This is a genomic window from Sporichthyaceae bacterium, assembly GCA_036493475.1.
GTDB lineage: Bacteria > Actinomycetota > Actinomycetes > Sporichthyales > Sporichthyaceae > DASQPJ01.
Map to the genome: position 1 here is coordinate 1 of DASXPS010000110.1, position 53,258 is coordinate 53,258.

Annotated in this window: 50 protein-coding genes; 20 read left to right on the plus strand and 30 right to left on the minus strand. The window is 69.6% G+C overall.

From position 1 onward, the window contains the following. A partial coding sequence (locus VGJ14_11490; protein ID HEY2833038.1) for a GNAT family N-acetyltransferase occupies positions 1-428 on the minus strand: 428 nt, incomplete at its 3' end. A 3-nt stretch (positions 429-431) separates the two neighbouring features. After that, positions 432-1,274, minus strand: coding sequence for a methyltransferase domain-containing protein (locus VGJ14_11495; protein ID HEY2833039.1), 843 nt, complete (start codon positions 1,272-1,274; stop codon positions 432-434). Positions 1,275-1,406: 132 nt separating this feature from the next. Between VGJ14_11495 and VGJ14_11500 the strand changes: the two genes are divergently transcribed. From VGJ14_11500 to VGJ14_11510, 3 genes are all read left to right on the plus strand, one after another. Next, the gene (locus tag VGJ14_11500) at positions 1,407-2,180 is read left to right on the plus strand and encodes an SDR family NAD(P)-dependent oxidoreductase (protein HEY2833040.1); all 774 of its coding nucleotides are present in this window, start codon (positions 1,407-1,409) and stop codon (positions 2,178-2,180) included. A 114-nt stretch (positions 2,181-2,294) separates the two neighbouring features. Then, on the plus strand, positions 2,295-3,167 hold the full coding sequence (locus VGJ14_11505) for an SGNH/GDSL hydrolase family protein (GenBank protein HEY2833041.1): 873 nt from the start codon (positions 2,295-2,297) through the stop codon (positions 3,165-3,167). An 11-nt stretch (positions 3,168-3,178) separates the two neighbouring features. After that, positions 3,179-4,114, plus strand: coding sequence for an LLM class F420-dependent oxidoreductase (locus VGJ14_11510; protein ID HEY2833042.1), 936 nt, complete (start codon positions 3,179-3,181; stop codon positions 4,112-4,114). Position 4,115: 1 nt separating this feature from the next. Here the strand turns inward: VGJ14_11510 and VGJ14_11515 are convergent, their stop codons facing one another. Next, positions 4,116-4,838 (minus strand): response regulator transcription factor, encoded by a 723-nt coding sequence (locus tag VGJ14_11515; GenBank protein HEY2833043.1) that lies wholly within the window; start codon positions 4,836-4,838, stop codon positions 4,116-4,118. Between the two features lie 394 nt (positions 4,839-5,232). Between VGJ14_11515 and VGJ14_11520 the strand changes: the two genes are divergently transcribed. Continuing rightward, on the plus strand, positions 5,233-6,450 hold the full coding sequence (locus VGJ14_11520) for an AI-2E family transporter (protein HEY2833044.1): 1,218 nt from the start codon (positions 5,233-5,235) through the stop codon (positions 6,448-6,450). Here VGJ14_11520 and VGJ14_11525 read toward each other — a convergent pair. Further along, a complete protein-coding gene (locus tag VGJ14_11525; protein ID HEY2833045.1) occupies positions 6,418-7,980 on the minus strand; it encodes a HAMP domain-containing sensor histidine kinase in 1,563 nt (520 codons plus the stop codon). The genes VGJ14_11520 and VGJ14_11525 overlap by 33 nt on opposite strands. Continuing rightward, positions 7,977-8,738, minus strand: coding sequence for a response regulator transcription factor (locus VGJ14_11530; GenBank protein HEY2833046.1), 762 nt, complete (start codon positions 8,736-8,738; stop codon positions 7,977-7,979). Before VGJ14_11530 ends, VGJ14_11525 begins: the two co-directional genes overlap by 4 nt. 197 nt (positions 8,739-8,935) lie before the next feature. On the opposite strand from VGJ14_11530, the gene VGJ14_11535 reads away from it, so the two are divergent. Beyond that, the gene (locus VGJ14_11535) at positions 8,936-9,784 is read left to right on the plus strand and encodes a hypothetical protein (protein HEY2833047.1); all 849 of its coding nucleotides are present in this window, start codon (positions 8,936-8,938) and stop codon (positions 9,782-9,784) included. 27 nt (positions 9,785-9,811) lie between these two features. Here the strand turns inward: VGJ14_11535 and VGJ14_11540 are convergent, their stop codons facing one another. Together VGJ14_11540 and VGJ14_11545 are read right to left on the minus strand one after the other, a co-directional pair. Further along, positions 9,812-10,300: a hypothetical protein gene (locus tag VGJ14_11540; protein ID HEY2833048.1), complete on the minus strand. Its 489-nt coding sequence runs from the start codon at positions 10,298-10,300 to the stop codon at positions 9,812-9,814. A gap of 10 nt (positions 10,301-10,310) precedes the next feature. Continuing rightward, a complete protein-coding gene (locus VGJ14_11545; protein ID HEY2833049.1) occupies positions 10,311-11,528 on the minus strand; it encodes a branched-chain amino acid ABC transporter permease in 1,218 nt (405 codons plus the stop codon). A 114-nt stretch (positions 11,529-11,642) separates the two neighbouring features. On the opposite strand from VGJ14_11545, the gene VGJ14_11550 reads away from it, so the two are divergent. Beyond that, positions 11,643-12,248, plus strand: a complete 606-nt coding sequence (locus VGJ14_11550; GenBank protein HEY2833050.1) for a TetR/AcrR family transcriptional regulator — start codon at positions 11,643-11,645, stop codon at positions 12,246-12,248. On the opposite strand, the gene VGJ14_11555 is transcribed toward VGJ14_11550, so the two are convergent. Together VGJ14_11555 and def are read right to left on the minus strand one after the other, a co-directional pair. After that, entirely contained in the window at positions 12,245-14,212 is a 1,968-nt protein-coding gene (locus VGJ14_11555; protein HEY2833051.1) for a hypothetical protein, read from the minus strand. The genes VGJ14_11550 and VGJ14_11555 overlap by 4 nt on opposite strands. 223 nt (positions 14,213-14,435) lie before the next feature. Beyond that, positions 14,436-14,975 carry a peptide deformylase gene (gene def, locus VGJ14_11560; protein HEY2833052.1) on the minus strand — a complete coding sequence of 180 codons (540 nt, stop codon included), beginning with the start codon at positions 14,973-14,975 and terminating at the stop codon, positions 14,436-14,438. 104 nt (positions 14,976-15,079) lie between these two features. Here def and VGJ14_11565 point away from each other — a divergent pair, with 104 nt between their 5' ends. Next, a complete protein-coding gene (locus tag VGJ14_11565) occupies positions 15,080-16,264 on the plus strand; it encodes a cysteine--tRNA ligase (protein ID HEY2833053.1) in 1,185 nt (394 codons plus the stop codon). Here the strand turns inward: VGJ14_11565 and VGJ14_11570 are convergent. Beyond that, complete coding sequence (locus VGJ14_11570) at positions 16,257-17,012, minus strand: helix-turn-helix domain-containing protein (protein ID HEY2833054.1); 756 nt, start codon at positions 17,010-17,012, stop codon at positions 16,257-16,259. The two genes, VGJ14_11565 and VGJ14_11570, sit on opposite strands and share 8 nt — an antisense overlap. A 114-nt stretch (positions 17,013-17,126) precedes the next feature. On the opposite strand from VGJ14_11570, the gene VGJ14_11575 reads away from it, so the two are divergent. Genes VGJ14_11575 through VGJ14_11585 form a run of 3 tightly spaced genes read left to right on the plus strand, consistent with a single transcriptional unit; the run spans position 17,127 to position 20,874 of the window. Continuing rightward, positions 17,127-18,149 (plus strand): branched-chain amino acid ABC transporter permease, encoded by a 1,023-nt coding sequence (locus tag VGJ14_11575; protein HEY2833055.1) that lies wholly within the window; start codon positions 17,127-17,129, stop codon positions 18,147-18,149. Then, positions 18,146-18,838, plus strand: coding sequence for an ABC transporter ATP-binding protein (locus VGJ14_11580; protein ID HEY2833056.1), 693 nt, complete (start codon positions 18,146-18,148; stop codon positions 18,836-18,838). The genes VGJ14_11575 and VGJ14_11580 overlap by 4 nt, the downstream gene beginning before the upstream one ends. After that, on the plus strand, positions 18,835-20,874 hold the full coding sequence (locus tag VGJ14_11585; protein HEY2833057.1) for an ATP-binding cassette domain-containing protein: 2,040 nt from the start codon (positions 18,835-18,837) through the stop codon (positions 20,872-20,874). Before VGJ14_11580 ends, VGJ14_11585 begins: the two co-directional genes overlap by 4 nt. Positions 20,875-20,878: 4 nt before the next feature. On the opposite strand, the gene VGJ14_11590 is transcribed toward VGJ14_11585, so the two are convergent. Continuing rightward, positions 20,879-21,718 (minus strand): serine protease, encoded by an 840-nt coding sequence (locus VGJ14_11590; GenBank protein HEY2833058.1) that lies wholly within the window; start codon positions 21,716-21,718, stop codon positions 20,879-20,881. A 588-nt stretch (positions 21,719-22,306) separates the two neighbouring features. Between VGJ14_11590 and VGJ14_11595 the strand changes: the two genes are divergently transcribed. Further along, positions 22,307-23,335, plus strand: coding sequence for a polysaccharide deacetylase family protein (locus VGJ14_11595; protein HEY2833059.1), 1,029 nt, complete (start codon positions 22,307-22,309; stop codon positions 23,333-23,335). On the opposite strand, the gene VGJ14_11600 is transcribed toward VGJ14_11595, so the two are convergent. Next, positions 23,245-24,549, minus strand: a complete 1,305-nt coding sequence (locus tag VGJ14_11600) for a SpoIID/LytB domain-containing protein (protein ID HEY2833060.1) — start codon at positions 24,547-24,549, stop codon at positions 23,245-23,247. The genes VGJ14_11595 and VGJ14_11600 overlap by 91 nt on opposite strands. A 387-nt stretch (positions 24,550-24,936) precedes the next feature. Here VGJ14_11600 and VGJ14_11605 point away from each other — a divergent pair, with 387 nt between their 5' ends. Then, complete coding sequence (locus VGJ14_11605) at positions 24,937-25,710, plus strand: hypothetical protein (protein ID HEY2833061.1); 774 nt, start codon at positions 24,937-24,939, stop codon at positions 25,708-25,710. A gap of 15 nt (positions 25,711-25,725) precedes the next feature. Here the strand turns inward: VGJ14_11605 and VGJ14_11610 are convergent, their stop codons facing one another. Next, positions 25,726-26,745: an NAD(P)H-dependent glycerol-3-phosphate dehydrogenase gene (locus tag VGJ14_11610; protein HEY2833062.1), complete on the minus strand. Its 1,020-nt coding sequence runs from the start codon at positions 26,743-26,745 to the stop codon at positions 25,726-25,728. A 59-nt stretch (positions 26,746-26,804) separates the two neighbouring features. Here VGJ14_11610 and VGJ14_11615 point away from each other — a divergent pair, with 59 nt between their 5' ends. Beyond that, on the plus strand, positions 26,805-28,130 hold the full coding sequence (locus VGJ14_11615; GenBank protein ID HEY2833063.1) for an MFS transporter: 1,326 nt from the start codon (positions 26,805-26,807) through the stop codon (positions 28,128-28,130). Here VGJ14_11615 and VGJ14_11620 read toward each other — a convergent pair. Continuing rightward, positions 28,104-29,318: a DUF445 domain-containing protein gene (locus tag VGJ14_11620; GenBank protein HEY2833064.1), complete on the minus strand. Its 1,215-nt coding sequence runs from the start codon at positions 29,316-29,318 to the stop codon at positions 28,104-28,106. The genes VGJ14_11615 and VGJ14_11620 overlap by 27 nt on opposite strands. Positions 29,319-29,533: 215 nt before the next feature. Beyond that, on the minus strand, positions 29,534-31,480 hold the full coding sequence (locus VGJ14_11625) for an MFS transporter (GenBank protein HEY2833065.1): 1,947 nt from the start codon (positions 31,478-31,480) through the stop codon (positions 29,534-29,536). Between the two features lie 109 nt (positions 31,481-31,589). On the opposite strand from VGJ14_11625, the gene VGJ14_11630 reads away from it, so the two are divergent. Next, entirely contained in the window at positions 31,590-32,156 is a 567-nt protein-coding gene (locus VGJ14_11630; GenBank protein HEY2833066.1) for a helix-turn-helix domain-containing protein, read from the plus strand. Here the strand turns inward: VGJ14_11630 and VGJ14_11635 are convergent. After that, the gene (locus VGJ14_11635) at positions 32,153-32,899 is read right to left on the minus strand and encodes a response regulator transcription factor (GenBank protein ID HEY2833067.1); all 747 of its coding nucleotides are present in this window, start codon (positions 32,897-32,899) and stop codon (positions 32,153-32,155) included. The genes VGJ14_11630 and VGJ14_11635 overlap by 4 nt on opposite strands. A 164-nt stretch (positions 32,900-33,063) precedes the next feature. On the opposite strand from VGJ14_11635, the gene VGJ14_11640 reads away from it, so the two are divergent. Both VGJ14_11640 and VGJ14_11645 read left to right on the plus strand, forming a co-directional pair. Continuing rightward, a complete protein-coding gene (locus VGJ14_11640) occupies positions 33,064-35,403 on the plus strand; it encodes an MFS transporter (protein HEY2833068.1) in 2,340 nt (779 codons plus the stop codon). 30 nt (positions 35,404-35,433) lie between these two features. After that, positions 35,434-36,450 carry a polyprenyl synthetase family protein gene (locus VGJ14_11645; GenBank protein ID HEY2833069.1) on the plus strand — a complete coding sequence of 339 codons (1,017 nt, stop codon included), beginning with the start codon at positions 35,434-35,436 and terminating at the stop codon, positions 36,448-36,450. Here the strand turns inward: VGJ14_11645 and VGJ14_11650 are convergent. Together VGJ14_11650 and VGJ14_11655 are read right to left on the minus strand one after the other, a co-directional pair. Then, positions 36,418-37,641 carry an FAD-dependent monooxygenase gene (locus VGJ14_11650; protein ID HEY2833070.1) on the minus strand — a complete coding sequence of 408 codons (1,224 nt, stop codon included), beginning with the start codon at positions 37,639-37,641 and terminating at the stop codon, positions 36,418-36,420. The two genes, VGJ14_11645 and VGJ14_11650, sit on opposite strands and share 33 nt — an antisense overlap. A gap of 21 nt (positions 37,642-37,662) precedes the next feature. Further along, positions 37,663-38,448 (minus strand): VOC family protein, encoded by a 786-nt coding sequence (locus tag VGJ14_11655; protein HEY2833071.1) that lies wholly within the window; start codon positions 38,446-38,448, stop codon positions 37,663-37,665. A gap of 110 nt (positions 38,449-38,558) precedes the next feature. Here VGJ14_11655 and ilvD point away from each other — a divergent pair, with 110 nt between their 5' ends. Continuing rightward, positions 38,559-40,397 (plus strand): dihydroxy-acid dehydratase, encoded by a 1,839-nt coding sequence (gene ilvD, locus VGJ14_11660; GenBank protein ID HEY2833072.1) that lies wholly within the window; start codon positions 38,559-38,561, stop codon positions 40,395-40,397. A 10-nt stretch (positions 40,398-40,407) separates the two neighbouring features. Here ilvD and VGJ14_11665 read toward each other — a convergent pair whose 3' ends face one another. The 3 genes from VGJ14_11665 to VGJ14_11675 all read right to left on the minus strand — a co-directional run bounded on the left by VGJ14_11665 (position 40,408) and on the right by VGJ14_11675 (position 43,774). Next, the gene (locus tag VGJ14_11665) at positions 40,408-41,235 is read right to left on the minus strand and encodes an SGNH/GDSL hydrolase family protein (protein ID HEY2833073.1); all 828 of its coding nucleotides are present in this window, start codon (positions 41,233-41,235) and stop codon (positions 40,408-40,410) included. Between the two features lie 142 nt (positions 41,236-41,377). Beyond that, the gene (locus VGJ14_11670; protein ID HEY2833074.1) at positions 41,378-42,892 is read right to left on the minus strand and encodes a CYTH and CHAD domain-containing protein; all 1,515 of its coding nucleotides are present in this window, start codon (positions 42,890-42,892) and stop codon (positions 41,378-41,380) included. A gap of 132 nt (positions 42,893-43,024) precedes the next feature. Continuing rightward, complete coding sequence (locus VGJ14_11675; protein ID HEY2833075.1) at positions 43,025-43,774, minus strand: SDR family oxidoreductase; 750 nt, start codon at positions 43,772-43,774, stop codon at positions 43,025-43,027. A gap of 102 nt (positions 43,775-43,876) precedes the next feature. On the opposite strand from VGJ14_11675, the gene VGJ14_11680 reads away from it, so the two are divergent. Both VGJ14_11680 and cynS read left to right on the plus strand, forming a co-directional pair. Beyond that, the gene (locus VGJ14_11680) at positions 43,877-44,494 is read left to right on the plus strand and encodes a TetR/AcrR family transcriptional regulator (protein HEY2833076.1); all 618 of its coding nucleotides are present in this window, start codon (positions 43,877-43,879) and stop codon (positions 44,492-44,494) included. Between the two features lie 117 nt (positions 44,495-44,611). Continuing rightward, the gene (cynS, locus tag VGJ14_11685; GenBank protein ID HEY2833077.1) at positions 44,612-45,061 is read left to right on the plus strand and encodes a cyanase; all 450 of its coding nucleotides are present in this window, start codon (positions 44,612-44,614) and stop codon (positions 45,059-45,061) included. Between the two features lie 29 nt (positions 45,062-45,090). Here cynS and VGJ14_11690 read toward each other — a convergent pair whose 3' ends face one another. The 9 genes from VGJ14_11690 to VGJ14_11730 form a co-directional block, all read right to left on the minus strand. After that, the gene (locus tag VGJ14_11690) at positions 45,091-46,023 is read right to left on the minus strand and encodes an MBL fold metallo-hydrolase (GenBank protein HEY2833078.1); all 933 of its coding nucleotides are present in this window, start codon (positions 46,021-46,023) and stop codon (positions 45,091-45,093) included. After that, a complete protein-coding gene (locus VGJ14_11695; GenBank protein ID HEY2833079.1) occupies positions 46,020-46,454 on the minus strand; it encodes a nuclear transport factor 2 family protein in 435 nt (144 codons plus the stop codon). The genes VGJ14_11690 and VGJ14_11695 overlap by 4 nt, the downstream gene beginning before the upstream one ends. A gap of 104 nt (positions 46,455-46,558) precedes the next feature. Further along, positions 46,559-47,806, minus strand: coding sequence for a DUF1501 domain-containing protein (locus VGJ14_11700; GenBank protein ID HEY2833080.1), 1,248 nt, complete (start codon positions 47,804-47,806; stop codon positions 46,559-46,561). Next, positions 47,793-49,268: a DUF1800 domain-containing protein gene (locus VGJ14_11705; GenBank protein HEY2833081.1), complete on the minus strand. Its 1,476-nt coding sequence runs from the start codon at positions 49,266-49,268 to the stop codon at positions 47,793-47,795. Before VGJ14_11705 ends, VGJ14_11700 begins: the two co-directional genes overlap by 14 nt. Positions 49,269-49,292: 24 nt before the next feature. Next, positions 49,293-50,156 carry a formyltetrahydrofolate deformylase gene (purU, locus tag VGJ14_11710; protein ID HEY2833082.1) on the minus strand — a complete coding sequence of 288 codons (864 nt, stop codon included), beginning with the start codon at positions 50,154-50,156 and terminating at the stop codon, positions 49,293-49,295. Between the two features lie 5 nt (positions 50,157-50,161). After that, positions 50,162-50,623 carry a MaoC/PaaZ C-terminal domain-containing protein gene (locus VGJ14_11715; GenBank protein HEY2833083.1) on the minus strand — a complete coding sequence of 154 codons (462 nt, stop codon included), beginning with the start codon at positions 50,621-50,623 and terminating at the stop codon, positions 50,162-50,164. Between the two features lie 99 nt (positions 50,624-50,722). Beyond that, positions 50,723-51,301 (minus strand): hypothetical protein, encoded by a 579-nt coding sequence (locus VGJ14_11720; protein HEY2833084.1) that lies wholly within the window; start codon positions 51,299-51,301, stop codon positions 50,723-50,725. Between the two features lie 27 nt (positions 51,302-51,328). Then, positions 51,329-52,117, minus strand: coding sequence for an alpha/beta hydrolase (locus VGJ14_11725; GenBank protein ID HEY2833085.1), 789 nt, complete (start codon positions 52,115-52,117; stop codon positions 51,329-51,331). Between the two features lies 1 nt (position 52,118). Continuing rightward, positions 52,119-52,892, minus strand: a complete 774-nt coding sequence (locus tag VGJ14_11730; protein HEY2833086.1) for an enoyl-CoA hydratase-related protein — start codon at positions 52,890-52,892, stop codon at positions 52,119-52,121. 106 nt (positions 52,893-52,998) lie between these two features. On the opposite strand from VGJ14_11730, the gene VGJ14_11735 reads away from it, so the two are divergent. Continuing rightward, on the plus strand, positions 52,999-53,258 hold a 260-nt coding region (locus VGJ14_11735), incomplete at its 3' end, for a hypothetical protein (GenBank protein HEY2833087.1).

The window sequence follows — 53,258 nt, forward strand, 5'->3', positions numbered from 1 at the left end:
GCCTCCGGCACCGTGGTCAGCACGCTGAACCCCAACGACCGCCACAGCCCCACCGCCGCGGTATTGCTCTCCACCACCGCGTTGAACTGCATCGCCCGATAGCCATCCTCAACGGCCGCTGCCAGCACGAACTCCCCCAACGCCCGCCCCACGCCACGCCCCGCGGCCGCCGGATCCACGATGAAGCTCGCATTGGCCACGTGCGCCCCGCCCCCGTCCAGATTCGGCACCAACTTCGCCGACCCCAGCACCCGATCGCCATCCACGGCCACGAACGTCCGCCCCGGCGGTCGCCGCAGCCACCAACCCCGCGCCTGCTCCTCGGGCAGGTCGCGGTCAACCGTGTACGTCTCCCCCGCCGCCAGGATCCCGCGCAAAAACGCCCAAACACCCGGCCAGTCCGCCCCCGTCGCTTCCCGGATCTGCACGCCTCAGCCCGGCACCCGAGCCAACGCGAACCGCGCCGTGGCCCGATGCACCAAGCCACCCTCATCGGCCTGACGCTGCGTCAGCATCGCGAAGACCTCCTCCTTCGCCGCCGGCAACCGATCCGGACCCACCGCGTCGATCAGAATCCGACCGCCGTGCGAACCCACCCAGGCCCAGTACTGGTCGACGCCGGAGAACCGGATCTCCTGCGCCGTTTCGGCCACCTCCACCTCTATGAACCCGGCCTCGGTGAGCATTGCCGCAATGGTCTCCGGGTGGTCGAACGGTTTGTCCGTGGCCTCCTCCCACGGCGGACCCTCGCGGTGTCGGTAGAGGATGCCCATCGCCTCGGCGAATTTCGGGTCCGAGGGCCCGAAGGAGCTCATCGCGAACCGGCCGCCCGGCCGCAACACCCGGGCCACCGCCCGCATCGCGTCCCGCGGAGCCGGCACAAAAAACATCACCATCCCCGCCATCACCACGTCAAAGCTGCCCGCCGGGAAGTCCGGCGCCGCCGCATCGCCCACCATCACGCTCACCTGGCTCAGGCCGGCCGCCGCGGCCTGCGCGGCGCACGCCTGGACCATGCGCGGTGACAGGTCGGTGCCCACCACCCGCCCGCCCGGCCCGACCGCTGCGGCGACCGGGAACAGCACGTGCCCCCGGCCACAACCCAGGTCCAGTACGGCCGCCCCCGGCTGCAGCGCCGCCCGCCGCGCGAGTTCGGCACCCAGCGGGGCGAAATAGTCCACCCCGACCTGCTCATAGGTGGCCGCGGAGTTGTCGAAGGCGGCCGCGATCGCGGCCTTCTGCGCCGCCGCCTGCTCGGCCTCCGCCTGCGTCACTGCCGCCTCCCCCACCGAGGTGTCCTCGCGACCATAACTCTGCGGCGATGTCAACGCTGACGAAGGGACAAACCCGACGTATCGTCATGTACAAGGACATTCCCCCGACGACGTCGCCACGGAGGTGCGCGAGTGCCGGATCGCGCCACCGCGACGCTCGGCGAGTTCGCCGACCGCACCGCTTTCGTCACCGGCGCCGCCTCCGGCATCGGTGCCGCGCTTGCCGTTGCGCTGGGCGAGGCGGGGGCCGCGGTGGCCCTGGCCGACCTCGACCCCGGCGGCCTGGACGCCACCGCCGGCCGCATCCGCGCCGCCGGTGGCCGCGCGCTGCCGTTGATCCTGGACGTCACCGAACCCAGCCGGGTCGACGACGCGATGGACGCCACGCTGGCCGAGTTCGGTGCGCTGCACCTGGCCGTGAACAGCGCCGGAATCGGCGGTCCGCCGGTGCTGATCGGCGACTACGAGATCAAGGACTGGCAGCGCATCCTGGACGTCAACCTGACCGGGGTTTTCCACTGCCTGCGGCGGGAGATCCCGGCGATGGTCGCGGCCGGCGGTGGGTCGATCGTCAACATCTCCTCCCTGGCGGGCACCCGCGGCTGCCCGATGATGAGCGCCTACGTGGCGGCCAAACACGGCGTCGCGGGGCTGACCAAGACCGCGGCGCTGGAGTACGCGGCCGCGGGCATACGGGTCAATGCGGTGGCCCCCGGCCCGGTGGACACCCCGCTGCTGGCCGACATGGACCCGTCCACCCGGCTGGCGTGGGAGAGCGGACACCCGTTGGGGCGGATGGCGACCACGGCGGACGTCACCGCGGCCTGCCTGTTCCTGCTCTCCGACCGGGCCTCGATGATCAGCGGCGTGCATCACGCCGTGGACGGCGGCCTGGGCATCGCCTGACCTCCCGCCGTTCAACACATTCCGTAATGTCTTGGTTACTCCACCCACACAGGGGTCGTCCTGTCATAACCCCATGCATAAGGTGAAATCCCTCGCCGCCTCAAGGGGTTTCGGATGGGTTTGTTGGGCCGTCGTGTCGCCACCGGCCTGACCGCGCTCGCGGTCACCTGGGCGAGCGCCGGTGCTGCGCACGCGGCGGCGCCTGCGTTGCAGCAGAAATATGTCGCGCTCGGCGACTCGTTCACGTCCTCGCCGATGACCGGCATGCCGGTCGGCGAGCCGGTGGGCTGCTCGCGTACCCAGAACAACTACCCGCGGCAGGTCGCCGCGGCGCTGCGGGTGAGCGACTTCGTCGATGTCAGCTGCGGCTCGGCCACCACCCGCGACCTGTTCGCGGCACAGAATGTGCTCGGCGGCAGCAACGCACCGCAGCTGGACGCGGTGGATGCGACCACCACGCTGGTGACGCTGGGCATCGGGGGCAACGACCTGGGCCTGATGGGTTGGTTGCAGCGCTGCGCCGACCTGGCCAGCCCCAACTGCATGGACCAGTGGGCACCCGGCGGGCCGGACGTGCTCGTGCAGCGCATCGCGAAGATCGCGGTGAACGTGGACCGGGCGCTGCAGGTCATCCACCACCGCGCCCCGCAGGCGCGGGTGCTGCTGGTCGGCTACCCGGTGGTGGCCCCGGTGGCGGGCGTCGGCTGTCTGCCGCAGCTGCCCATCGACGAATCCGACCTGGCCTACCTGCGCGACCTGCAGCAGCGGTTGAACGCGATGCTGGCCCGGGTCGCGTACTTCGGTGGGGCGACCTACGTGGACACCTACACCCCCTCCATCGGCCACGACCCGTGTCAGCTGGACGACGCGAAGTGGATCGAGGGCATGATCCCGGACCAGCCCGCCGCCGCCCTGCACCCGAACCTGTCGGGCCAGAACTCCTTTGCCCACGAGGTGCTCGCGCAGCTGGGAATCTCCCGCTCCTAAGCTCGGCCGCTATGGACCTGGGCTTCGCGCTTCCGTACACGGGCAGTTGGGCCACCCCGCAGAACCAGGCGACGGTCGCGCGGCGCGCGGACGAGTTGGGCTGGTCCTGCCTGTGGGCGGCACAGCGATTGCTGTACCCGGACACCCCGCTCAACGAGTACCCGGCCGCCCCCGGCCCGACCTGGCCGCCCATGTTCCGCAGCCTGCTCGACCCGGTCGTGTCGTTGACCTACGCCGCGGCGTTGACCAGTCGGATCCGGCTGGGCACCGCCTCGTTGATGTTGCCGTTGTTCTCCCCGGTGCTGTTGGCCAAGCAGCTGGCCACGCTGGACATACTCAGCGGCGGACGACTCAACGTCGGGGTGTCGCTGGGCTGGTCCAAGGACGAGTACGCCGCCACCGGGACGCCATTCCGGCAACGCGGCGCGCGGTTCGAGCAGTACATCCAGGCGCTGATCGCGGCGTGGACCTCGACCGCGATGGACACCGAGTTCGTCACCCTGCCGCCGCATGAGATGCGCCCAGCGCCGGTGCAGCAACCGCATCCGCCGCTGTTCATCGGTGGCTATGCCGACGCAGCGTTGCACCGCACCGTCAAATACGGCGCCGGCTACCTGGGCGGCAACATGCCGTTCGACACCATCGTCGACGTGCTCGGCCGGCTGACCCGCTATGCCGAGGCGGCCGGGCGCGATCCCAAGGACATGCGGTTGGTCTGCCGCGGCGTGACGACGCTGACCGACACCCCGGCCGCACCCGGCGCGCGTCCGCTGACCGGCACCGTGGAGCAGGTCGTGGCCGATGTGCAGCGCTTCGCCGAGGTGGGCGTGACGGAGCTGTTCCTGGACCTCAACTTCGACCCCGCGGTGGGCAGTGTCGACTCCGACGCCGCCGCCTCCATGGATCGCGCGCACGCGCTCCTGGAGCGGCTGGCGCCGGGTGGCTGAGCTACAACCAGCCGCTGTCGCGGACGATACGAATCGCGTCGATGCGGTTGCGAGCACCGAGCTTGCCGATGATCTTCGACAGGTAGTTGCGCACGGTGCCGTCGGACAGGCAGAGCTTGGACGCGATCTCGCGTACCGACTCACCCTGCGAGGCCCGGCGCAGCACCTCGAGCTCCCGCTCGGTCAGGCAATGCCCGTCGGACTCCAGCGCGGCGATGGCCAGCTTCGGGTCCACCACCCGCTCGCCCACGGCCACCCGGCGGATGCTCTCGGCCAGCCATGAGGCGGGCGCGTCCTTGTCCACCAGGCCCTGCGCGTGCGCCTCGAGTGCGCGACGCAGCGAACCCGGGGTGACCGCGGAGGTCAGGATCAGCACCTTGCACCGCGGCGCGCTCTCGTGCAGCCGACGGGACAGCGCGTAGCCGTCCCGGTTCGCCATGTCCACGTCGATGATGGCGACGTCCGCGCGGGTGCGGACCACCGCGGTGACCACGTCGGCATCCGAGCGCAGCGAGGCCGCGACCTGGATGTCCCGTTCGTAGGACAGCAGCGCGACCAGCGCGCCACCGTAGAGCGCGAGGCTCTCCGCGAGCACCACGCGGATCAGACCCACCGGCCGCTGTTCGGCCGGGCGCAGCCCGATCACCACGCCTTCGTCGTCGGTGCTGCGCGCCGCCAGGTTGCGCCCGGCGATCATCGGCACCCCGCCGCGTGCCGGCGGCACGCCCGGCATCGTCCGCTGGTTCGACCCGTCCACCCCACTGCCCCCTTTGACGCCACGCCCCGATGGCACCGTCTCGCTCGGATCACCCCGGTGACCAGGGAGATTGCGTGTCGTCAGTGTGGGAGGACGAATGCGGCACCGCCAGTGGGCAGCATCCGGGCGGTGGTCCGCGGGCCGCGCAGTGCACATCGGACAAACGGCGCGCCGGTGGATGGAACGGAAGTCCGAACGCCCGCAAAGCGGTGGGCAAAACGCCGCACACCGCGCATCTGGCGCGTGGAAAAACAGCATGGTTCAGCACAGGAATCACCGCGTTGATCCCCCGGACGGACGCACCCGACGGGGTCGGCTGCCTAGAATCGGCTCAATCACGGCGAGGAGGGGACGCACGCCGATGACCGTCACGCCGCGCCCTCCGACCCCGCGGACGGGGGGTACCACCCAGTCGCGGACGAGCCAGGACATCGCCGCGAACCTGCCGACAGTGATGCGGATCGGCGCGGCGATCGCCTGGCGGTTCGTGGCCATCGCGCTGGCCCTCTACGTGCTGGGCCGGGTGTTCAACGAACTGATCGACCTGTTCGTGCCGGTGGCCATCGCCCTGCTGCTGGCCGCGCTGCTCTCACCCGCCGTGGCCCGGCTGGTGCGCTGGGGCGTGCGCCGCGCGTGGGCCACCGCGATCGTGTTGATCGGCGGGCTGGCCGCGGTCGGCGGCCTGCTCACGTTCGTGATCACCCAGTTCGTAGACGGCCTGCCCGCGCTGCGCGACCAGGTCTCCGAGGCCATCGACAAGATCAACCATTGGCTGACCACCGGCCCGGCGCACATGTCCGACTCGCAGCTGCAGAAGTGGCTGACGCAGGCTCAGGACTCCATCAGGGGCAACCAGGGCGAGATCGCCTCGCACGCGCTGGACACCGCGGTGACCATCGGTCGGCTGGCCGGCGCGACGGCGTTGTGCATCTTCACGCTGATCTTCTTCCTGCACGACGGCGACGGGATCTGGCGCTTCGTCACTCGCGTCGTGCCGGGCGAGCACCGCGACCGGGTGGACCTGGCGGGCCGCCGCGGCTTCGCCGCGCTGGGCCACTACGTGCGGGCCACCGTGGTGGTGGCGATGATCGACTCAGTCAGCATCGGCATCGGGCTGGCCATCATCGGTGTCCCGTTGGCGGTGCCGCTGGCCGCGCTGATCTTCCTGGGCGCGTTCGTGCCGATCCTGGGCGCATTCGTCACCGGCACGGTGGCCGTGCTGGTGGCGTTGGTGGCCAACGGGGTGGTCTCGGCGCTAGTGGTGCTCGGTCTGCTACTCGCCGTCATGCAGCTCGAGGGCCACGTGCTGCAGCCACTGCTGCTCGGCCGCGCGGTCCGGCTGCACCCGTTGGCCGTGGTGCTCGGCATCGGCGTCGGGCTGACGCTGGCGGGTATCCCCGGTGCGCTGCTCGCGGTGCCGTTGCTGGCGGTGTTGAACGCCGGCGTGCGTTCGCTGCTGTCCGACGCCGACGCCGACGTGGACCCGGTGGAGATCGACCCGAACGAACCGGCGGAGGCCGAACCGGCCGGCTCCGAGGAGAACCAGTCAGGACTGCTGAGCCGGCTGCTGCGCCACTGACGCGTGTTCCTCGGCGGCCACCAGCGGCAGCGTCACGGAAAACGCGGTGTGCCCCGGTCGGCTGTCCACGCCGACCGTGCCGGAGTGCGCGGCAACCACTGCGGCCACGATCGCCAGGCCCAACCCGGTGCTGCCCGCGGCGCGGGACCGCGAGGAGTCACCGCGCGCGAAGCGCTCAAAGACCTCCGGCAGCAGCGCGGGCGGGATGCCCGGGCCGTTGTCCAACACGGTCATCACCGCCCGGCCGTCGACGGCGCTCAGCGACACGGTCACCTCGGTGCCGGGCGGCGTGTGCGTGCGCGCGTTCGCCAACAGGTTCACCGCCACCTGGGCCAACCGGGCCGGCTCACCGAGCACCACCACCGGGTCGTCGGGCAGGTCCAGCGTCCAGATGTGCGACGGGCCCGAGGCGTGCGCGTCGCTGAGCGCCCCGACCAAGAGAATCGACAGGTCCACCGGCTCGGCGATCACCGGCCGCCCGGCGTCCAGACTGGCCAGCAGCAGCAGATCCTCGACCAGACCGGTCATCCGTACCGCCTGCGACTCGACCCGGGACATCGCGTGGGCCACGTCCTCGGGCACCGGTTCGGTGCTGCGTCGGGACAGTTCGGCGTAGCCACGGATCGCGGCCAGCGGCGTGCGCAACTCGTGGCTGGCGTCGGCCACGAACTGCCGGACGCGGGTCTCGCTGGCCTGACGGGCACTCAGCGCCCCGGCCACGTGACCCAACATCGCGTTCAGCGCGGCGCCCACCTGGCCGACCTCGGTGCGCGGATCGGTGTCGGCCTCCGGCACCCGCACGGCCAGTGCCACCTCACCGCGATCCAGCGGCATCGTGGAGACCTGCCGCGCGGTGGACGCGACGCGGTGCAACGGACGCAGGGTGAGTCGCATCACCGCGGTGCCCGCCGCGCCGGCCACCATCAAGCCGCCCAACGCCACCGCACTGATCACCGCGAACAGCCGGAACGTGGCGTCCTCCACGCCCTTCTGCGGCAGGCCGGTGACCACCAGCGTGCCCGGAGCCACCCAGCTGGCGTGCAACCGGTATCGGCCCAGGGTGCTGCCGAGATCGCGGGTGTGGTTGTGGGTGTCCGCGGGCACCGTGGTCAGCATGTTGGCCTTGCCGGTGATGCTGCCGGCGTCGCCGACGGTGGTGAGGATCAACGGGCTGCCGGCCAATTGGCCGTTCTGCACCCGAGCGATGACCGTGCCCTCGTCCTGGGCCAGGCCGAAGCCCTGCGCCAGCGGCTGGTTGTGGGCGGTGCGTTCCGCCGCGGTGGCCACCTTCTCGTCCAGCTGGCCCATCAGGTAGCTGTGCAGCGCGAACACGCTGACCACGCCGATCACCATGCTGACGATCGCCAACATGGTGACCAGCACACCGATCAGCCGGGCGCGCAGGCTCCACCGGCCCGGGCCCCAGCTGTTCCAGCTGTGCAGCAGCCGGCGCTGCACCGGCACCCGCACCCGGGCCGCCACCTGCGTCGCCCGACCGCGGGTGGCATGCAGAGTCCGGGAGAGCGTCACCGGTCGGCGGGCTTGATCAAATAGCCCGCGCCGCGCAATGTGTGGATCATCGGCTCGCGACCCGCGTCGATCTTCTTGCGCAGGTAGGAGATGTAGAGCTCGACCACGTTCGCCTGACCACCGAAGTCGTAGTTCCACACCCGGTCCAGGATCTGCGCCTTGGACAGCACCCGGCGCGGATTGCGCATCAGATAGCGCAGCAGTTCGTACTCGGTCGCGGTCAGATTGATCTCGGTGCCGGCCCGGCGCACCTCGTGGCTGTCCTCGTCCAGCGTGAGGTCACCGACCACCAGCAACGCGTCGGACGGTGCACTGGTCGCGCGGGTGCGCCGGATCAGGCCGCGCAGTCGGGCGACGACCTCCTCCAGGCTGAACGGCTTGGTCACGTAGTCGTCGCCGCCCGCGGTCAGCCCCGCGATGCGATCGGCCACGTCGTCCTTGGCGGTGAGGAACAGCACCGGGATGTCCGCGGTGTCCGCGCGCAGCCGACGCAGCAACTCCAACCCGTCGATATCGGGCAACATGATGTCCAGTACCACCGCGTCCGGACGGAACTCGCGTGCGGTGCGCAGGGCCTCCGCGCCGTCGCCGGCGGTCTTGATCTGCCAGCCCTCGTACCGCAGCGCCATCGACAGCAGGTCGGTGAGGCTGGGTTCGTCGTCGACGACGAGCACACGGACGGGCGACCCGTCCGCGCGGCGCAGTTGCCCGCGCTCGGGCGAGGTTCGGTCGGCTCCCATCTGGCTCACCGTCGTCATGCTCCCATTCTGGGCTGGGCGCCCTGTAGCCCGGTTGTGCGTGTTCTGTGGGTTTCCTTTGGGTGGCGCGGCAATCTCACCACCAACCTCAATCCGTTCTACAGCGTCTCCACAGGCAGATATCGATCCTGGTAGCACGCGCGTGTCGCGCCGCCCGGAGGTACCGGTAGCGGCACACGCAGCGCCCGAGGAGCGCCATGGACGAGATCCCGCCCGCCGCCGCACCCACCGGCGACCCCGTTCCACTGTCGTGGCCGGTCGCCGAACCCGGCGCCAAAGGCCTGCGCAAGATCCCGCGCCGCGCGCTCACCATCTCGATCGCCACCACCGCACTGGTGGTGATCGGCGGCGCAGTGGTGGCCGGTGCGGTGGCCGCGGCCCCCAACGGCAACGGCACGCCGAGCCCGGTGGCACCCGGCCAGTCGGGCCCCGGCCCGATGATGCAGAACGGCAACCGTGCACACATGGCGGGCCCCATGCAGGCGGTGCACGGCGAGTACACCGTGCCCAACGGCAACGGCGGGTACCAGACCGAGGAGATGCAGCGCGGCTCGGTCACCGCGGTCAACGGCAGCACGTTCACCGTGAAGAGCGAGGACGGCTACACCCACGACTGGGTCACCGACGCCAACACCCGCATGGGCGGGGAGAAGCGGATGCGGATGATGCCGAACAACAACAACGGCACCACGCAGGTGCCCGCGCCGACCAACGCCACCAACGCCGGTCTGACGACCGGTCAGAACGTCATGGTGATGGGCACCAAGGACGGCGACACCTTCCACGCGGTACAGGTAAGGCCGATGCGGCAGGCCGATCAGAATCAGAACGCGCCCCTCGGAAACCAGGGCCGGCAGAAGATGCCCTACCGGGGCGGGGGTGGTGGTCAGTTCGGCCCGCGCGGCGGCATGCAGAACGGCCCGATGCAGTCGGCCCCGATGCCGCAGAACGGCCCGATGCAGTCGGGCCCGATGCAGTCCGCCCCAGTTCCGGACCAGACGCCGTCCGCTCCGGACTCCTCGCCGACGCCGACGCAGGCAAGCTGACCCGAGCCCCGTCGCGGTGGAGCGGGCTCACCACGACGGGGTCACCTTCAGCGTCGCCCGATCCTTGGTCACCTTGACGGCCCGCACGCTCATCCCGTCCGGGAACTTCTTCGACGCGCCCTGACGCAGCACCGCGGAATCCTGGCCCATCGCCACGGTGGCCGCACCCCGGGAGATCTTCACCAGACGCACCTCCATGCCACCGGCCGTCCCCGCGGTGCCCGGACGCAGCGTCACTGTGCCGGCGCCGGACCCGGTGCCCTCGTTCGGGACGGCAGCCACGGGTGGCATGCCCGGCGAGTTCATGTCCGTGCCCCCGGAAGCGCCCGACCCCATGGACATTCCCGGCATGGACATCCCGGGCATGGACACCGACAAGCTGGACAGGTCCTCGTCGGTGTCACCCTTGGCGTGTCCGCCCTGTCCGATCAGCGTGCCGAGCACCAGCACCCCACCAACCACCGCTGCGCACATGGGCAGCGGGTTGAGCCGCCGGCGGCCAGATCCTCGATACACCATTGGTCCCTCAGGAAACGATCGTGCGCAACCGGGAGTTTCCCGGTGCCTCCTGCCACGGCGTGCCCTCGTCGGATCCCCGCAGCTTGGTTAGCTCTCGGGTGCCGCGCCGGTCCCGGTGGGCCAGCAGGGCACGCGGCACCCGGGGTTGCACCACCAACCCGCGCACGCCCTCGCGAGCCACGGTGGCGCGCCATTTGCGACCCAGGTCCCCCAGCGAGCCGAAGACACCGCGCGGACCCATCAACACACCCGCGATCAGGCACACACCGCCGAGCAACTCGGGCTGGAAGTGATGCTGTTCCAACGCCATCGGCAGCGCCATGAAGAACATCCCGGTGAGCACCACCGCGATCACCGACTCGAACCCCGCGAACACCGGGATCGCCAGGTAGAACAGCGACTGCATCGCGTAGAACTGCTGGACCCCGGGCGGCGCGCCGAGTTGCGGTGCCCACAGCGCACCGCCGATACCCGCGAACAATCCACCCATGGCGAACGCCGCGACCTTGTATCGCCAAGGGTTGATGCCCATCGCGGCGGCCGCAGCCTTGTCGTAGCCCACAACGAGCATCGCGCGGCCGAAGCGACAGTGCCGGAATCGGTCCACGAGCAGCACACAGCAGACCGTCACGGCCAGCAGGAAGAAGTAGAAGTAACGCTCGTTACGCATGGAGATGCCGAAGAAGTTCGGTCGCGGCACGATCGGCGCCTGCAGGCCGCCGGTGAGCTTGCCCTGCGTGAACAACGAGTTCTCGAGGGTGAACTGCGCGGCCAGCGTGAGCACCATGATGTAGATCGGGTTGAGTCGCGCGGAAATCAGGGCGACCACCACCGATAACGCGACCACCGCGGCGATACCCATCAGTGCGGCCACCGGGAACGGCAAGGACAGCCCGTCGTAGTTGTCCCGGTAGGCCCACCCCGAGATGTAGATGGCCGAGCCGGTCAGGCCCGCCTGCATCAACGTCGTCTCGCGCGCGTAGCCCACCACGATCATCGTGCCGAGCGCGACGATGCCCATGAGAAACGACATCTGGATGATGAAGATCCAGTAGGTGCTGCCGATGAACCCGTAGCCGACGGCGCCGACCAACACGGCCAGGCGCAACCACGGATTGCCCTGCTGGATGCGGGCCTGCGGGAAGGCCCGGTCCGCCATCTCCGGCGTGGCCGGGATTTCCAGCATCGGCGGACCGGGCCGACCCGCAGTGGTCGGTGCGGCCATGAGCGTCACCTCCGGGGCGGCGTTCGCCCAAGCCGTAAGACAAACAAACTGACGCGTCGGTTTTTTAGGGACGATAGCCTCGCTGTGCCCGCCCCGGCAAGGAGGGAAACGCCGTTGCCCAAGATCGGCCCGGAACGCCGAGCGGCCAGACGTGAGCAGTTCGTCTCGGCCGCCCGCGAAGCGGCGGCGCAACGCGGTTACCGCGCGTTGACCGTCGACGATGTGTGCGCCGCTGCCGGGTTGTCCAAGGGCGCCTTCTACGCCTACTTCGCCGCCAAGCAGGACCTGCTGTCCGCGATGCTGGAAGCGGAGATCGCCGAGGTGGACACGGTGCTCAGCGCGCTCGAGAGGAGCGATACCTCGCAGTTGGACCGCGTGCGCAGTTACCTGCAGTCGATGGTGGTGCGCGGCCAGGACCCGGCTGAGGAACAACTGCGCGCCGAGGTGTGGTCGCGGGTGGCCGAGGATCCCCAGTTGGCCGCACGGTTGGCCGAGGAGGTGCGCTCTCGCCGGGTGCGGTTGGCCGCCTTCGCCGAAGCCGGCGCCCGGGACGGGGAGATGGTGCGGGTTCCGGCCAATGCGTTCGGCGCGATCCTGGTCGCGCTGGTCGACGGCCTGCTCTTGCACCACTCGGTGGACCCGGCGGGCTTCCGGTGGGAGAACGTACGCAAGGTCGTCGACATCCTGCTGGACCGACTCAGCCTCGCTCCGGAGTCCTAGCGGTTGGAGGTAGGTCGGCGACGTCGCCCGAGGACCCTTTGCCCCCGGCCCGGCGCCGCCGCGGGCGGGGCCATCGGCTGCTCGTGGGGTACCGCTCGCTGGTCGGATGCGGCGGCCACGTCACGGTCGGCAACGACGAACAACGCCTTGTGCGGCTTTGCGTTGCCGAACGGACCGTGTGGCCAGGACGCCCGGTTGAAGTCCCAGCCCGGCGAGGGGTCGACGAAGTCGTTGAAGTCCTTGTCGACCGAGAGCGCGCCGGTTTTGCCCACGGTGGCCACCCACAGCTTGTGGTCACTGAAGTAGGCGCTGCCGGCCCGGGAGACGAAGTAGTCCGTCCCCGCCAGCCGACCGGGTTGGTCGGTTTCGTGGTACTTGCCGTCCGGGCCCAGTGCGAAGTTGTCCACGGTGCCGAAGTGCGGCCCCAAGCCCGGCTTGGTCGGGTTGAGCGCGGCAGCACCGGCCAGCGACGGGCAGTCCTTGCTGAGGTGTTTGTCCAGGTCGCACTTCGGATCGGCGCCGGCGTTCACCAGCTTGGCGATGTCTATCACCATCATTCCGCCGGGCGTGCCCGGATCATTCGGACCCAGGATGCCCGCATGGCGACCCATCGTCGAGTGATAGAGGAATTTGTCGTTCGGGCTGGTCTGGACCCAGCCGCCGTGGGTGCCGGCACCGCGGGTATCCGGCCAACTGGGGTTGTAGCCCTTGATCGCGGTGCCGTCGTCCCACACCTTCCGCCACTGCGGGTGCGGCACGGTGATGTCCGGGGCGTAGAAGATCTCGCCGCCCTGCATGGTCTGCGCGAACGCGCCCTTGTGACCCGGCTGCTGGGTGACCGTGACCTCCATGGTCGCGCTGTTCTCGCGGTACAGCGGGGCCTTCGGGTCGCTCGCCGGGTTATCGGGGAGGTAGGTCACATCGGTGACCGTCGGGTGGTTGCGGTCGGAGATGTCCCAGGTCCGTACCGTCGGGCGGAACAGCTTCGCCGAGGCCGGGGGAAGGGGACTGAGGATGAGGTTTCTCGGCTCCACGTAATCGCCGGTGACCATGCGGTTCAGGTCCGGGCGCGCCTGAATGCCGTGCGGGTTGGCGCAGCTCGGCTTTCCGGTTGGCGGCAGGTTGTCGCACACGCTCGCCTTGTCACCCTGCGGCGTGGCGGCCGGGCTGATCGAGAGGACCTTGGCGTTCTGGTCGAGGTGCACGACCGAGCCCGGGCTGCCGGCATAACCGTTCCCAGAGCGCACCGAACCGTCGGAATAGCGGCACGGGCCGGGCAGCACCGGGCCGCCCATGTAGGTGGCATAGGCGGTGCGGTCGCTGAGGACGTAGTACGCATCCGGCACGGACCCGCACATCGTGTCGGTGGGCGCGCTCACGCCCCTGAGCGTGAGCATCGGCAGGGCAGACACGTCGATGGCGTAGGTCGTCGAGGTGTACAGGCCACCGACGAACAAGGTGTCACCCTTGTGCCAGGTGTACTGCGCGTGGTGCAACTCGTTGTACACCAGCGGGCTGAGCGTGACGGTGTTCACCAGACGGCCGTAGGACTGCGAGCCCTTCGTCGCGTCGATGACCGCAAGGAAGTCCGGCCCCACCAGTGCGTTCCTGGCCTTGTTCGCCGGGTCCTGCACCGAACCGGGCAGCGTCTTGGCGTCCCGCCCGACGGTGTCGGCGGCGTTCTCGTCGCTGGCCAACACCACCAGATACTCCTTGGGCGTGCCGCCGACATCCTGCTGGGCGTACTTGCGGACCAGGTGGTTGGTGACAGCAAAGATCTTGCCGTTGTCCGCCTGAATGCGGTTGGTGGAGACCAGCACGTCCCCGTAAGCGGCGGTGTGCACAAGATGGACGTCGGTGTAGGTCGCCGCCGAACTCGGCGCGGCAATTGCGACCAACGAAGCGACCATTGCCGACACGACGCCGAGCACGCCGGCCCGCCTGCGCGCTCGCCTTCTCAACATCCGTTACCTCCCGTGCCGCACCTCCGCGAACGTCCGTCTGGGGACGCCGGGCCAGGTCCGCGCGGGATCATCACAACCAAGCCTAAACAAACTGACGCGTCGGTTTTTTACCGACGATAGCTCGGGCTTTGTTCCCCGGCAAGAAGTCGACGACGTGGCCGCGATGCCGGCGGCAGAGATCGCCGAGGATGTACGCGTTCGGGCTCGAGCGCGTGCGGTCGGATCAGCCCAGCCCCGCCTCGGCCAGCACCCGTTTGCGAGCACGGCGACCCAACCGGTCCACATACACCGTGCCCGCAAGGTGGTCGTACTCATGTTGCAGGCAGCGGGCCAGCAACCCGGTGCCGACGATCTCAACCGGGGCCCCGGTCAGGTCCACACCGGTCACCGTCGCGTCATTCGGGCGGGCCAGCACGCCCTGTGGTCCGGGCACCGACAGACACCCCTCGTTGCCCTCGACCAACTCGCGGGCCTCGGGCAGGTGCAGCACCGGGTTGACGACAACCGCCAGCACGGGGCGCTCGTCCTCGTCCGGGCAGTCCACCACGAACACCCGCAGGCCCACACCGATTTGATTGGCCGCCAGGCCCACCCCGTCCGCGGCGTACATGCTGGCGAACATGTCCGCGACCAACTTGTCCAGGTCCGGGTGATCACTCGGCACCGGGACACACGGCTGGTGCAGCACCTGCTCCCCGTACAGCGTGATCGGTCGAGCCTCGCCCCCGGCCGCCAAGCCGCCGCCGTCGCGCTCGTCCGCCATCCGCACTCCACTCGCCCGTTCACCAACCGGCGCGATCGTAGCGAGCATGGTCCCCGCCCGGCCCGGTGCCGGCGCAGGCGCAATCGCGAGGCATGATGGCGGCCATGGGCGGGCTTTCGAACCTGGGCTCCGGCGTGGTCGGCATGTCCGGTCGGCTGGGCGCCACGCCGTCGCTGGGTACCCGCCAACTGCGGCTGGGCGCGGTGCGACTCCCGCTGCTCTCCCCCGGCCGCATCTACACCTGCGGCATCACCCCGTATGACGTGACCCACCTGGGTCACGCGGCCACCTTCGTGTGGTCCGACGTGTGCGCCACCGCGATGCGGTTGACCGGGGTGGATGTCGTCACCTGCCGCAACGTGACCGATGTGGACGACGTGCTGACCAGCGCGGCCGCCGCGCGGGGACGGCACTACGACGAGTTCGCGCTGTCCCAGGAGTTCCTGTTCGAGCAGGACATGAATGCACTGCAGGTGCGTCGCCCGGACCACGAACCGCGGGCCCGCCACCACGTGTCTCACGTGGTCGCGTTGGCATCCGCACTGCTGGCGTACAAGAAGGCCTACGTGCGCGACGGCTACGTGTTCTTCCGTGGCTCGGCGGTGCCCGACGAGTTCGGCATCGACCGGGCCGAGGCACTGCGGCTGTCCCGCGAGTTCGGGGACAATCCCGATGACCCCCGGCGCGACGATCCGTTCGATGTCGAGGTGTGGCGTCCCTCCGACGAGACACAACCGGCCTGGCCCAGCCCGTGGGGTTGGGGTCGACCCGGTTGGCACGCGGAGTGTGCCGCGATGGCGCATGCGCACCTCGGCGCCGGCTTCGATGTCCTGGCCGGCGGTGCGGACCTGGTGTTTCCGCACCACGCGTACCAGATCGCGCTGGGCGAGGCCGCGTCCCGAATCACCCACCTCGCGCGCGGCCGACTGGCGGTCGGCCAGGTCGGCATCAACGGCGCCAAGATGGCCAAGTCCACCGGCAACCTGGTGTTGGTTTCTGAGCTGCTGCAGAAGCACCGCCCGGCGGCGATCCGACTGCTGGTGCTGGACCGCCGCTGGGCCGACCCGTGGGAGTACCGGCCCGAATTGTTGATCGACGCCGAGGACCGACTGGAGCGGCTCTACTCCGCCGCGGGTCGATCGGGTGACCACAGCACGGCGCCCGAGGCCGTGGTGGACGCCTTGTTGGCCGACCTGGACGTACCGACCGCGTTGAATGTGGCCGAGGAGGCGGGCGGCGACGCGGCCCGAGGTGTGTTGCGCACGCTGCGGTTGGACCCCGTCATTTGACGGCGTCGCCGTCCTCGCTGGATGTCGGGTTCGGCTCGATCCCCCGGCCGCGCGGCGCGACCGTCACGCAGCAGTGGTCGGGACGCGGCATCAAGTGCGCCTCGAGCACCTCGACGCCCAACCCGTCCAGGATCCCGGCGACCAGTTCACAGTTCAGCGAACAGACCAACGCCCGGTCGGTGTCCAGCAGGCCGTGGAAGGGACAGTTGCGCAGCCGCACCTCGACTGAACCCTCGCGGCTGATCTCGGGTTCATAGCCCTGCTCCTCCAGCACCGGACGCAGCAACCCGAGCGCACGTTCCACCCCGAGCCGGCCCCGTTTCGCGGGACCCAGCGCGGTGGCGCCGATACCCGTGCCGCGACTGTGTGCGGCCCGCAGCGCCGGGCCACGTACCGTCTCACCGCCGACGTGGACCGCTTCCACCAGCATCGCGGCCATCGTGTCGTACCGGCGCTGCGGCAGGCTGAACTCGATCTGAGTGTCCGTCAGGCTGTACAGCTTGGGCGCGCGGCCCGGTCGGCGCAGCCGCGGCGTGCGGCCCTGGGTGATGGTGAGCAACCCGGCAGCCACCAACTTCTCCAGGTGGAACGCGGCCAGGTTCCGGGAGACCCCGGCCAGTTCGGCGGCCTCGTCGCGGGATATCGGGTTCGCGGCGGACCGGACATGGAAGTAGAGGTCGCGGCGCACGTCGTCGGCCAGCACGGCCAACGTGCCCACCGCGGTCTCCGTGTGCTGGCGAAGTGTCACGTCCGGGACAATATCACCAACGGACGTTTGTGCAATAGGTGTCGATCTACGCCACTACAGATTGACAATCGGCGCTCAATATCATTAATTACCGTTGTCCTACCCCGGACAGGCGTGCCGGTCGCCCCGGAGGTGTTGGTGCACTTCAACTTGTTCTTCACCGTATTGGTGGTGGGCGGGATCGCGGCCGGGCTCTACGGCTTCCTGCCGATCTCGCTGATTCTGACCTACCGGATCTCCCGCACCATCGCCTTCGTGCACGGCGGTATCGCGGCGCTGGGCGCGATCCTTTATTGGATCCTCTCGCTGCACAACGACTTCTTCCCGGACTTCATCATCACGTTCAGTCAGTCCCGGGATCCGAAGACATTCGGCCGCCGACCGAGGTGGGACGCGTTCCCCTCCATGCTGTTCGTCGTCGCGTTGGGCGCGGTTCTCGGCGGCGGCTACGGGTTCATCGTCATGTCCCGCCGGTTCGCCTCACTTACCGTGCTGACGCTGACCATCGTGTCGCTCGGCGCGATGATGGGCCTGGTCGGCATCGCGAGCCTGACGAACGTCGAGCCCGATGTGATCGCGGGTAGCCCGTTCGGCTCGGGTAGACACAAGGTGTTGCCGGAGTCGATGACCGACCACCAACCGCTGCTGATCACCAACAACCAGATCTTCACGTTCTGCACGGTGGTCGGGTTGTCCGTCGTGCTCGCCGTGTTCCTCACCCGCACGCACACCGGCCTGGTCATTCGCGCCCTCGCCGATGACCAGGAGGCCGGCGTTTGGTGCGGGGTCAAGCTGCGCGCCGTGGGCACTTTCGTGTACGCCACCTCCGGCGCCATCGCGGCCCTGGCGGGTGTGCTGACCAGCGTCACCATCGGCGCCAACCCCGCGGACATGCTGGTGTTCCTGCTGGACGGCCTGGCCATCGCCATCGTCGGCGGTCTGCGGTCGCTGCCGCTTGCGTTTCTCGGCGCACTGTTCTACGGGCTGACCGACACCGCGCTGAAGGTGGGCTTCTTCGGTGATGTCAGCCCGCCGCTGCAGGCGGTGGTCCTTTACGGCCTGCTGCTGTCGATCATCGTCGTGGCAGCCCGACTCCGGCGGGACAGCTTCTTCCTGCTGGAAAGGCAGTCGCTGTGACGGGCGAGCCCATCCTCGAGGTCCGCCGACTCGTCGCGGGGTATTCCGGCCAGGCCGTCCTGCACGACGTGGACATCGAGGTGCACGCCGGCGAGATCGTCTCCCTGCTCGGTGCGAACGGCGCCGGCAAGTCGACGTTGCTCAAGACGATCTTGGGCACCGTCCCGACCATTCGCGGTGACATTCATCTGCTCGGCGCGAACATCTCGCACTGGGCGCCGCACAAGCGGATATCGACCGGCATCGGCTTCTCGCCGGAGGGTCGGCGGATCTTCGCGAACCTGACCGTGGAGGAGAACCTGCTCATCGGCGCCACCTCGCTGAGCCGAGCGCATCGTCGGGACCAGATCGGCGCGGCGAGTGACCTCTTCCCGGTGCTCGCGCAGCGGATGAACCAGCGGGCCGGCACGTTGTCCGGGGGCGAGCAGCAGATGCTCGCCGTGGCGCGGGCGATGATGGCCAAACCCCGGCTGCTGATGGTGGAAGAACCCTCGCAGGGTCTGGCGCCGGTGGTGGTGGAGCGCATCTATGCCACGTTGCGCGAGATCGTCTCGCAGGGCGAGGTCGCCGTGTTGGTGGCCGAGCAGTTCCAGCAGGTCAACGAAGAGGCCAGCGACCGGATCCTGGTCATCGACAAGGGCGTGGTCATCCCGGACGCCGAACTCGCCGCCGCGCAGGTGGCCCGGTGAGTGCGCTGCCCAAGGTCCCCTCACTGAATCGCGCGGAGGGCGCGCACACCTATTCCCGCCCGGTTGTGCGGGCCATGTCCTCACCGGGCGCGCTGGCGTTCCTGCTGATTGTGCTGACCTTCCCGATGTGGCGACCCACCTACATGGTGTTCACCGCCAACGCGGGGCTGCCGGTGGCGATCACCGCGCTCGGTTTACTGGTGCTGGTCGGGTGGACCCGGGAGATCTCCCTGGCCACCTCGGGCATGTTCGTCTCCGCGGCCTACTTCGGCGGGTGGTTGAACCGTCCGCAGCCGGGCGGTCATGACTGGCCGTGGGTCATCACCGCGCTCGTGGTGGTGCTCACCTCGGCGGGTGTCATGGCGCTGTTGGCGTTGTCCTCGGCGAAACTGCCCGGCATCTACCTGGTGGTGCTGACCTACGGCCTACAGGTGGTCATCGAGAAGACGGTGTTGACCTACGGCTATCTGTCCGGTGGTCTGGGTGGCGGTGACGAGCAGGGCAACATCGTGGTCAACCGGCGTCCGCAGTTCCTCGGTCTGGATCTGAGCACCCACGCCAAGCACACCTGGTTCGGCCACCACATCAGCCAGGAATCGATCTTCTACTTCTTCACGCTGGGCTGGTTGGCCGTCGTGCTGATCCTCATGGTCCGGCTGCGCCGCTCCCCGATGGGTCTGGGCTTCCTGCTGGTCGGCGCCGCCCGTCAGGCCGCGGCCGCGGTCGGCGTTAACCCGCTGCGCTTCCGGATCTACGCGTTCGCCACCTCCGGTCTGTTGGCGGGCGTGGGCGGCATACTGCTCAACTGGTTGTACGTGAACCCGCCCGCGTTCGAGAACTACTTCTCGCCGTACTCGCTGGTGTTGCTGTCCATCCCGGTGTTGGCCGGCCTGGACTCGATCGCGTTCGTCGTGTTGGTCGCGGCGTTGTTCGTCATCGTCCCGGTGCAGCTGGAGTCGTGGCGGATCAGCCCGTTCCTGTTGGCCGCAGTCGGCCTGCTGGGCGGCGCACTGGTCGGCTCCCGGGGCTTGGGCGGTCGCGGGCACGACCTCTGGCGCCACTTGGTCCACGGCGACCGGATCACCCGGACCCAGCGGGAGCGGGTGGACACCGCTGCCCTACGCCGGGCCGATCGCGACATCGAGGCGATTTCCACCCTCACCCCACAACAGCGCTCGCACGCGCTGGCCGTCCTCGAGGCGTGGTTGCCGCCCCGGACCTCGAGTTACTACGCGGCCAAGGCGGACAACATCTCCGTGCATTTCGGCAGCGTCAAGGCACTGGACGGGGCCTCGATCGAGGTACCCACCCAGCAGATGGTCGGTCTGCTCGGGCCGAACGGCGCCGGCAAGACCACGTTGTTCGACGTGATCTCCGGTGTGCGACCGCCCGACTCCGGCAGGGTCAGCCTGTTCGGCAAACACGTGACCCGGATGCCCGCCTGGGATCGGTCCAAGCTCGGCATGGCGCGCACCTTCCAGACCACCCGGGTGATGAAGGACCTGACGGTGGGCGACAACCTGGTGGCCGGTGCCTACCAGCGGATCACCGCGCACCCGATGATGTTCCTGGCCGGTGCCCCCTCGGCGTGGCGTCAACTACGTGCCGCCGAGGAAGCGGCGTTCGCCGCGGCCCAACTGTTGGACATCGACCGCTACTGGAACGAGCGCTGCGGCACGCTGGAGTTCTCCGCCCGGCGCCGCACCGAGATCGGTCGTTGCCTGTTGGCCGGTCCACGTCTGATGCTGCTCGACGAGCCCGCCGCCGGTCTGGACCCGGCCTCGTCGGCGGCGCTGTTCACGCTGATCAAGAAGCTGCACGAGGACCTCGGTCTGACCGTGCTGCTGGTCGAGCACTACGTGAAGGCCGTGCTCGATTCCTGCGATCTGGTCTACGTGCTGGCCGAGGGCAAGATCCTCGCCCGGGGCACCCCGGCCGAGGTCGCCGCCAACGCCGAGGTGCGGGAGCGTTACCTCGGCACCCGGATGAGGTACACCGCGCCGAGCCTCGTCGCGGAAGAGGCCGCGCTGTCCTGAGGACTCAACCGCCGGCCGAGAAGGGCTCGGTGCCGTCGACCAAACGCAGGCCCTTGATCCCGGAGGTGGCCCGGGCGTAGGCCAGCATCCGTTGCATATCCGATACCCCGTTGGAACCCGGTGTCGGTGTCGTCACCAGGCTGGACAGCACCCCGAGCGCATGGCCCTGCGCGTCCAACACCGCGCTGCCCGAGTCGCCGGGGATGCCCGGGGTCAGGAAGTACGCCAGGTAGGACCAGTTGTCGTCCACCGCCATGGCCACCACGCCGGCCTTGGGCGAGAGCACCCCGATGCCGCCGCGCAGCGGGGTGTTCCCGTAGGCGTAGAGCTTGTCCCCGGCCGCCACCACCGCGGCGTTCACCCCGGTCGGGCCACCGAAGAAGGGCACGGTCGGACTCACCTGACCGCGCACCGCGTCCGGCAGCCGCACCAGCGCGAGGTCGTTGTCCAGGCACGCGGACGGGTTGGTCTCGTGCCGGGTCTGCATGGCGAGCCAGGAGTTGTACACCAGCTCGCCGATGATCTGCGACTCGATCACCGTCACCAGGGTGCCCAGCGGCAGCGTCTTGGAGCTGCAACCGTCGAGGTTGACCGAGTTGTTGTCGTTGGCCGAACAGTGGGCGGCCTGGCCGATGTAGACGTGGTTGGCCGCGTCGAGGAACACGAAGTTCGACGTGCAGTCCGAACCATGGGTGTCCAGCACCTGCCCCGGGTGCACGGTGGCCTTGTCCAGGGGAGCCCACGGCGGCAACGGGGACGTCGCGGCGCCGGCCGGCGGACCGGGCAGCAGCGCCGCCAGGACCAGCGTGGCAGCCGCCGTGGCGCGCCGTCGGGGTCGTTTCACGCACCTTCTCCTGATGCATCGGGGCCCCATGTGGACAACGCGCCCGGGCTCGTTTTCGTTACCCGGGGGGCTCGGACCGGGTCAAATAGGTAAAGAACACCACTGGTCACACCAAACCCACAAGACACGCCCAAGCGCTCAAATAACGAGTTTCGGCCCCTGAAGCTGACTCTTATGGCAAATTCTGGGCATACGCTTTTGCGTTCCAAGGGGGATTCATGGCACAAACCGGCCACCGGCGACAGCGTTGAACAACGTCCTGTCGCGTCGCCGGACGCCGGTGATCGTGCGCCGAGCCGACGCCGAACGGCCCAACCGACGGCGGCGTGGAGCACGCCGGTTGCCCTCCGCTCCGACCCGGCCCGCGGTCATCGCCTCCATCGTGCTGCTGCTCGCCACGCTCGCCTGGCTGCTCACCTTCGCCTACCTGGTCACCGTCGTCCACTGACCCGATCGTTCGACCTCGCCCGATCGGCTGATCCGGAAGTACCCGGACGGACCATTCAGTTCTGTTGACCCCTCGCGCGCAGCTTGCCCCTGCTGCACTGCGCTCGGGGGTTGATCACTGTGGGCCGATGGGGCGGGCAAGTGCTCGTGGCGGGTGTACTCGCCGCGACGACGGTGTTGAGTTTCGGCACGCAGGCCAGAGCGGAGACCACGCCGCCCGCCGCCGGCCCGCCCGGCAGCACGCCCCCGGCCGCGGCCCCGATGGACCCGGCACCCGCGCCGGCCCCGCCGGCCGGTGCGCCGACCCAGCCGGTCGGACCCGTCGTCAAAACGCCGGCCGCACCGAAGCCGAAGCCGATCGACTGTCGCCGGGTCAAGTGCGTGGCGCTGACCTTCGACGACGGGCCCGGGCCGTACACCAAGCGGTTGCTGGCCACGCTGCGCAAGGAGAAGGTGCATGCCACCTTCTTCTCCGTCGGCGAGATGGTCGCGGCGCGACCGCAGGTGGAGAAGCAGATCGCCAAGGCCGGGCACGAAATCGGCAACCACTCCTGGTCGCACCCGGACCTGGCGAAGCTCACCAATGCCGCGATCACCTCCCAGGTGAGCCGCACCGCGCACCAGATCGCGAAGGCCACCGGGCGGAAGCCGACGTTGATGCGCCCGCCGTACGGCGCCTACACCCCGCGGGTGCGCTCGTTGATCGGCGGCGCCCACGACGCCGTGGTGCTGTGGTCGGTGGACCCGCTGGACTGGAAATACCGCAACAGCAACAGCGTCTACAACCGGGTGACCAGCCAGACCAAGCCCGGCTCGATCGTGCTCATGCACGACATCCACTCCACCACGGTGGCCGCGGTGCCCCGGATCATCGCCACATTGCGCGCGCGGCACTACCACTTCGTCACGGTGTCCGAGCTCTACGGCGGACACCTCAAGGCGGGCCACGTCTACAGCGGCCGGGAGGCGGCTTACCACCCCAAGGCGAAGTCGCCGACCAAGGCCAAGACGCCGACCCATTCCGGCGCTGCGGCCGAGGGCGGGGCGGTGTTCACCGACCCCGGCGACGAGGCCGGCGATCAGCGGGGCGGCGGCGTGGCCAACGGCAACACCGGCAACGGTGGCAGTGTCGGTCCCGGCGAGGATGAGGGCGCCGGCGTCGCCAGCTGAGTGTCCGGCGCCGAGTGCCACCAGGAGTCGCGCAGCCGCATGGCCGAGGCGAACGCCTCGCCGGACACCCGCATCGAGGACTTCGTCCCGATCAGTTTCACCGAGAGCACGCGACCGCCCCAGTCCCCACGGCCGTCGCGGCGGTGCACGGCGATGCCCAGCACCTTGCCCAGGCGCGGCCAGTGCCGGGACACTCGGCCGGGCCGCACCGAGGCGTGCCACAGGTGGCCGCTGTTGTGCACCAAGCCGTCCCACGGATCCGGCTTGGCCACCAGGTACGGCTCATCCCCGGCCTGCGACCACCCACCGTTGGAGGCGGAGAACTCGGTGAACGCAACCGAGCCGCGATAGTCCAGGTACTGCCCGGCGGTGCCGGCCACGGCGCGGTCCGTGCTGGGCGCCTCCCAGTCGGTGACCCGGCCGGTGGAGGTCACCCGGCGCACCCCGTGATAGGCCTGGCAGGCGCTGGTGTCGCAGATGTCGGTGCCGCCGCCCCGGGCGTGGTCGGCCCGCCATCGGGCGTAGCTGCGCGCGGCCACCGCCTGTGCGGTCAGCGCCGCCGGGCGCCAGGTGCTCAATGACTCGCTGGGCACCACCGAGCGCAGATAGCCCTCCAGGTGCACCCCGTTCACCACGCGCAGGGCATCGGAGACCAGTTCGGCGCGCAGATCTCCGCGGTAGTCCCGGATCTCCTCGGGCAGCACCAGCCGCACGGTGTGGCCGGGGGCGACGAACCGGATCGGTGCATCGGACCTGTCCAACCTCATGCCATGCCAGGCCCCGGCCGCTCGGCCGGCCAGCTGCAGCCCGCCGTCGCCGGGCCGGGCGCGCCACTCGGTGACCGTTCGCCCGGCCCAGGCGGTGGGCAGCCGCCGCTCCCGCCCCCCGCCCTGCTGCACGCTCAGTCCGCGGACCGGCAGGACCCGCAGTTCCCCGGTATCCGCGGCTGTGATCAGCACGCGGAGGCGGGGGTTGTCCCCGCCGGACGCCAACGTGGTTCCGGGGTAATAGGTGGTCAGAATCCGTCGATAGTCGACGCCGGCCACGGCGGCGCCCTGCGCGCCCCACTGCGACATCCCGCGGCCGTGTCCGTACCCGTGACCGTCCAACCGGAACGCGCCGCGCACCGGCGTCAGCATCGGCTCATCGACGGTGCCGGCCAGCGCGGCGCACAGCAACGCCGTTGGCGCGGCCACCACTGCGACCAGCGACAACGGCGCGATCAAACGGGTCCAGCGGCGAACGGGAGGCTCCCGGGCTCGGCAACAGGTCGGCCGAAGCTACCTGCCGAACACCGCCGCACACCGACGTCACACGCCCGCCTGTGGATAACCCGCGTGTCTTTCACCCGTACGGGTGAACGCGTCGAAATACCCCCACTGGGTAATGGTTTGTTACAAAGGGGAACCGGGAACTGCACCGCAACGACATGTAATCCCGAGCGGTACTACCTGTCCGACCTCGATCGTCCGGAGAACGCGCCCATGCCCAGCCCTCGACATGTCGCAGCGTCCGCTGTCACGGTTGCCCTGACCCTCGCCCTGTCCGCCTGCGGCGGTGATACGAATGAGACGGCAGCCGCGCAGTCCTCAATGCCGGGCATGAGCGGCGGGGCCATGGGCAGCATGAACATGGCGGCGTTCGAGGGCGACGGGCTGAAGCAGACCGTCGACGGCTACATGTTCACGAAGCTGACCAACACCGCCAAGGTCGGCAAGCCGGGGCAGCTGAGCTTCGTCATCGACAACCCGAAGCACAAGCCGCAGAAAGATTTCACGCTGCAGCAGACCAAGCTGCTGCACATGTACCTGGTGCGGGACGACCTCACCGAGTTCCAGCACATCCACCCCAGCCTGGACATGAAGACCGGGACGTGGACCGTGCCGATCAAATTCGCCAAGCCCGGCCCGTACCGGGTGGTCATCGAGTTCGAGGCACTCAAGGACGACGGCAACTTCGACGACCGCATCCTCGGCGACAAGCTCACCGTGCCCGGTGCCTACTCCCCGGTGAAGTACTCCCCGATCACCGGCAGCAACAACGTCGACGGCTACACCGTCACGCTGGACCCGACCGCCACGGTGCACGGGCCGAACATGCACCTGAAGATCACCAAGGACGGCCAGGACGTCACCGACCTGCAGCAGTACCTGGAGTCCTACGCGCACATCACCGGGTTCCGGAAGGACACCTTGCAGGCCGTGCACGTGCACCCCAACGAGGTGCCCCCGTACAAGACCGACCCCAACGCGGTGGGCGGGCCCAACCTGACGCTGATGTCGTTGTTCACCGACCCCGGTAAATATCGGTTGTGGATCCAGTTCCAGACCAACGGCGCGGTGCACGCCGTACCGTTGGACGTCACGGTCAGCTGATTAACTGACGGGGCATCAGGCGCTGTCGTCCATCTCCGCACCGGCCGCGGTGCGGCGCAGGCCACGATAGGCCTGGATCGCGCTGCGGCCCTGGTGCAGCACGCCGTAGACCTCTTCGCAGATCGGCACGGTCACCCCGGCCTTGGCGGCCAGCTCCACGACCACGGCCGAGGTCTTGATGCCCTCGGCCACCATGTTCATCTCCTGCACGATCTGATCGGTCGTCATGCCGGCGGCCAGCTTCTCCCCCACCTGGCGGTTGCGGCTGTACGGGCTCATACAGGTGGCCATCAGATCGCCCAGGCCGGTCAGTCCGGAGAACGTCTGCGGTTCCCCACCCAGCGCGGTGCCCAACCGGGTGAGCTCGGCCAATCCGCGGGTGATCACCATCGACCGGGTGTTGTCGCCGACGCCGAGCCCGGTGCCCATCCCCGCGGCCACCGCGATCACGTTCTTCAGCGCACCACCCAGTTCGCAACCCACCACGTCGTGATTGGTGTAAACGCGGAAGCGCGGGCTGGAGAACACCGGCTGCAGGGAGCGGGCCACCCGCTCGTCGGTCATCGCGATCACCGCGGCGGCGGCGTAGCCGGCCATGATTTCCGGGGCCAGGTTGGGCCCGGCCAGGATGCCGGTGGGGTGACCCGGCAGCAGTTCCTCGATGACCTCGGTCATCCGCATCATGGAGCCCTGCTCCAGCCCCTTGGTGAGGCTGACGATCGGGATCCACGGCCGCACGAGCGGTGCGATGTCCAGCAGCACGGCGCGCAGCCCGTGCGAGGGGACCCCGGTGACCAGCACGTCGGCCACCTCGACCGCCTCGTCCAGGGACGCGGTGGCGCGCAGCCGCTCGGGCAAGGTGAAGTCGGTCAGGTAGCGCGGGTTGGCGTGCCGGGTGTTGATCGCCTCGGCCACCGCCGGGTCCCGGGCCCACAGCACCGTGTCCACGTTGCGGGCGGCGAGCGCGGCCACGGTGGTGCCCCAGGAGCCTGCACCCAGGACGGCGACCTTGACCTGACGGCGAGAGTTCGTCACGCGGGACATCCTTGCGCACCACGTCGGGTCGCCGCAGCGTCCACCGTAGGGTCTATCGGATGGGGGAACCGAACGCCGGGTCGCTGCCGGGTGCCGATCCCCGCGCCGACCCCGCCGGCGTACCGCCGCCGACCCCGCCCTCCGGTTGGCGCCGAGCCGCGATCGACATCTCCCCGCTGCGCCATCCGGACTATCGGCGACTGTGGGCGGGTAACGCGATCGCGTTCGTCGGGTTCCAGGTCACCGCGGTCGCGGTGGCCGTCCAGGTCTACAACGTCACCGGCTCCTCGTTCTGGGTCGGCATGCTCGGCGCGGTCGGACTGGTGCCGCTGGTCGTGTTCGGGCTGTGGGGCGGCGCGGTGGCCGATGCCATCGACCGGCGCCTGTTGCTGCTGATCGGCTCGGTGCTGCTGTGGTCGTCCACGCTGGGATTGTGGGCGCAATCGTTGGCGGGACTGAACAACCTGGCGGTGCTCCTGGTGCTGGTCGCGTTGCAGTCCGCGGGCTTCGCGGTCGCCTCCTCCACCCGCGGGGCGGTGATCCCGCGGCTGATCCCCACCGAGCAGGTGGCCGCGGCCAACACGCTGGGCTTCACCACGTCCAACGTCGGCATGCTCAGCGGACCCCTGCTCGCCGCGGCGCTGATTGCCCGCTCCTCGATCTCGGCCGCGTACGGGGTGGACGCGGTGCTGTTCACCGCGGCGCTCTACGCCGCGTTCCGGCTGCCCGCGCTGCCGCCGACCGGACCCAGCACCGGTACTCCCGGCCTGCGCTCGGTCATCGACGGACTGGCGTTCATCGTCACCCGACCGGTGCTGCTGATGTCGTTCGGAGTGGACATCGCGGCGATGGTGCTGGCCATGCCGCGCGCGTTGTTCCCGGCCCGGGCGCAAAACATGGGTGGCGATTCGGCGGTCGGCTGGTTGTTCGCCTCGTTGGCCATCGGCGCAGTGGTCGCCGGGGCGACCTCCGGCTGGATCGGCCGGGTGCGCAAGCAGGGCGTCGCGCTGGTTGCGGCCATCGTCGTCTGGGGCCTGGCGGTGGCCGCCTCCGGATTGGCCAACAAGCTGTGGCTGGCGGTCGCGCTGCTCGCCGTGGGCGGGGCGGCAGATCTGGTCTCCGCGGTGTACCGGCAGACGATCCTGCAGACCTACGCGCCGGACGAGATGCGCGGGCGCATGCAGGGCGTGTTCATCGTGGTGGTGGCCGGCGGTCCCCGCCTGGGCGATGTGCGGGCCGGGACCACCGCGGCGCTGGCCGGCACCCGAGCATCCTGGGTGGGCGGCGGGTTGGTGTGCGCGGTCGTCGTGCTGTTCGCGCTGCTCGTCCCCTCGTTCCGCAATTACGACGCGAGCCGCTCAGCGCAGGAACAGGTGGACCTGTAGTTCACCGATGAGGAAACCGAGTACCGCACCGACTGAGATCAGCTTCCACTCGTCCTGCTTGAACGCCGGACGCAGCAGGTTCTCGTACTCGTCGTCGGTCATCGCGCTCATCTTGGTCACGATGGTGCCGCGCACGTCGAGCTTCTGCATGGCGTAGTCACCAACCGCGTTCAGCTCGCCGCGCATCCGGTCCAGCGCGGACACCGCGATGGAGGTACGCATCTCCTGGTATTTCCGGCCACCCACGGCCAGCACCAACAACGGCTTGGCCGGTCCCACCCGGGACTGCAGCGCGACGTCCACCTCACGGGCGATCAGGCGCAGCAGCTTGTCCGACTGCGGACCGGTGAGAATCGCGTCGAACAGATTGGCCGGGGTGAGGATCTCCTCGGCCAACAGCGCGGCGTAGTCGTTGATGACGTAGGGCCGACGACGGTGGAACAGGCCCTGCCAGCTGAGCACGCGCAGGAAGCGGCGCGGTTTGATGGGCCGGAAGACCAGTTGCAGCGCGGCCCAGTCGGTGCAGAACCCGACCACACCGCCGAAGACCGGCACCACCCAGTCGTTGTGGGTCAGCGCCCACACGCCGGCCTGCACGCCGCCGAGAACGAGACCGAACGGTGCGCCGACCCGGATGATGAACTTGAACTCGTTGCGCCCGATGCGCCGGATCAGCGAGACCAGTAATCGCTTGTCCCGGATCAGCGCGTCCACGGCCACCTCGCGCAGGTCGATGACCGAGTCCGGGTCGCGCTTGAGGTCCTCCACCAGCCGGGCGACCATCTTCGGTGCCTGCCGCTGTACCGACCAGATCACTGCCCTGCGGGCAACCTCCGGCATGGACTCCCAGAGCAAGGGCTGATACGTCGACATCAGCTCGCGGGTCATCTCATCGATGGTGACCTTCATCGGTTCCTGCAGCTGCACCGCGAGTTCCCTGCCGTCGATGCGTTCGAACAGCTCGGTGGTGGTGAGCAGCCGGGAGAGCATCAGGTCGATGGCGATGCTGGCCATCCGCGGGGCGAAGCGTGGGATCACGCCCTGCCAACCGAGCACCGGGGGGATGCCGCGGAACTCCAGCGGACGGAACATCATCTCGACGGCGACGAGCTTGGTGACGTAACCGATGATGGCGGCGACCAGCGGCATGGACAGGTAGATCGCCCACGACGGCAACTCGCCGAACACGTTCGCTCCCTGGACCTAACGCCGCGGTTCGGCGTGGGTGCAGCGTACGTTGCACCGGTGGGCGAGGAACGACGAAGCTTCGACGACGTGACCCGGCTGCGGGCGACCGCGGAATTCTTCGGCGAGCGAGCGGCCGGTTGGGACGCCAAGTTCGGCGACGACATCCCGCATTTCGCGACGCGGCCGGACCCACCGGCGCCTCGCCCACCGCGCGGTCAGTGCATCGGGCTGAGCTCGGGGGTCGCCGCGGCGCCGTTCGCAGCCGAGCCGCGCTCGATCAGCACCACGTCGAGCCCGCCGGACTGCGGCACGTGCACCTCGGTGGCGGCCGGCAGGAATTCCGGCGCGAGCACCGCCAGCGCGTAGCTGCCGTTGGGCAGGTCGGGTAGCGCAAAGGCGCCATCCGCCCCCACCTCGGTCCGGGCCAACACCCGGCCGTCCGTGCCGATCACCGAGACCACCGCGGCGGGCACCGCCAGACCACCCGGCCGGCGCACCCATCCGGTCAGACCGGAGACCGGCTCGGCCGGCTCGACCGCGGGGACCGACGCCACGGCCCGGGTCAGCACCGGGGTCGGGGCGTCAGCGGGCACCGCGGGCATGCCCTCGACCTCGGCCGCCGGCTTGGAGCCGCGCAACGGTACCTGCTTGACGAACAGGCCGATCACGATGCCGGGCAGCGCGATCATGGCCCCCCAGAAGAACACCGCCGAGGCGCCGTGGCTGATGCCCGACTGCAGCGCGTCGATGACGTTCTGCGGCATCTTGCGGACCATCGCCGGGCTGAGTTCGGCACCGCTGCCCAGCGGGTTGGCCGCGCCGAGTTGATCGTGCAGGGTGTCCGCCAGCCGGTGCGCGTACACCGCGCCCAGCAGGCTCACCCCGACCGAGCCACCCATGCTGCGCACGAACGTGATGCCCGCGGTGGCCGCGCCGATGTCGCGCATCGGCACGCTGTTCTGCGCGATCAGCATGGTGATCTGGAACAGCTGACCCAGGCCCAGACCCATGACGAACATGAACAGGCCGGTCACCGTACGGGATGTGTGCACGCCCATGGTGGACAGCAACAGCAAGCCGGTGGTCATCAGGATCGGGCCGACGATCGGGAAGGTCTTGTAATGCCCGGTGCGACTGGAGATCTGACCAGCCGTCAGGCTGGTGGTGATGATGCCGAGCATCATCGGCAACAGCAGCAGCCCGGAGTTGGTCGCCGAGGCACCCTGCACGTACTGCTGGTACTGCGGCAGGAAGGTCATACCGCCGAACATCGCGAAACCGACCACGAAGCTCAGCGCGGTCACCAGGCTGAAGTTGAGGTTGCCGAACACGCCCAGCGGCAACACCGGTTCGAGCACCCGGGACTCGACGTACAGGAAGATCAGGAAGGCGGTGAAGGTCACCCAGATCAGCGCCAGGATGGTCGTCGAGGTCCACGCGTACTGGGTGCCGCCCCAGCTGGTGACCAGCACCAATGACGTGGTCCAGACGACCATCAGCGCGCCGCCGATCCAGTCGATGTAGACCTTCTTGGCCGGCGGCTTGGTCAGGTGCATGGTCGCGGCGATCACGAACAGCGCCGCGCCACCGAGCGGCAGGTTCACGTAGAACGCCCAGCGCCACGAGGCGTGATCGGTGATCCAGCCACCGATCAGCGGGCCGGCGATCATCGACACCGGCATGATCGCCATGAAGTAGCCCATGTACCGACCGCGCTGGCGCGGCGGGATGAGCACGGCGAGCACCGCCATCACCCCGACCAACAGGCCGCCGGCACCCAGGCCCTGCACCGCACGGAAGGCGATCAGCTCGTTCATCGACCGCGCCATGCCGCACAACGCGGAGCCCGCCAGGAACAGCACGATGGAGGCCATGAACATGGCCTTGCGGCTGTACAGGTCGCCGAGCTTGCCCCACAGCGGGGTGCCGATCGTGGTACCCAGGATGTAGGCGGTGATGACCCAGCCGAGATGCTGCAGGCCCCCGAGGTCCCCCACGATCGTCGGTAGCGCCGGTGCCACGATCATGTTGTCCAACATGGCCAGCAACATCGCGATCATCAGACCCGACATCACCAGCAGGATCTCGCGGTGGCTGCGCTGCTCAAAGCCGTGCTCGTCCACCGGACGAGCCACGGCCGGTGCAGATGCCCGTCGTGCCACGTACTACTCCTCGCTATGCATCTCCCCGGTGCAGTAGTAACCTAACTGACCGGTCGGTAAGCTTTCAAGCGTATTACTGTCCGTTGTATTCCAAGGAGGCGGGCAACACATGTCCGTGCAGACCGTCGGCGGCACCCGAGAGCGGGCGCTGGCAGTGGCGCTGGACATGTTCAGCCGGGATGGTTACGACCACGTCTCGATGCGGGAGATCGCCGAGGAACTCGGCGTCACCAAGGCCGCGCTGTACCACCACTTCGCCGGCAAGGAGGAGATCGCCCGCGAGCTCATCGGCGGCTACCTCGGCGAGGTGAACGTGCTGGTGGATTGGGCCCGGGCGACCGAGCCGGCGTTGCCGGACCTGCTGTCCCGCTGGGCGGACCTGGTGCGCACCCAAGGCTTGGCGGTGGGCAAGTTCATTCACGCGAACCAACGCGTGGTACGAGATCTGGGCCTGCAACCCGGCGAGGGGCGCCGGGCGGTGGATCTGGTCGCGGACGCGGTGGTCGGTGTCGGCCAGGCGCCGGAGCTGCGCATGCAGGTGCGCATGGCGTTGATCTGCCTGCACACCGCGGCCATCGCCGCGGAAGGGCTGGGCATGCCCGACGACCAGGTGTTCGCGCTGGCCCAGCAAGTGGCCGCGGAAATCGTGCAGAAGGCCGCCGCCGCGCAGCTCTAAGCCGCGGGCTTGAGCACGTAGCCGGCCCCGCGCAAAGTGTGAATCATCGGCGGGCGACCCGCGTCGATCTTCTTGCGCAGGTAGCAGATGTAGATCTCCACGACGTTGGCCTGGCCACCGAAGTCGTAGCGCCACACCCGGTCCAAGATCTGTGCCTTGGACAGCACCCGGCGCGGGTTACGCATCAGGTAGCGCAGCAGTTCGAACTCGGTGGCGGTCAGGTTGACCAACTCACCGGCCCGACGTACCTCGTGGCTCTCCTCGTCCATCACCAGGTCGCCGACCACCAGCAGGTTCTCCTCGTTGGCGTTGACGCTCAGCGTGCGTCGCACCAGGCTGCGCAGCCGGGCCACCACCTCCTCGAGGCTGAACGGTTTGGTCACGTAGTCGTCGCCACCCGCGGTCAGCCCGGCGATGCGGTCGGTCACGGCGTCCTTGGCGGTGAGGAACAGCGTGGGGACGTCCCCGACCTCGGCGCGCAGTCGGCGCAGCACGGTCAGCCCGTCCATGTCCGGCAACATCACGTCGAGCACCACGGCGTCCGGTCGGAACTCGTGCGCGGTGCGCAGCGCGTCGGTGCCGTTGGCCGCGGTGCGGATCTGCCAGCCCTCGTAGCGCAGCGCGAGCATCAACAACTCGGCCAGGCTCGGCTCGTCGTCCACCACCAGCACCCGGACGGGGCTGCCATCGGCGCGACGCAGCTGGGTGGGAGTGCTGGCAGTGGTGGAGCCCAAGGTGGTCATGACAGCAAGAGTCATGGCCCGCGCTGTTTTCGCTCTGTGCCGGCGTTGTGGATCTCCTGTGTCTTCAGGTGACCCAGCTACTGCGTTGCGTCATGGTTTGTACACATATGGTCATCGGCCGACGCGCGCGGTGTACGGTTCCGTACCGCGGACAGGAGACCTCGATGATCGGCGAGACACCCGACCCGCGGCGCTGGTGGGCGCTCGCGGTAATCGGCGTCGGCCAGTTGATGATCGTCCTGGACGCGACCATCGTGACCGTCGCGCTGCCCTCGATGCAGACGGACCTGGGCTTGTCCGACTCCGGGCGGCAGTGGGTGGTCACCGCCTACACATTGATGTTCGGCGGCCTACTGCTGCTCGGCGGCCGGATCGCGGACACCGTCGGCCGCAAGAAAATGGTGCTGATCGGCGCCGCCGGCTTCGCCATCGCCTCCGCGGTCGGCGGTGCGGCGGTCAACCCGGCGATGATGTTCGGCGCGCGCGGGGCGCAGGGCGTGTTCGGCGCCATGCTCGCGCCCGCACTGATCTCCACGTTGACCGTGACGTTTCACGAGCCGACTGAACGCGGCAAGGCCTTCGGCATCTTCAGCGCGCTGGCCGGTTCCGGTGCCGCGATCGGTCTGGTGCTCGGTGGCCTACTCACCAACTACTTGAATTGGCGCTGGACGCTGTACGTCAACATCCCCTTCGCGGCGGTGGTGGCCGTCGGTGGCGTGCGCTTCCTGCGGGAATCCACCGGCCGCCGGCGTCGTGGGTTCGACGTCACCGGGGCGGCGTTGGGCACCCTCGGCCTGTTGGCCCTGGTGTTCGGCTTCGCCGAGGCGCAGACCCACGGCTGGGGTGCGCCCAGCACACTGATCTCGCTGCTGGTCGCGGCCGCCTCGTTGACCTGCTTCGTGCTGGTGGAGCGGGTCAAGGCGAGTCCGCTGCTGCCCTTGCGGGTGGTCACCGACCGCAACCGCGCCGGGTCCTACCTGTCGGTGCTGGCCATCTACTTCTGCCTGTTCGGCCTGATGTTCTTCCTGACCTTCTACCTGCAGAACGTGCTGGCATTCTCCCCGGTACGGGCCGGGTGCGCGTTCCTGCCGATCAGCGCCGGGATCATGATCGCGGCCCAGTTGTCCGCGCGCCTGGTGGCGCGCGTAGCACCGCGGCTGTTGATGGTGCCCGGCCTGCTGCTGCTCGCGTGTGGCCTGCTGTACCTGACCCGCCTGCGGGTGGAATCCGGATACGGCTGGGGCGTCCTGCCCGCGATGCTGCTGGTCGGCCTCGGCATGGGTATGGCGTTCATGGCCGGCATCAGCACCGCGACGCTGGGCGTGGACCCGGCCGACGCGGGGGTGGCCGGGGCCATGGTCAACACCTGCCAGCAGATCGGCGGCTCCATCGGCACCGCGCTGCTGAACACCGTCGCCGCTCGGGCCGCCGCGCGTTACGCGGGCGGCCACCCCGGCCGAGGTGACCTCAGAGTGGCCTCGGTGGTACACGGCGGGCACGCCGCAGTTGCGGTTGCCGCCGTTGTGGCCGTCGCGGCTGCGATGATGGTGGGCGGGGCGGTCAACGCACGACCGCGCCGTTCGGCGACCTTGATCGTTCCGGAGACCCCGGCACCGATCGCCCCCTTGACCCCGGGAGCAGCGAGCATGGAGTCCTCCACCACTGCCCACGGCCGCCCGGCGATCTTTGCGCAGGCGACCCCCTCCGCCAATGGCGCGGTCCCGCGCAGTCCGGTGCTCGCCGGTCGGGTGCACGACGTGGCCGAGCGGCCGCTGTCCGCACAGGTGAGCCTGCTGGACCCGGTCGGCACTGAGGTGGCCACCGTGGCCAGCGACGCCGAGGGCGCCTTCGCGGTGGACCTGACGCCGGGCCGCTATCTGGTCACGGTGAGCGCCCCCGCCCACGCGCCCAAGGCCGCGGTGATCGAGGTGCCCGCCTCCGGTGTGGAACTGGACGTGACGCTGGTCGACGGGCGTGAGCTGACCGGGACCGTGTACAGCAGTGGCAGGCCGGTCGCCGGTGCGCTGGTGACGTTGGTCGATCCCGCCGGCGGCGTGCTGTGCGCGTCGCGTACCGACGGGGCCGGGGAATATCAGCTGCCCGCGCCGGCCCCCGGCACCTGGACGCTGGCCGCGGCCGCACCCGGCGCGGGTCCGGTGGCCCGGACGCTGCACTGGCCGCAGGACCTGCCGGTGCAGGACCTGACTCTGGGCTCGATCGCTCGGGTTCGCGGTTACGTCCGATCCACCTCCGGCCTTCCGCTGCCCGAGACCACAGTGCGGTTGGTGGACGGCACGGGCGCCGCGGTCGCGGTGCGCAGCACCGGCGAGGACGGCAGCTTCGACTTTTCCGGTCTCCCGGACGGGAATTACACGGTGGTGGCCGTCGGGTATCCGGCCGTCGCGCAAACACTGCAGGTCGGCCCCAGCGACGCGGGCGGGCAGGCCGAGATGAACGCGGACATCACGCTGCGTCCGCAGGAGCCTGCCGGCGCCCGACCTTGACGGTCGCAAAGTAAACTGACAGCACGTCACATGATGCCCGCCACGCCGCAGGGACTGCAGGACGTACGCCGCCTGGTGCAGCCGGCACTGCGGGCGGCCGTCAGTCGGTTGGATCCGACCACCTGCGCCGTGACGGGCTATCACTTCGGTTGGCCGGCATCGGATGGCGCGCCGGCCGCGGCCGACGGCGGTAAAGCCGTGCGACCCTGGCTGGCCATGCTCTCCGCACGCGCGGTCGGCGCCGACCCGGAGATCGCCGTGCCCGGCGCGGTGGCCGTGGAACTGGTGCACAACTTCTCTTTACTGCACGACGACCTGATCGACAGCGACACCGAGCGCCGGCACCGCACCACGGTGTGGGCGCGGTGGGGCGCGCCGAGCGCAATCCTCACCGGGGACGCGTTGCTCGCGCTGGCTCAGGAGGTGCTGCTGGACGTGCCCGGCCCCACCGGAGCGGCAGCCGCGCGGCTGCTCGCCGTGGCCACCCGCGAGCTGATTCGGGGTCAGGTCGAGGACATGGCCTACGAGCGGCGCCCGGAGATCGACGTGACCGAGGTACTGGCCATGGCCGAGGCGAAGACCTCGGCACTGCTGTCCGCGTCCGCCGCGATCGGTGCGGTGTTGTCCGCTGCCCCGGCGGACGCGGTGGCCGGGCTGGCCGACTACGGCCGTCATCTCGGGTTGGCCTTCCAACTCGTCGATGATGTGTTGGGTATCTGGGGTGATCCCGCGTTTACCGGTAAGCCCGCGCGCTCCGACCTGCGATCACGCAAGACCTCGCTACCGGTGGCCCGGGTGATCGGGCTCGGTGGACCGGCGGCCACCGAGGTCAGCACCTGGCTGGCCGGAGCGGATGAGGCGGGCGAGGACCTGCTCGACGGCATCGCGGAGGTACTCGAGGAGGCGGGCGGGCGCGCATGGGCCCGGCAGCAGGCGGCCGGGCACGCCGCGGCGGCGTCGGCGGCGCTGGACCGCGTCGGCGCTCCCGCGGAGGTGCTCGCCGAACTGCGCGAACTAGCCGCGTTCGTGGTCGGGCGCGAGGCGTGAGCCCCTCGGCGGCGCGGGCCGGGCCCGATCGCGGGTCGCCCAGCGGTGGTCCCGATCGTCCTGGCGCCGCCGCAGCGCGCGGATCGGGCCGGACTGACCGAGCCGCATCCGCCAGCGCGGCGGCAGCCCGATGCCGCGCCGGGTGATGCCGTAGCCGAACGTGCCACCGTCCATGCCCCGGGTGGAGGGCAGGTTCTCGAACCAACGCATGCTCTCCAACGCCCGCAGCTGCACGTTGACCAGCGCGGGTCGTCGTCTCCGGTCGTAGTCGACCAGCGCGTCGGACAGCTCACGGTGCTTGGACAGCGTGCGGGCCAGCACCAGGCCGTCGTGCAGCGCCAAGCGGGTACCCGAGGCCAGCGAGAAGTGCGTGGTGTGCGCGGCGTCGCCGATCAGCACCACATTGTCGCGGTACCAGACGTTGTTGGTGACATGGTCGAAGCGCAGCCAGCCTGCCGCCTGGCCGCGGGCGCGGCCGATCAGCCGCCCGCCGCCCAGCGCGGCGGAAAAAACCTGCTCCAGGATCCTCAGGGCGTCCGGCTCCTCCGCGGTGTCCAGCCCGAGGCCGTGCCAGGTCTGCGACGAGCACTCGACGACGCAGGTGCTCACCTGCGGCGTGGACGGGTAGGCCTGGAACCAGATCGGGCCGGCCGCGGTCTCGACCAGGGCCAGCGTGAGCTTGGCGAATCTGACGTCGGTGCCCAACCAGATGTACTGGTTGGCGCCGGTGCTGAGGCTGGTGCCGAACTTCTCGGCCGCTGCCTGGCGCAGCCGACTGTGTACGCCGTCGGCGGCGACCACCAGGTCGGCGTCGACGTCGGTGTCTGTGTCCACCGGCTGCTGGTGGTGCACCTGCACGCCCAGGTCAACGGCCCGGTCGGTGAGGATCTCCAGGAACCTCGAGCGCATCAGGCTGTACCCGTACCCGCGGAACCAGCCGGGCGGGCCCTGCGGTAGCCAGACCTCCCGACCCCGCCACAGCACGCAGCTCGCCTCCACGGCGCGGGCACTGACCGGGTCCTGGAAATGCATGAGATCCAGTAGGTCGTCGCCGAAAGTCACCCCCCAGCCGTAGGTGGACCCGGCCGGGTCACGTTCGAACACGGCGATCTCGTGGGAGGCGTCGGTCTGCTTCGCGGCGATCGCGAAGAACAACCCCGCCGGTCCCCCCCCGACACAGACAATGCGCACCGGGCAAGGATGCCGGATGGCTCAGCCGCCGGGCTGCATCAGCGCGAATACCCCGCCGACCGGGTGTCCCACGGTGGCGATGATGCCCACGCCGGGCATCGATTGCGGCCCGAACAGTGCCTGCCCCCCGGTGCGCGCCGCGCGCTGCACGATGGCGTCAATGTCATCTACCAGGAAGTAGACGAACCACGAGTCCGGCGCCTCCGCGGGCATGGCGGGCGGTCGAGCCATTAGCCCGGCCAAGCCGCCGGATTCCCCGCCCTGGACCACCCAGTACTCGCCGCTGCCCATGTCCATGCCGTCGTAGCCCCAGCCGAACACATCGGAGTAGAACTTCTTCGCCCCGTCGATGTCGCGGGTGATCAGCTCGTTCCAGCCGTAGGTGTTTGCCTCGTTGACCAGCCCGGCTCCGACGTGGGCCAGTGGCTGCCAGATGCGGAAGTTCGCCCCGGTGGGATCGGCGGCGACCGCCATCACGCCCGCGTCGAACACCTGCATGGCGGGCATGAACACCTGGCCACCGGCCTGTTCGATCGCGGCCACGGTGGCCTCCGCGTCGGCGACGCTGATGTAGCTGTTCCACACCGTGGGCAGGTTCTCCATGCCCGGCGGCAGGCCGCCCAGGCCGGCCACCGTCTGGCCGCCGGAGGTGAACATCGTGTAGATGTGCCCGCTGTTCTCATCGCGCTGTTCCTCGACGTCCCAGCCGAACAGGTCGGTGTAGAACGCGGTGACCCCGGCCACGTCGCCGGTCATCACGTCGACCCAGCACGGGGTACCGGGGGCGTAGCTGGTGCGCTTGGGCATGGCTCCTCCTGGGCGTACGGCTCCGTTCCGACCCTAGGCCTGCCCAGCCGAGGCGCGCCGTGAACCCTCGCCGCTCGTACCATGAACCTCAGACGTCGAGAGGACGGATCATGGCCGAACTGCGATCACGCACCACCACCCACGGGCGCAACATGGCAGGTGCCCGCGCGCTGTGGCGTGCCACCGGCATGACCGACGCGGACTTCGACAAGCCGATTGTGGCCATCGCCAACAGCTTCACCCAGTTCGTGCCGGGCCACGTGCACCTGCGCAACATGGGCGCGCTGGTGGCCGAGGCGGTCGCCGAGGCCGGTGGCGTAGGTCGGGAGTTCAACACCATCGCCGTGGACGACGGCATCGCCATGGGCCACGGGGGCATGCTCTACAGCCTGCCCAGCCGGGAGCTGATCGCGGACTCGGTGGAGTACATGGTGCAGGCGCACGTCGCCGACGCCCTGGTGTGCATCTCCAACTGCGACAAGATCACGCCGGGCATGCTGATCGCCGCGATGCGGCTGAACATCCCCACCGTGTTCGTCTCCGGTGGCGCGATGGAGGCCGGCAAGGCGATCGTCCGCGACGGCGTGGCCCGGCCGAAGCTGGACCTCATCTCGGCGATGACCGCCTCGGCCGACGAGTCGGTGTCCGACGACGACCTGGCCGACATCGAGCGCTCCGCGTGCCCGACCTGCGGCTCCTGCTCGGGCATGTTCACCGCGAACTCGATGAACTGCCTGACCGAGGCGCTCGGGCTCTCGCTGCCCGGCAACGGCTCGACGCTGGCCACGTCCTTCGCCCGCAAGGGGTTGTTTCAGGCGGCGGGCGGGCTCGTGGTGGAGTTGGCGAACCGCTACTACGGCTCGGACGACGAGTCGGTGCTGCCGCGTTCGATCGCGACCCGCGAAGCGTTCGCCAACGCCATGCGGATGGACATCGCGATGGGCGGGTCGACCAACACGATCCTGCACCTGCTCGCGGCCGCGATCGAGGGCGGCGTGGAGTTCACCATGGCCGACATCGACGTGCTGTCCCGGCACACGCCGTGCATCTGCAAGGTGGCGCCGTCCACGCCGCTGTACCACATGGAGGACGTGCACCGGGCGGGCGGAATCCCGGCCATCCTGGCCGAACTCGACCGCGGCGGGCTGCTGGAGCGCACCGTGCACACGGTGCACTCCCCCGACCTGGATTCCTGGCTCGCCACCTGGGATGTCCGCCGCCCCGACCCGAACCCGGCGGCGCTAAAACTGTTCTCGGCCGCGCCCGGAGGGGTGCGCACCACCGAGGCGTTCAGCTCGACGGTGACCTGGTCCACGCTGGACACCGACGCTGAGCTCGGCTGCATCCGCGACGTCGAGCACGCGTACAGCTCTGACGGCGGCCTGGCCGTGCTGTACGGCAACCTGGCGCCGGACGGCTGCGTGGTGAAGACCGCGGGCGTGGTGCTGGACCAGCTGTACTTCAAGGGCCCGGCGAAAGTGACGGAGAGTCAGGACGACGCGGTCACCGCAATCCTGGCGGGCACCATCGTGGCCGGCGACGTCGTGGTGGTGCGCTACGAAGGCCCCAAGGGCGGGCCGGGCATGCAGGAGATGCTCTACCCGACCTCGTTCCTCAAGGGCCGCGGCCTGGGCGCCAAGTGCGCGCTGGTCACCGACGGCCGGTTCTCCGGCGGCACCTCCGGGCTGTCCATCGGGCACGTCTCGCCGGAGGCGGCGCAGGGCGGCGCTATCGGGTTGGTGGAGGACGGCGACCTCATCGAGATCGACATCGCCGCCCGGACCATCCAGTTGCTGGTCGACGATGCCGAGCTGGCCACGCGCCGCGCGGAGCGCGACGAGTTGGGCTGGGCCCCGCTCAAGCGGGAGCGTCCGGTGTCCGCCGCGCTGCGCGCCTACGCCTCGATGGCCCTGTCCGCGGACCGCGGCGCCGCCCGCCACGTGCCGTGATGGCCGAGCGCTAGCCCGTCGGCAGGGGTGCGTACACGACGTACGCGAGCAGCAGCTGGCCGGCCGCGTTGGGGTGGTCGCCGTCGGCGGCGAGCAGCGCGGTCGGGTCCTTGTGCCCGTCGGCGCCCTTGAACGCCGCGTAGGTCGACACCAACAGGGCACCACCCGCCCGGGCGGCGGCTTTGAGTGCTTGGTTGGCCCAGGCGGTTGCCGACTCGGCGGCCGCGACGCCGGCCGGGCCGTAGTCGCGACGCGCGACGCGACCGTCCTGCACCACGTTCCAGTAGTCCAACACCGCGATGGTGACCGGGCCGTCGTGCAGGGCACGAATCCGGCCGATCGCCTGCGCGAGATTGCGCTGCACGCGGCGCGCCACGGGCCGGTAGGCCGCGGCGGCGCTCGCACCCCGCCGGACGGAACCGAACGGGCGGTAGAAGTCGTTGGCGCCGATCATCAACAGGACGGTGGTCGCGTTGCTCAACGTGCGGCGCATCTCCGGTCGTTGCACCTGCTCGAGCAGGTCCTTGGTCGCGGCGCCGGACCGGGCCAGGTTGGTCACCACGGCCGGTCGTCCCGTGTGCCGCGCCACCAGGTCGGCGTAGGTGGACACGAAGTTCCGGCAATCGCAGGCCGACCCAGCGGGCACGGAATCCCCGAGCGCGACGACCACGACCGGCTTCGCGACCGGCGCGGAGCGCGGGAGAGCGACAACGTCCGCCGTCGGGGCGGCGTCGTGCGGGTCGTTCGCGGCGGCCACGGCGCCGATGGCGCAACTCAGCGAGGTGAGGCACAGCGCGGTCACCAGGGCGCGGCGCACATAGTCCAATGGCACCCGCATGCGGACCCCCGGTGGGACGTCTACAACTCGCTGCGGTGCAACACTTCCGCGAGAGTGTCAAAAAAGCCCGAAGGCACGCCCGATACCGCGTTGCGTCCGAAGAAGTGAGGGCCCCCGGACACTCTTCTTCGGACGCAAGGGGTTAGTTGAGCTTGCGGACGGCCTTGCGCACGTCCGCGACGGCGTCGGCCAGCGCGGCGTCGTCGAGGCCGCGGCCGATGGCCAGGCCCGCGAGCAGGCCGAACGGGTAGCCGTTCTCGCCGGCGCCGTGGGCGGCGACCGCGAGGTCCCGCCAGATCGGGGCGGCGACCACGGCGTCCTGGTGCTCACCCAACAGGTTTTGCAGCACCTTGGTCCGCTTCACCAACGTTTTCGCGCCACCGACCGACGGTCTGGCGGCCTCGGCGGCGTAGCGCAGTCGTTTGGCGGCCTTGCGGGCCTCGTGCAGTTCCACGTCGCGGTTGGCGGCGGCCGGCTTGGCCGCCTTGAGGTGGCGGTCGACCCGGCGCTGAGCCGCCTTCACCTCGGCGAGCAGCACCGCAGCGGCCTTGCGGGATGCGGCCGGCTGCAGCGGCGGGTGGGCCACCAGGCCGTCGAGCGCTTCGAGCAGTTGGTGGTACCGATCGGCGCTCAGCGCCTCGAGCAGGGTGGCCCGGGCCCCCGCCTGACGGGGGGCGAACCAGTGCGTGACCCGGGCCTGCACCGGGCCGAGCGCGTCCTCGGCGGGCAGCGTCGCGAGCTCGCTGCGGAACCGCTCGCGCAGCACCTCCAGGTCGCGGGCGTCGCCCGCCGCCTCGCCGAGCCACCGCAACTCCTCGATCAGGTGTTGGGTCCGCTCGCGGTCAAGCACCTTGCCGAAGGCCTGCAGCGCGCTGCGGGCGCGACGGCAGGCGACGCGCAGTTGGTGTACCGCGTCCTCGGTCTCCCGACGTACCTCGAGGTCGTTGCGCCGAATGGCGGCGACCTGCCCGCGCAGATACGCGATCACCACCTCCCCGGCGTTGGCGTTCTTGCCGAGCGGCGGCGGCGGGCTGGGCAGTCGGGAGCCCAGCGCCTGGGCCAACTTCGACGGCGAGTCCGACCGCCGGATGCCGGCCTTCGTCAGCACGGCCTCGGCGCGGTCGAGCAAATTCGGATCACCGTCGGTGCCGAGTTCGACCTCGAACTCCCGCCAACTGCGGCTGCTGCCGTCCGGCAGGGCGCGGGCGGTCACCCGGTCGTCGGTCACCTGCAGCGCGGAACCACCGGAATCGGTGCGCCAGGCGGACAGCGTGCGGTGGTTGCGCACCTCCGCGACCGGGACGAGCCGCCGCCCGCCGAGGAAGGCGCTGACCAGCTCGACGAACTCCGTCGGCGGCGGGCCGGGATCGACCCCCTCACCGTTCGAGTCCGGCCGATCCGGCACCTGGATCTCGTCCCTGGAGACCGGGCCCGCCGGGACCTTGATGTGCCAGCCGGCCTCGTCGTCCCCGGTGCGGTGGCGCATGGTGATGGCCGAGCGGGCCAGGCGCAGGTCCGAGGTGTCGAAGTAGGTGGCGACCAGTAATTGGTCCTCGGTCTCGGGTCTGGACGCTCCGAACAGCGGCGCCAGGCTGGGCAGCTGCGTGCTGGGAGATGCCTCGTACTTGCGTTCGGTCTCGCGGTGGGTGACGGCCATGGCCGAAGCCTGCCCCGGGAAGGTGAACAGCGCGCAGCTGGCCCCGTCGACTCAGCGATGGCCTGCGACAAACCCGCAACGTCAGCGGAACCGAGCGCTATAGCACTCGGTTCCGCTGACGTTGTGATGTATTCAGACGGCGAGCAAGCCGCCGTCCACCGGCACGATCGCGCCGTGGATCTGGCTTGCGCCGGGGCCGGCCAGGAAGCCGATCACCGAGGCGATCTCCTCCGGCTGGGACACTCGGCCGGACGGCGCGTTGGCCGCGAACCCGTCGAGCACCTCGCCGAACGGCTCGGTGCCCTCGGTGCGCACCGGGCCGGGGCTGACCGCGTTGACCCGCACGCCGGACTGGCCGAACTCGCTGGCCCAACCCTTGGTGAGCAGATCCAGAGCGGCCTTGCTCGCACCGTAGGCACCGCCGATCGGGGTACCCCGCACGGCCACGTAGGTGCTGACGTTGATGATCGCGCCGTGGCCACGGGTGGCCATGCCCGGCGCGAGCGCCTGCACCAGCAGGTACGGCGCCTTGAGGTTGACTGCGTAGAGCAGGTCGAGGGCGGCCTCGTCGGTCTGCTCGGTGCTGCCGAACGGGAAGACACCGGCGTTGTTGATCAGCACGTCGACGTGGCCTCCGCCCAGCTCGGTGGCCCGCTCGGCGAGCTCGCGGACGCTGTCGGCATTGGTCAGGTCGGCGGCGGCGAAGTCGGCCTTGCCGCCGGCCGCACGGATCGCGGCGACGGTGGCCTCGCCGCGGCTGCTGTCCCGGCCGGACACGATCACATGCGCGCCGAGGTCGGCGAGGTGCAGAGCGGTGGCGCGACCGATGCCGCTGGTGGAGCCGGTTACGAGGGCGGTGCGGCCGGACAGAACTGCGGACATTGTCTGCTCCCAAGAGTGGAATGAGCGTTACTGGAATGAATGATCCAGAGCCTGCAACAGGCGAAGTGGAATGTCAATTCCAATTTGGGCTAGACTGAGGGCGTGGCCAGCGAGATCGACGCCTGCGGCCCGCGGCTCACCGAGCGCGGGCGGGCCACTCGTGCGCGGATCATTCAGGCCGCCGCAGACCTGATGTTCAGCCAGGGCGTGGCCGGCACCTCGATCCCGGACGTGCTGGCCGCGGCCGGGGTGAGCGCCTCGCAGCTCTACCACTACTTCGAGGACAAACACGCCCTGGTCCGTGCGGTGATCGCGCACCAAAGCGACCTGGCGCTGGACATCCAGGCCCAGTTCCCGCTGGACAGCATCGCGGCGCTGGAGGCCTGGCGGGACGCGATCCTGGCCCTGCAGACCGCCCGAAAGTGCAAGGGGGGCTGCGTGATCGGGTCACTGGCCAGCGAGTTGGCCGACTCCGATCCGGAAGCGCGGGCCGATCTGGCGGCGGGCATGGCGCGCTGGGAACGGGCAATCCACGAGGGCCTCACCGCCATGCAGCAGCGCGGCGAGTTGCGCGCCGACGCCAACCCGGCTCAGCTGGCGCTGTTCGTGCTGGCCGCGCTGCAGGGAGGACTGCTGCTCACCCAGGTACACGAGGACCCGACGCCGGTGAGGGTTGCCCTGGACGGCGCCATCGCCCACGTGACCTCGTTCGCGGCCTGAAACCCGTAACGTCCGGGAAACGCCGGGCGGATAGCGTCGAGCATGGCCGCCTGACGCGCGGAGAAGCCGCGGGTGGATCCCCGGGCGACCGTGGTCGAGGTTTCCACAGGAGGCATCGTGACTCGGGACGAGGTGACCGGCGCGATCGTGGCGGCGCGATTGGCGCAGGGCGTGACGTGGCAGGAACTGGCCGAACTGATCGGCAGGCCGGCGGTCTGGACGACCTCGGCGCTACTGGGACAACACCCCTTGCCACCCGGCGACGCGAAGTTGATCGTCGACGCCTTGGGCCTGGACCCGGCGGTCATCCCGGTGTTGGGATCGGTTCCGGTTAGGGGCAGTGGCCCCGAATTGGCGGCCGACCCAACGGTCTATCGGTTCCACGAAGCGCTGAGCGTGTACGGGGCGGCGTTGAAGGAGTTGATCCACGAGCAGTTCGGCGACGGCATCATGAGCGCCATCAACTTCAGCGTCAACCTGGAGAAGAAGGAACTCGACGGCGCGGCCCGGGTGGTCGTCACGTTCGACGGCAAGTTCCTGCCCTACGACTGGACCGCCGCGCCCTGATCGCCGATCCTGCCATGCCTGACGCTCCGTCAGGCGTGGCAGGTCAGCGGCCGGCCGTCGTTGAACGCGACCATGTCGCCCAGCGCGGCGCGCAGGTCGATGGCGCCGCCGCGCTCCACTCCGTCCAATTCGGCCATCGCGCGGTGCAGGTTGCCGACGAGGCGTTCGGGATCGGTGAGCCCGGGAAACTCGCCGAGGTCGGCCTCTCGGGCGGCCTCCAATGGACTCAACCGGGCCGACCGCGCCTGGTTGGCCAGGGAGAGCACGAACCGCACGTAGCGGGCCACTCGGTCGATCACCTCCGGACCGCAGATGGGGCCGTGGCCGGGCACGATCGTCTCCGCGCCGAACCGGCGCAGGAAGTCCACCGCGTCCAGCATGCCGAACGCCGACCCCATCAGCCAGAACGGCGTCCCGCCGTTGAAGAGCAGGTCGCCGGCGAACAGCACCCGGCGCTCGGGGATCCACACCACCGCGTCGTTGGTGGTGTGCGCCGCGGTATTCGGGTGGATCACCTCACAGCGCAGGTCGTCCACCCAGTGGGTGACCTGCTCGGCGAAGGTGAGGAACGGCGGGGCGAGGTCGATGTGCCCCCAGTCCACCTCTGTCCAGAACGGCGCGGAGAACGGAGTGCCCGCCTCCAGCATCGCGTCGCGGGCGCGGTCCTGGGCGACGATGGTGGCGTCTTCGAACAAGTAGTTGCCGAACGTGTGATCGCCGTGGTGGTGGGTGTTGATCAGCGTGCGCACCGGCGCCGAGGAGACCCGGCCGATGGCCTCCTGCAGCGCGCGGGTGCGCCGTTCGGTGGCGCAGGCGTCGATCGCGGTGATCCGCCGGCGACCGACCAGGAAACCGGTGTTGTTGATCCACCAGGTGCCGTCCGGCTGCACATAGGCGAACACGCCGTCGGCCACCTCGGTGACCGTGCCGAGCGCACCGCTGTCCTGCCCGTGGCCGGTCACTGTGCCTTGCCCAGCAGGGCGAGGTCGACCGTGGCACCCATCCGTTCGGCCACCCGGGCCAGCGACTTCATCGGCCGGATCATCACCTCGAAGCGGGTGATCAAACCGGCGGTGTCGAAGGCGATCATGTCGATGCCCTTGAGCTCGAGTTCGTCCAGTCGCGCGGAGAACTCCAGCACCACGCCGCAGCCGTCATCGGTGGCGAAGCTGCGATGGTAGGTGAAGTCGGTGGCCAAATTCCGCACCGCGGTCTGCAGCACGTGGGCCACCGCCACCGGGCCGGAATAGGGCTTCCAAAAGGCCGGTGAGGAGAACTCGACGTCCGCAGCCAACAACTCCGCGACGTCGGTCAGGTCGAGCGCGGCGACCATGGCGTGCCAGCGGGTCAGGGTCGCGGCGGCCGGGGCGGGCAGGGTGCTCAGGTCGCTCACTCTGTGCCTATGTTTCGCTCGCTACCGCTCACTCTGTGCCTATGTTTCGCTCGCTACCGCTCACACTGTGCCTATGTTTCGCTCGCTACCGCTCACGAATCCTCCTAGCCGGCGCGGGCCACTCCCAGCGGTGCGTACGACAGACCGGGGAACACCGTGGACAACGAGCCCACGCCCAGGCGTTTGGTCACCACCTCGCCGAGGACATTGAACACGTCGTTGAGACCCTGCACGTCACCGCCGTCCAGGTCGGCGTCGGAGGCAAGCGGCACCCACGTGCCGTGCACCTTGTTCCCGATGAGGCCACCGCCGAGTAGCCAGACCAGCCCGCCGTGGCCGTGGTCGGTACCACCGGAGGCGTTCATCGCGACGCGGCGGCCGAACTCGGACTGCACGATCACGGTGACCCGGGATCGCCGCGCCGGGCCGAGGTCGGTGAAGAACGCGGCGAGCGCCTGCGCCGTGTTGGCCAGCAGCGCGTCCAGCCCGAGCGCCTCGCTGGTGTGGGTGTCCCAACTGCTCACGTCCAGGGTGGCCACCTGCAGGCCGACCTCGGCGCGCAGGATCGCGACCAGGTCCTTCAGCGCGGCGGCGGTGGGGCCGTCCGGGTACACCGCGGCGTTCTGCACCGTGGTGAGGGACCGAATCACCTCCGCGGTGGCGACCGCGGACAACGCCTCGGGCACGTCGGAGCTCAACGGTCCGTCGAACCCGCGGTAGAGCGTGCCGAGCGCGGTCATGGCCGGGCCGCGGGACGCGCCGGCGCCCGGGAAGTCGAACGTCGCCAGCGAGGACATGGAGATCTTGGGCTGATTGCCCGCCATGGACATCGGGAGGGCGAAGCCGTCGGCGAGCCCACGGAATGTGGTGCCCGGACCGAGGCGGGCGAGAACCCGGTCCAGCCATCCGGTGCTCACCGAGCTCGACCCGCCCTGCTCGACGAACTGCTGTGCCTGGAAGTGACTGCGCGTCACTCCTTTGTTGCTCGACGCCGGGACGAAGGTCATCTCCCCGGTCGACCAGAGCACCTGGTGCAGCGGCGCCATGGCCGGGTGCAACGCCCAACCGCCGGTACCGTCCAGGGCGATCGCGTTGTTCGGCACCAGCGCCGGGCGCGCGATACGCAGGTAGTTCACGCCGAGGTCGGCCGAGTGCGGGGACAAGATGCGCAGCCCATCGGCGCCACCCCGCAGGAAGATCACGATCACCGTGTTCGGGTTCGACGCCGGCGCGCCGTAGGCGACCCGGGTGGTGACCACCTGCGAACCGACGACCGAGACGCCGAGGGCACCGACGCCGGCCAGGAAACGGCGCCGGGTCAACCCGGCGGGGTTCTGCTCACCGCATCGCATGTGAGGGTCCGTCCAGGATGAGGGCGATCAACGAGGGCAGCAGCCCGTGCAGGGTTGACTTGGCCACCGGGGTGGTGGCGGCCTCGCCGAGGAAGGTCTGCAGCGCCTGAACATGCGCCACGGGCAGCGGAGCACCGGTCAGCCGAACCCCGAGCCGGGCGATGGCGTCGCCACTGTTGGCCGGGGTCCCGCCGTAGAGCGTGGCCTTGTTGGACTTGGCGAACGCATTGGGCCACGAGTCCGCGGACAGCGCGAGGTGGTGCAGCCAGAGCGTGAGCAGCGTGCTGGCCGAACGCCAGGCGGCGGCCACATCGGGATAGCCGTTGGGCGGGTCCCAGGCCAGCGGCACGTTGCCGACCTGCTGGGTCATGACCTGCAGGTACTTCAGCGCGGCGGTGATTGTGGCCGGCCTGGTGTCCAGGATGCGCAACGTGGCCACGATGTTCTCCGCGGGTCGGCGCACCTTCTGCCCCCGCGAGGCCCAGAACTCCGTCGAGCGCAGGATCGTGTCCAGCATCGGCAGGATCTGCGTGCCGGAGCCGGTGTAGGCCTTGGCCACCGCGCCCACCAGGGCGTCGGAGGGGTGGTCGGACACGAGCCGGATGCACAGCTTGTGGGCCAGCCGAGTGGCCGTCGCGGGGTGTGCGGCCAGGTAGCGCAGCAGGGCGTCGCCGCCGGCCTCGCCGTCCGCCGTCGAGGAATTGGGATGGCGGAAGCCGAGCACCCGGACCGCGCCGGTGCCGTGGATCGCCGGGTTGTAGGTGTAATCCAGGGTCCGGGAATCCACGGTGCGCCCGGTGAGCAGCTTGGCCGTGTTCTTCACGTCGGACTCGGAATACACCAACCCGACGGTGTGCAGCTCGAGCAGTTCCCGGGCGTAGTTCTCGTTGACCGCGGCCTTGCTGGACTGCGCCAGGTTCAGGTACAGCAGCATCGCGGCGTTGCGCGCCGAGGCCACCAGCATGTCGGTGAATGAACCCAGGGCGTGCTTGCGGATGACGTCGCGGTCGAAGGTGTGCCGGGTGACCCACAGGTCCGCGCGCGGGCAAACGACGTTGAGGTGGTTGGCGAAGAAGTCGACCAGGACCTCATAGAGCTGGGCGCTGCTCCAGACCTGCAGCCCCAGCGTGACCTGGGTGAGCTGGGTCATCAGGTCCCAGCCGTAGGAGTTGCCACGCAGCTTGAGGAAGGTATGCGCATCGGCGGGGCTGGTGCCCAACAGTGTGGCCTGCGTGGAGACCAGGGTGTCGCCGGCGTATCCGGCGTAGGTGTGGCCCGCGGCGATCTGCGCGGCGATCCAGGCCGGGATCCCGCGCTCGGCGATCTCCGCCCGCGCCGCCGCCGTCGGGCCGAAGGCGAGCCGGGACAGCACGTGGTCCGTGGGATTCGGAGTCAGCGGCGCCTTCGCCGTTGTGGCGCTCTTCGCGATCGCCTCGGCGATCGTCGGATAGATCGTGGTCAAAAGCGGCTCCCTGGACCTAGCGGCTCAGTGAAAGACCACCGTTCGGTTGCCGTGCACCAGCACCCGGTCCTCCAGGTGCGCGCGCAAGCCACGGGCCAGCACAATCTTCTCGATGTCCCGACCCTTTCGCACCATGTCCGCCACGGTGTCCGAATGGTCGACCCGAATGACATCTTGTTCGACGATGGGGCCCGCGTCCAGGTTTTCGGTCACGTAATGGCACGTCGCACCGACGAGCTTTACCCCGCGCGTATGTGCTTGGTGGTAAGGCTTTGCGCCGATAAAGCTCGGCAGAAAACTGTGGTGAATGTTGAGCATCCGCCCGGACCAGGCCTCGCACAGATCCGGTGGCACAATCTGCATAAATCGGGCCAAAACGATCGCGTCCGGCTCCTCGGCGTCGACCAGTTTGCGCACCTCGTCGAACGCCGCCCGCTTGCCCTGCGCGCCGGGCGCGAACGGCACGTGATGGAACGGGATGGAGTGCGCCCGGGTGATCGCCTCCAGACCGGTGTGGTTACCGATCACCGCACGCACGTCCATGTCGAGTTCGCCACCCGCGTGCCTGCCGAGCAGGTCGTAGAGGCAGTGCACCTCCTTGGACACCAGCATGACCACCCGCGGCGGTCGACCGGTGTCGGAGACCCGCCAGGTGGTGTCCGCACCGAACTCCGCAGCCACCGCGGCGAAGCGCTCGCGCAGTTCGTCCAACCCCCACGGCAACGTGTCGGCCTGCACCACCTGGCGGGTGAAGAACCAGTTGGACTGCGGGTCCAGGTGGTAGCCGGCCTCGGTGATCGATCCACCCGCCTCGGACAGGAACGTGGCGATGCGCGCCACGATGCCGGTGCGGTCGGGACAGCCGAGGGTAAGCACGTAATGCGACATGTGGCTCAGTCTTCCGAACCGGTGGGGCGCATCAACATCACGCCCTCCAGCGTCAGGATCAGCACTACCTCGCCGTTGTCGTCGGTGAGCTCGGAGCGGGTGGTGACGATGGCGTCGCCGCGTTCCGGACGCAGGTTCACCTCGGCCACCACGAGCTTGCCGGTCAAGGTGGTACCCGGCCGGACGGGGCGGCGCAGGTCGGCGTGGATGGTCTTGCCCGCCTTCACCGCGGTACGGCTCCAGACCGCGTCGACCACCAGACGCTGGTAGATCCCGACGGTCTGCACGCCGCTGGCGATGATGCCACCCCAGGGGCTCGCCTCCGCCGCCGCCTTACTGACGTGCATCGGCTGCGGGTCGTACTCCCGGCCGAACCCGATGATGTCCGACTCGGTCAGCGTCAACGAGCCGAACTGGAACTCCATGCCCGGTTTGAAGTCCTCGCCGTAGAGCAGATCCCCGCTCATTCACCACACTCCTGACGGATCGTCAGCCCGCGTCGCCAATCCCGTGGAACGCGCCCACCCTATGCAGACGGTGGACGAGCGCCCCGGGGCGACCGGCGGTCAGCCGCTGATGGTGTCCAGGAACCGGGCCACCCGGTCCCGCACGCCCGCCGGTCGGACGGGGAACTCCCCGGCGGCCAGGCTGACCAGATGCTGCGCGGTGGAGAACGCCAGATCTGCCTCGGGCAGCACGTCCTGGGCCTGCACCTCGAAGCGTTCGTGGGCCAATAAGCCCAGCTCCTCCTCGCCCCGATCCAGGGCCAGCAGGGTGGCCCCGGCCTTGCGGGCGTCCGCCAACCGGGACAGCAGGCCCTCACCGGCGGACCGCGCGGCCACCACGAACAGCGTGTCCCGCCGACCCGCGGCTGCCAGCCGGGACAGGTCCACGGCCAGGTGCGGGGGCGCCCCGTCGGGGACCTCGTGCCGGACCAGCGTGGGCACCAGGCCCGGCAGACCGACCGCGCGGGCCTCGTCGGTCAGATGCGCGGTGACGTGCCACGGCTCGTAGTCCGGCGTGCCCACCAACAACAACCCGCCGGGGGTGGCCCGACGCAGGCCGCGGGCCAGGGCGCGGCTGCGACTCATCCAGTCGGTGTGGGCGAGCAGATCGCGCAGCGCCCGGGTGCGTTCGACGTCCACCGCGGCAGTCCACCACGGGGTGTGCCCTCAGGCCGGGAGGCCACGCAAGAACTCGAGCAGCGGCGGGTTGACCTGATCCGGGTGGCTGAGGTTCGACGCGTGTGCGGCACCGGAGATGGGCACCACACCGGCGCACCCGGACAGTCCGGCGGCCAACGTCTGCGCCAGCTCCATGGAGATCGCACCGTCCTCGGTGCCGTGCACCACGAGTGCGGGACAGGTGATCTCGGCCAGGCGGTCGGTGACGTCCTCGCGACCGAGCAGACACCGGCCGGGCTCGGCCAGCAGCGTGCGGTCGCGGGCCTGCCACTTCGCGATCCAGATCTCGTCGAGCACCGGGTCGTCGAGAATGATCCCGGCGATGATCCGAGCCAGTTCCTCGCCGGGACCGACGTTGACCCAGGCGTCGATCATGTCCCCGTAGAGCTCGACCTTGTCCGGTTCCTCGACGCCGGCCTGGGTGTCGATGAGCACCAGCGCGCGCACCCGCTCGGGCGCGAGCAGGGCCACCCGCAGCGAGCAGAAGCCGCCCTGGGACATGCCGCCGATCACCGCGCGGTCCAGGCCGAGCGAGTCGAGCAGGCCGAGGCAGTCCCGGGCGTTGTCCCAGTAGTCGAACGACTTGCCGTCGAAGTCGGTGTCGCCGAACCCGCGGGCGTCCCAGGCAATCACCCGGAACCCGCCGCTCAGCGCCTCGATCTGCGGGGTGAACATCTCGTGGTCCATCAGGAAGCCGTGCGCGAACAGCACGGCCGGTCCGGCACCGCCGGAGTCGGTGTAGAAGATGCGTTGCCCGTTGACCTCGGCGACCGGCATGTCAGTTCGGCCAAACCGGCTTGCGCTTCTCCAGGAACGCGGCCATGCCCTCCCGCGCCGCGGGCGCGGCGGACATCGCGGTCATCACCTCGGCGGCGATCTGGTAGGCGTCGTGCTCCGGGCGATCCAGCTGGGCGTAGATGGTCTGCTTGCCCACGCCCTTCGAGGTGCGACTGCCCCGGGTGGCCAAGGCCAACAGCTCATCCACCGCGCTGTCCAGCTCCTCGTCGGGCACCGCGTAGTTGATCAGGCCCCAGGCCGCCGCGGTGCGGGCGTCCACCGGCTCCCCGGTGAGGGCGAGCTCCATGAGGCGCTTGCGACCGATGTTGCGGGCCACCGCCACCGCCGGGGTGTGGCAGAACCAGCCGCCCTTGCCGCCGGGCAGACAGAAACCGGCGGAGAAGCCGGCGACCGCGAGGTCGCAGGAGGCCACCAGTTGGCAGCCCGCGGCAGTAGCCAGTGCGTGCACCCGGGCGATGACCACCTGCGGCACCGACTGAATGGTGCTCATCAGCGCGGTGCACACCCGCAGCAGCTCACGCACCCCGAGCAGGTCGCGGCTGGCCACGTCGGCGAAGTCGTGCCCGGCGCAGAACACCGGGCCGTTGCCGGCCAGCACGATGCCGGTCGCATCGGTGTCCCCGACCTCGGTGAACGCGTGTCCGAGCTCGACGAGGTGCTCGAAGGACAACGAGTTGCGCCGGTCGGGCCGGTTCATCGTGATGCGCACGATGTCGGCGTCCCGCTTGATGGTCAGGTACCGGTAGGCATCCATTGCCCAAGCTTACGGCCGGCCGCCCCCGAGGAAGATCCAAGAGCGCGGCAAATCCGGCATACCGGCATGATGGCCCCCAACGACTCGCAGAAAAGAGGCCAGCTCGATGAGTGACCCGGGTACAACCCTGCTCGGCCGACCGCTGGACGACCCGGATCTGCTGGCCGCGACGGCCGGCGCCCCGGACTATCCGATCCTGCCGAACGCCACCGTGCTGAAGATCGGCGGCCAATCCGTGCTGGACCGGGGTCGCTCGGCGGTCTACCCGCTGGTCGAGCAGATGGTGGAGATCAAGACCGAGAACCCGTTGTTGATCGGCACCGGCGGCGGCACCCGGGCCCGGCATGCCTACACGGTGGGTACCGG

Bases quoted from the DNA above. Each gene is read 5' to 3' on its own strand.
- VGJ14_11505 (HEY2833041.1), top strand. From the start codon at position 2,295: ATGGGTTTGTTGGGCCGTCGTGTCGCCACCGGCCTGACCGCGCTCGCG.
- VGJ14_11510 (HEY2833042.1), top strand. From the start codon at position 3,179: ATGGACCTGGGCTTCGCGCTTCCGTACACGGGCAGTTGGGCCACCCCG.
- VGJ14_11520 (HEY2833044.1), top strand. From the start codon at position 5,233: ATGACCGTCACGCCGCGCCCTCCGACCCCGCGGACGGGGGGTACCACC.
- VGJ14_11530 (HEY2833046.1), bottom strand. From the start codon at position 8,738: ATGACGACGGTGAGCCAGATGGGAGCCGACCGAACCTCGCCCGAGCGC.
- VGJ14_11535 (HEY2833047.1), top strand. From the start codon at position 8,936: ATGGACGAGATCCCGCCCGCCGCCGCACCCACCGGCGACCCCGTTCCA.
- VGJ14_11545 (HEY2833049.1), bottom strand. From the start codon at position 11,528: ATGGCCGCACCGACCACTGCGGGTCGGCCCGGTCCGCCGATGCTGGAA.
- VGJ14_11555 (HEY2833051.1), bottom strand. From the start codon at position 14,212: ATGTTGAGAAGGCGAGCGCGCAGGCGGGCCGGCGTGCTCGGCGTCGTG.
- def (HEY2833052.1), bottom strand. From the start codon at position 14,975: ATGGCGGACGAGCGCGACGGCGGCGGCTTGGCGGCCGGGGGCGAGGCT.
- VGJ14_11565 (HEY2833053.1), top strand. From the start codon at position 15,080: ATGGGCGGGCTTTCGAACCTGGGCTCCGGCGTGGTCGGCATGTCCGGT.
- VGJ14_11605 (HEY2833061.1), top strand. From the start codon at position 24,937: ATGAGCGGCGGGGCCATGGGCAGCATGAACATGGCGGCGTTCGAGGGC.
- VGJ14_11615 (HEY2833063.1), top strand. From the start codon at position 26,805: ATGGGGGAACCGAACGCCGGGTCGCTGCCGGGTGCCGATCCCCGCGCC.
- VGJ14_11630 (HEY2833066.1), top strand. From the start codon at position 31,590: ATGTCCGTGCAGACCGTCGGCGGCACCCGAGAGCGGGCGCTGGCAGTG.
- VGJ14_11635 (HEY2833067.1), bottom strand. From the start codon at position 32,899: ATGACCACCTTGGGCTCCACCACTGCCAGCACTCCCACCCAGCTGCGT.
- VGJ14_11640 (HEY2833068.1), top strand. From the start codon at position 33,064: ATGATCGGCGAGACACCCGACCCGCGGCGCTGGTGGGCGCTCGCGGTA.
- VGJ14_11645 (HEY2833069.1), top strand. From the start codon at position 35,434: ATGATGCCCGCCACGCCGCAGGGACTGCAGGACGTACGCCGCCTGGTG.
- VGJ14_11655 (HEY2833071.1), bottom strand. From the start codon at position 38,448: ATGCCCAAGCGCACCAGCTACGCCCCCGGTACCCCGTGCTGGGTCGAC.
- ilvD (HEY2833072.1), top strand. From the start codon at position 38,559: ATGGCCGAACTGCGATCACGCACCACCACCCACGGGCGCAACATGGCA.
- VGJ14_11665 (HEY2833073.1), bottom strand. From the start codon at position 41,235: ATGCGGGTGCCATTGGACTATGTGCGCCGCGCCCTGGTGACCGCGCTG.
- VGJ14_11670 (HEY2833074.1), bottom strand. From the start codon at position 42,892: ATGGCCGTCACCCACCGCGAGACCGAACGCAAGTACGAGGCATCTCCC.
- VGJ14_11675 (HEY2833075.1), bottom strand. From the start codon at position 43,774: ATGTCCGCAGTTCTGTCCGGCCGCACCGCCCTCGTAACCGGCTCCACC.
- VGJ14_11700 (HEY2833080.1), bottom strand. From the start codon at position 47,806: ATGCGATGCGGTGAGCAGAACCCCGCCGGGTTGACCCGGCGCCGTTTC.
- purU (HEY2833082.1), bottom strand. From the start codon at position 50,156: ATGTCGCATTACGTGCTTACCCTCGGCTGTCCCGACCGCACCGGCATC.
- VGJ14_11715 (HEY2833083.1), bottom strand. From the start codon at position 50,623: ATGAGCGGGGATCTGCTCTACGGCGAGGACTTCAAACCGGGCATGGAG.
- VGJ14_11725 (HEY2833085.1), bottom strand. From the start codon at position 52,117: ATGCCGGTCGCCGAGGTCAACGGGCAACGCATCTTCTACACCGACTCC.
- VGJ14_11730 (HEY2833086.1), bottom strand. From the start codon at position 52,892: ATGGATGCCTACCGGTACCTGACCATCAAGCGGGACGCCGACATCGTG.